Annotated in this window: 43 protein-coding genes (2 of these 43 cut by a window edge); 21 read left to right on the top strand and 22 right to left on the bottom strand. The window is 59.8% G+C overall.

Features of this window, described 5'->3' with window-relative positions; translation table 11 throughout:
- The 5 genes from EXQ56_00485 to EXQ56_00465 all read right to left on the bottom strand — a co-directional run.
- Nucleotides 1-473: the 5' portion of a (d)CMP kinase gene (locus tag EXQ56_00485; protein ID MSO18937.1), read on the bottom strand. It extends 208 nt beyond the left edge of the window; 473 of the gene's 681 nt are visible here — the first part of the coding sequence; its start codon is at nucleotides 471-473; its stop codon lies beyond the left edge, outside the window.
- Between the two features lie 19 nt (nucleotides 474-492).
- A complete protein-coding gene (mutL, locus tag EXQ56_00480) occupies nucleotides 493-2,430 on the bottom strand; it encodes a DNA mismatch repair endonuclease MutL (protein ID MSO18936.1) in 1,938 nt (645 codons plus the stop codon).
- Between the two features lie 101 nt (nucleotides 2,431-2,531).
- Entirely contained in the window at nucleotides 2,532-4,340 is a 1,809-nt protein-coding gene (gene aspS, locus EXQ56_00475) for an aspartate--tRNA ligase (GenBank protein MSO18935.1), read from the bottom strand.
- Nucleotides 4,341-4,366: 26 nt separating this feature from the next.
- Nucleotides 4,367-5,704 (bottom strand): histidine--tRNA ligase, encoded by a 1,338-nt coding sequence (locus EXQ56_00470; GenBank protein ID MSO18934.1) that lies wholly within the window; start codon nucleotides 5,702-5,704, stop codon nucleotides 4,367-4,369.
- A gap of 315 nt (nucleotides 5,705-6,019) precedes the next feature.
- Nucleotides 6,020-8,284 (bottom strand): hypothetical protein, encoded by a 2,265-nt coding sequence (locus EXQ56_00465; protein ID MSO18933.1) that lies wholly within the window; start codon nucleotides 8,282-8,284, stop codon nucleotides 6,020-6,022.
- 294 nt (nucleotides 8,285-8,578) lie between these two features.
- Between EXQ56_00465 and EXQ56_00460 the strand changes: the two genes are divergently transcribed.
- Nucleotides 8,579-9,835, top strand: a complete 1,257-nt coding sequence (locus tag EXQ56_00460; protein MSO18932.1) for an MFS transporter — start codon at nucleotides 8,579-8,581, stop codon at nucleotides 9,833-9,835.
- Between the two features lie 71 nt (nucleotides 9,836-9,906).
- On the opposite strand, the gene bla is transcribed toward EXQ56_00460, so the two are convergent.
- The 6 genes from bla to EXQ56_00430 all read right to left on the bottom strand — a co-directional run bounded on the left by bla (nucleotide 9,907) and on the right by EXQ56_00430 (nucleotide 17,613).
- Nucleotides 9,907-10,887 carry a subclass B3 metallo-beta-lactamase gene (gene bla, locus EXQ56_00455; GenBank protein ID MSO18931.1) on the bottom strand — a complete coding sequence of 327 codons (981 nt, stop codon included), beginning with the start codon at nucleotides 10,885-10,887 and terminating at the stop codon, nucleotides 9,907-9,909.
- A 107-nt stretch (nucleotides 10,888-10,994) separates the two neighbouring features.
- Nucleotides 10,995-12,515, bottom strand: a complete 1,521-nt coding sequence (locus EXQ56_00450) for a tetratricopeptide repeat protein (protein ID MSO18930.1) — start codon at nucleotides 12,513-12,515, stop codon at nucleotides 10,995-10,997.
- Nucleotides 12,516-12,654: 139 nt separating this feature from the next.
- Nucleotides 12,655-14,595, bottom strand: coding sequence for a hypothetical protein (locus tag EXQ56_00445; protein MSO18929.1), 1,941 nt, complete (start codon nucleotides 14,593-14,595; stop codon nucleotides 12,655-12,657).
- Between the two features lie 307 nt (nucleotides 14,596-14,902).
- Nucleotides 14,903-15,199 carry a hypothetical protein gene (locus tag EXQ56_00440; protein ID MSO18928.1) on the bottom strand — a complete coding sequence of 99 codons (297 nt, stop codon included), beginning with the start codon at nucleotides 15,197-15,199 and terminating at the stop codon, nucleotides 14,903-14,905.
- A gap of 69 nt (nucleotides 15,200-15,268) precedes the next feature.
- Nucleotides 15,269-17,077, bottom strand: a complete 1,809-nt coding sequence (locus EXQ56_00435) for a hypothetical protein (protein ID MSO18927.1) — start codon at nucleotides 17,075-17,077, stop codon at nucleotides 15,269-15,271.
- A 428-nt stretch (nucleotides 17,078-17,505) separates the two neighbouring features.
- Entirely contained in the window at nucleotides 17,506-17,613 is a 108-nt protein-coding gene (locus tag EXQ56_00430; protein MSO18926.1) for a hypothetical protein, read from the bottom strand.
- A 633-nt stretch (nucleotides 17,614-18,246) separates the two neighbouring features.
- Here EXQ56_00430 and EXQ56_00425 point away from each other — a divergent pair.
- The 3 genes from EXQ56_00425 (at nucleotide 18,247) to EXQ56_00415 (ending at nucleotide 22,682) form a co-directional block, all read left to right on the top strand.
- Nucleotides 18,247-19,299, top strand: coding sequence for an FtsX-like permease family protein (locus EXQ56_00425; GenBank protein MSO18925.1), 1,053 nt, complete (start codon nucleotides 18,247-18,249; stop codon nucleotides 19,297-19,299).
- Between the two features lie 235 nt (nucleotides 19,300-19,534).
- A complete protein-coding gene (locus EXQ56_00420; GenBank protein MSO18924.1) occupies nucleotides 19,535-20,143 on the top strand; it encodes an ABC transporter ATP-binding protein in 609 nt (202 codons plus the stop codon).
- A gap of 91 nt (nucleotides 20,144-20,234) precedes the next feature.
- Complete coding sequence (locus tag EXQ56_00415) at nucleotides 20,235-22,682, top strand: ATP-dependent Clp protease ATP-binding subunit (protein MSO18923.1); 2,448 nt, start codon at nucleotides 20,235-20,237, stop codon at nucleotides 22,680-22,682.
- A gap of 624 nt (nucleotides 22,683-23,306) precedes the next feature.
- Here the strand turns inward: EXQ56_00415 and EXQ56_00410 are convergent.
- Nucleotides 23,307-23,597: a type II toxin-antitoxin system RelE/ParE family toxin gene (locus EXQ56_00410; protein ID MSO18922.1), complete on the bottom strand. Its 291-nt coding sequence runs from the start codon at nucleotides 23,595-23,597 to the stop codon at nucleotides 23,307-23,309.
- A gap of 16 nt (nucleotides 23,598-23,613) precedes the next feature.
- Nucleotides 23,614-23,823: a hypothetical protein gene (locus tag EXQ56_00405; protein MSO18921.1), complete on the bottom strand. Its 210-nt coding sequence runs from the start codon at nucleotides 23,821-23,823 to the stop codon at nucleotides 23,614-23,616.
- 251 nt (nucleotides 23,824-24,074) lie between these two features.
- Between EXQ56_00405 and EXQ56_00400 the strand changes: the two genes are divergently transcribed.
- The 4 genes from EXQ56_00400 to EXQ56_00385 all read left to right on the top strand — a co-directional run bounded on the left by EXQ56_00400 (nucleotide 24,075) and on the right by EXQ56_00385 (nucleotide 28,416).
- Nucleotides 24,075-24,470 (top strand): tetratricopeptide repeat protein, encoded by a 396-nt coding sequence (locus EXQ56_00400; GenBank protein MSO18920.1) that lies wholly within the window; start codon nucleotides 24,075-24,077, stop codon nucleotides 24,468-24,470.
- A gap of 39 nt (nucleotides 24,471-24,509) precedes the next feature.
- Nucleotides 24,510-24,839 carry a hypothetical protein gene (locus tag EXQ56_00395; GenBank protein MSO18919.1) on the top strand — a complete coding sequence of 110 codons (330 nt, stop codon included), beginning with the start codon at nucleotides 24,510-24,512 and terminating at the stop codon, nucleotides 24,837-24,839.
- Between the two features lie 344 nt (nucleotides 24,840-25,183).
- A complete protein-coding gene (gene bamA, locus EXQ56_00390; protein MSO18918.1) occupies nucleotides 25,184-28,105 on the top strand; it encodes an outer membrane protein assembly factor BamA in 2,922 nt (973 codons plus the stop codon).
- Nucleotides 28,106-28,203: 98 nt separating this feature from the next.
- On the top strand, nucleotides 28,204-28,416 hold the full coding sequence (locus tag EXQ56_00385) for a hypothetical protein (GenBank protein MSO18917.1): 213 nt from the start codon (nucleotides 28,204-28,206) through the stop codon (nucleotides 28,414-28,416).
- Nucleotides 28,417-28,713: 297 nt separating this feature from the next.
- On the opposite strand, the gene EXQ56_00380 is transcribed toward EXQ56_00385, so the two are convergent.
- Both EXQ56_00380 and clpB read right to left on the bottom strand, forming a co-directional pair.
- Nucleotides 28,714-29,100 carry a zinc ribbon domain-containing protein gene (locus EXQ56_00380; GenBank protein ID MSO18916.1) on the bottom strand — a complete coding sequence of 129 codons (387 nt, stop codon included), beginning with the start codon at nucleotides 29,098-29,100 and terminating at the stop codon, nucleotides 28,714-28,716.
- 178 nt (nucleotides 29,101-29,278) lie between these two features.
- Nucleotides 29,279-31,948: an ATP-dependent chaperone ClpB gene (clpB, locus tag EXQ56_00375; GenBank protein ID MSO18915.1), complete on the bottom strand. Its 2,670-nt coding sequence runs from the start codon at nucleotides 31,946-31,948 to the stop codon at nucleotides 29,279-29,281.
- Between the two features lie 351 nt (nucleotides 31,949-32,299).
- Here clpB and EXQ56_00370 point away from each other — a divergent pair, with 351 nt between their 5' ends.
- A complete protein-coding gene (locus EXQ56_00370) occupies nucleotides 32,300-33,889 on the top strand; it encodes a lysine--tRNA ligase (GenBank protein ID MSO18914.1) in 1,590 nt (529 codons plus the stop codon).
- Between the two features lie 75 nt (nucleotides 33,890-33,964).
- Here the strand turns inward: EXQ56_00370 and EXQ56_00365 are convergent, their stop codons facing one another.
- Complete coding sequence (locus EXQ56_00365; GenBank protein MSO18913.1) at nucleotides 33,965-34,345, bottom strand: RNA-binding S4 domain-containing protein; 381 nt, start codon at nucleotides 34,343-34,345, stop codon at nucleotides 33,965-33,967.
- A 192-nt stretch (nucleotides 34,346-34,537) separates the two neighbouring features.
- Here EXQ56_00365 and EXQ56_00360 point away from each other — a divergent pair, with 192 nt between their 5' ends.
- The 3 genes from EXQ56_00360 to EXQ56_00350 are packed head-to-tail and all read left to right on the top strand — an operon-like array spanning nucleotide 34,538 to nucleotide 37,152.
- On the top strand, nucleotides 34,538-36,166 hold the full coding sequence (locus EXQ56_00360) for an ankyrin repeat domain-containing protein (GenBank protein MSO18912.1): 1,629 nt from the start codon (nucleotides 34,538-34,540) through the stop codon (nucleotides 36,164-36,166).
- 8 nt (nucleotides 36,167-36,174) lie between these two features.
- Nucleotides 36,175-36,570 carry a hypothetical protein gene (locus tag EXQ56_00355; GenBank protein ID MSO18911.1) on the top strand — a complete coding sequence of 132 codons (396 nt, stop codon included), beginning with the start codon at nucleotides 36,175-36,177 and terminating at the stop codon, nucleotides 36,568-36,570.
- Nucleotides 36,571-36,603: 33 nt separating this feature from the next.
- Nucleotides 36,604-37,152, top strand: a complete 549-nt coding sequence (locus tag EXQ56_00350; protein ID MSO18910.1) for a hypothetical protein — start codon at nucleotides 36,604-36,606, stop codon at nucleotides 37,150-37,152.
- Nucleotides 37,153-37,228: 76 nt separating this feature from the next.
- Here EXQ56_00350 and EXQ56_00345 read toward each other — a convergent pair whose 3' ends face one another.
- The 6 genes from EXQ56_00345 to EXQ56_00320 all read right to left on the bottom strand — a co-directional run bounded on the left by EXQ56_00345 (nucleotide 37,229) and on the right by EXQ56_00320 (nucleotide 47,797).
- Nucleotides 37,229-38,572: a DUF1552 domain-containing protein gene (locus EXQ56_00345; protein MSO18909.1), complete on the bottom strand. Its 1,344-nt coding sequence runs from the start codon at nucleotides 38,570-38,572 to the stop codon at nucleotides 37,229-37,231.
- Nucleotides 38,573-38,592: 20 nt separating this feature from the next.
- On the bottom strand, nucleotides 38,593-41,133 hold the full coding sequence (locus tag EXQ56_00340) for a DUF1592 domain-containing protein (GenBank protein ID MSO18908.1): 2,541 nt from the start codon (nucleotides 41,131-41,133) through the stop codon (nucleotides 38,593-38,595).
- A gap of 186 nt (nucleotides 41,134-41,319) precedes the next feature.
- Nucleotides 41,320-44,664, bottom strand: coding sequence for a TonB-dependent receptor (locus tag EXQ56_00335; GenBank protein ID MSO18907.1), 3,345 nt, complete (start codon nucleotides 44,662-44,664; stop codon nucleotides 41,320-41,322).
- A gap of 195 nt (nucleotides 44,665-44,859) precedes the next feature.
- The gene (locus tag EXQ56_00330) at nucleotides 44,860-45,750 is read right to left on the bottom strand and encodes a hypothetical protein (protein MSO18906.1); all 891 of its coding nucleotides are present in this window, start codon (nucleotides 45,748-45,750) and stop codon (nucleotides 44,860-44,862) included.
- Nucleotides 45,751-47,130 (bottom strand): hypothetical protein, encoded by a 1,380-nt coding sequence (locus EXQ56_00325; protein ID MSO18905.1) that lies wholly within the window; start codon nucleotides 47,128-47,130, stop codon nucleotides 45,751-45,753.
- Between the two features lie 307 nt (nucleotides 47,131-47,437).
- Nucleotides 47,438-47,797: a signal peptidase I gene (locus tag EXQ56_00320; GenBank protein ID MSO18904.1), complete on the bottom strand. Its 360-nt coding sequence runs from the start codon at nucleotides 47,795-47,797 to the stop codon at nucleotides 47,438-47,440.
- A gap of 186 nt (nucleotides 47,798-47,983) precedes the next feature.
- Here EXQ56_00320 and miaB point away from each other — a divergent pair, with 186 nt between their 5' ends.
- The 9 genes from miaB to EXQ56_00275 form a co-directional block, all read left to right on the top strand.
- On the top strand, nucleotides 47,984-49,522 hold the full coding sequence (gene miaB, locus EXQ56_00315) for a tRNA (N6-isopentenyl adenosine(37)-C2)-methylthiotransferase MiaB (GenBank protein MSO18903.1): 1,539 nt from the start codon (nucleotides 47,984-47,986) through the stop codon (nucleotides 49,520-49,522).
- Nucleotides 49,523-49,675: 153 nt separating this feature from the next.
- Nucleotides 49,676-52,048: an amidase gene (locus EXQ56_00310; protein MSO18902.1), complete on the top strand. Its 2,373-nt coding sequence runs from the start codon at nucleotides 49,676-49,678 to the stop codon at nucleotides 52,046-52,048.
- 291 nt (nucleotides 52,049-52,339) lie between these two features.
- Nucleotides 52,340-52,792 carry a hypothetical protein gene (locus EXQ56_00305; GenBank protein ID MSO18901.1) on the top strand — a complete coding sequence of 151 codons (453 nt, stop codon included), beginning with the start codon at nucleotides 52,340-52,342 and terminating at the stop codon, nucleotides 52,790-52,792.
- Nucleotides 52,707-53,609: a hypothetical protein gene (locus EXQ56_00300; GenBank protein MSO18900.1), complete on the top strand. Its 903-nt coding sequence runs from the start codon at nucleotides 52,707-52,709 to the stop codon at nucleotides 53,607-53,609. Before EXQ56_00305 ends, EXQ56_00300 begins: the two co-directional genes overlap by 86 nt.
- 454 nt (nucleotides 53,610-54,063) lie before the next feature.
- Nucleotides 54,064-54,369: a hypothetical protein gene (locus EXQ56_00295; protein MSO18899.1), complete on the top strand. Its 306-nt coding sequence runs from the start codon at nucleotides 54,064-54,066 to the stop codon at nucleotides 54,367-54,369.
- 261 nt (nucleotides 54,370-54,630) lie between these two features.
- Nucleotides 54,631-55,209, top strand: a complete 579-nt coding sequence (locus EXQ56_00290; GenBank protein ID MSO18898.1) for a DUF1080 domain-containing protein — start codon at nucleotides 54,631-54,633, stop codon at nucleotides 55,207-55,209.
- Nucleotides 55,210-55,378: 169 nt separating this feature from the next.
- Entirely contained in the window at nucleotides 55,379-55,864 is a 486-nt protein-coding gene (locus EXQ56_00285; protein MSO18897.1) for a bifunctional nuclease family protein, read from the top strand.
- 914 nt (nucleotides 55,865-56,778) lie between these two features.
- Entirely contained in the window at nucleotides 56,779-57,255 is a 477-nt protein-coding gene (locus EXQ56_00280; protein ID MSO18896.1) for a nuclear transport factor 2 family protein, read from the top strand.
- A 331-nt stretch (nucleotides 57,256-57,586) separates the two neighbouring features.
- Nucleotides 57,587-57,671: the 5' portion of an amidohydrolase gene (locus EXQ56_00275; GenBank protein MSO18895.1), read on the top strand. 929 nt of this gene lie beyond the right edge of the window; 85 of the gene's 1,014 nt are visible here — the first part of the coding sequence; its start codon is at nucleotides 57,587-57,589; its stop codon lies off the right edge, out of view.

Below are 57,671 nucleotides of genomic sequence, written 5' to 3'. Positions count from 1 at the left end.
AAACGCCGCGTGCTGCGGACGTCCGGGGCGGCATCCAGATAAATCTTCAGGTGGGCGCTCGGAAACACCACCGTGCCGATGTCGCGCCCCTCCATTACTACGCTGTGGGTGGAATCACCCAACGCGCGTTGATGAACGACCATGAGTTCGCGCACGCGCGGAATGGTGGAGACGATGGACGCCGCGTCGGTAACATCCGCTGCGCGAATCCGTTCCGTGACATCACAGCCATCCAGATGGACGCGCATTCCGGCGGCAGTTTCCACGAAACGAATCGCAATCTGCTCGGCCAGGTTTGCAACAGCGACCGCATCATTGCTGGCCACGCCGCTCTCGATTGACTTCAATCCCACCGCGCGGTACATCGCCCCGCTCTCCACAAATGAGCAACCGAGACGCGCGGCCAAGGCGCGGCCCAGCGTACTCTTGCCCACACCAGAGGGTCCGTCAATGGCGATGATTAGCGGCTTCATGGTTCGCGTGGGCTCCGGGTCAGATGCGATGAAAGGCCTTCAGAATTTCCTTCATTCCATAACGCAGCACCGTGGGGCGACCGTGCGCGCAGCTCATGGGGAAGCGCGTCGCGGCCAGCGCGGCGATCAGCCACGCCATCTTGCGCGGCTCGAGCGGCGTGTTGATCTTGATCGCCGAGTGGCAGGCCACCGACGCGGCAATGCGCTGCCGCGCGGCCTCATCCGTGTAGCCGCGCGACTCGCGCTCGAACGTCTCGATCAACTCGCGCAAAAGTTTCTCGATATCATCACTGCGTACGCTGGCTGGCACCGCCTTAACCGCAATCGTATTCTGGCCAAATGGCTCGGCTTCAAAACCTGACCGCTCCAGCTCGCTTAAGATCGTGCTCCATAGACTCATCTGTGCTGGCGTCAGCCGCAAAATGTATGGCATCAACATGCGCTGCGATTCAACCGCACCCTGGTCGCGGTCAAAGGCAAACCTCTCGTAGAGTACTCGCTCGTGCGCAGCGTGCTGATCAATCAACCACAGCCCCGATGCGCTGGAGGCCACGATAAAGCTGTCGCGCACCTGCCCCAGCGGAAGCAGTTCATTGAGGTCGAGCTGTGGCCCCGCACTCTCCGTCTGCGCTGTCGATGAAATAGTTGGAGGAACCAACACGCTGGCCGTTAGTCCCGGCGCATACAAAGCATCCGTTAGTTCTCGCATCGTTGCAGTGGAGATCGCTTCTCTGCCCGGCGCGGATGCCACATTGAATTGGAGCCGCTCCGTAGAGGGTGGCAACTCTGGGTTATCCAATTCAAGCGGCGCTCCGAGCGAGACAGCAGGGGCACCCGCTTGATTCACATCATTACCGCCAGATTGCATCGCACTCGTGGTTCTTGCCGCAGGCTCCGGAAAAGCGGGCAGGGGGCGCGCGGCAATCAACGCTTCGCGCAGCGTGTCGCGCACCAGGTCATGCACCAGCGTCTGATGCCGGAAGCGCACCTCCACCTTGGACGGATGCACATTCACATCCACCTCCGTGTGCGGCATCTCCAGAAACAGCAGTGCCACGGGGAAGCAGTGCCCGGGCATCAGGTTGCGGTAGGCCTCCTGAATGGCGTGCAGCAGCACACGATCGCGCACCATGCGTTGATTGACAAACAGATAAATGGAATTGCGATTGAGCTTTTGGATCTGCGGACGCGAGAGGAATCCTCGGAAGCGAATCTCCGGCCGCTCGGGCGCTTCACCCGGCGGTGTCGCGTGGGCGGGCAACTCCAGATTCTTCACGAGCGGACCGAACTCGATGATCTCGTCGAGCGTTTCCTGTCCCAGCAACTGAAAGACACGGTCGCGCAGCGACGCGGCAGGCGAAACATTCACCAGATCACCCGTGGCCGTGCGCAACTGAAACGACTTATCCGGATACGCAAGCGCGTAGTGCGTAACCAGCGAAGAGATGTGCGAAAGCTCCGTCGATTCCGCGCGCAGAAATTTTCGCCGCGCCGGCATGTTGTAGAACAGATCGTTGACGGTGATGGAGGTGCCCGAGGGCAACCCGGCGGCGTCAACAGCAATTAGCTTGCCACCGTTAATTTCAACGCGAGTACCTTCACGCTCCTCGGGGCTGTGCGTTTCCAGCAACAGTCGCGAGACCGCGCCGATGGTCGGCAACGCCTCGCCACGAAAGCCAAGAGTGGAAATAGAAAGTATATCTTCGGCGGAGCGCAGCTTGCTGGTGGCATGGCGCTCGAAGGCCAGCATGGCGTCGTCGCGACCCATACCGCAGCCGTCGTCCACTACCTGAATGCGCCGCTTGCCGCCCGCCTCCACATCGATGCGCACGCGCGTGGCTCCAGCGTCAAGCGAGTTTTCGAGCAGCTCTTTCACCACCGACGCCGGTCGCTCGACGACCTCGCCAGCAGCAATTTTGTTGGCGACATTATCAGGAAGGATGCGGATGCGGCCCATGAAATCATCTCATCAGAGCCCCGACCGCGAGGGAGGGGGCACATTCAACAGTTATCTATTACAGCTGAGCGTACCCCCTCCCTCGCGGTCGGGGCTCTGATCTAGCTCAGATCCTTTTTCAGCGCGATGCCCAGCTCGCGCAGCTGGGTGGACGATACCGTCGTTGGCGCTTCGCACATCAGGTCCATGGCGCGCGCGGTTTTGGGAAACGCGATGACTTCGCGTATGGAGTTTTCGCCCGCCAGGATCATGATGATGCGGTCGAGACCCAGCGCGATGCCGCCGTGCGGAGGCGTGCCGTACTCCAGCGCGTCGAGGAAAAATCCGAACCTTTGCTTCGCCTGCTCTTCGCTCATGCCGAGCGATGTGAAGATGCGGCTTTGGATATCCTTGCGGTGAATACGAATCGAGCCGCTCCCCAGCTCCGTGCCGTTCAAAACGATGTCATAGGCCTTGGCCTTCACCGCGCCGGGGTTGGACTCCAGCATCTCCCAAGTGTCGTCGGTAGGCGAGGTGAACGGGTGATGCGCAGCGTTGAAACGCTTCTCCTCCGCGTCCCATTCATACATTGGAAAATTCAGCACCCACAGGAAGCGGAAATCATCGGGACGCAACAGGCCGTGCTTCGCGGCGTATTTCTGTCCGGCGTGCAAACGAAGCGCGCCCGCCGCGGTGTATACCGCATTCACCGGATTCGGCCCGGCGATTGGCGCGGCCTCTCCATTGCCCAGCGGCGCGCCTACCAAAATCAGCAGGTCATTCTCGGTCCACTCGAGTTCCTTCTTCAATCCAGCAACCGCTTGTGGATAGTGCTTCTCAAGTGCCCTGGCATCGTCGAAAACTTTAGCGCCGCGCTCGGTGGCTACCGGCTTCAGCTCATCGCGCTCCTTGCGTGATAGCCCGCTACAAGCGGGCACTCTAAACGCCACGAACGGCAGCGAGGGTTCGATAGCCAGTTTCTGAATATCCTCGGCAGTGAAGTGCGGCTTGGCGTCGAACATGCGCGGCAGGCGCATCTCGGGCTTGTCGCTGCCGTACTGCGCCATCGCTTCGTCGTAGCTGATGCGCGGGAAGGGCCGCGGAATCGTAAACCCGCCGGCCTTCCACAGATTGACCAGCATCTCCTCGACCACGTTGTAGATCAGCTCCGGCTGCGCGTAAGTCATCTCCAAGTCGATCTGCGTGAACTCCGGCTGGCGGTCGGCGCGCAGGTCTTCATCGCGGAAGCAGCGCACGATTTGGAAATAGCGATCGCAGCCACCCACCATCAGCAACTGTTTGAATATCTGCGGAGACTGCGGCAGCGCGTAGAAAGTTCCAGGCTGCACCCGGCTGGGCACCAGATAGTCGCGCGCACCCTCCGGCGTCGAGCGCGTCATGAAGGGCGTCTCAATCTCCAGGAACCCGTGATCGTTCAGCGTGGAACGCACGGCAAAATTGGCGCGATGCCTCAGCTCGAGATTGGCCTGCATGCGTGGGCGGCGCAGATCAACATAGCGGTAGCGCAGACGCGCTTCCTCAGCCGTGGGCACGCCGTCCTCAATAGGGAACGGGGGTGTGCGCGCGTCATTCAAGATGTATATGCGTTCGGCGATCAGCTCGACTTCGCCAGTGGGGATGCCCGCGTTCACCGTTCCGACGGCGCGTTGAATGATCTTGCCTTCCACCGCGATTACATACTCGGAGCGCAGATCCTCGGCGCGCTCGTGCAGCGCGGCGTTGGTCTCCTGATTGAACACCACCTGCACCACGCCGGCTCGGTCGCGAAGATCGATGAAGATCAGGCTGCCGAGATCTCGCCGCCGCGCGACCCAACCCATCGCCACGACATTGGTGCCCGCGTGTGTCTGTCTGAATTCTCCGCACTTGGCGGTGCGCCGCAATTCCGGCGGCAAATGATCGAGTGTCATAGTCTCTACCTTTGAGCGTTCCGTTCCTACGGAGTAGTCCCTTTGTCGGCCTCGGGCGCGCAGACTTCCGGGTCCGAGAGCGGCTGATCGTAAATCACCAGCAACTCTTCCGCGGTTACACTGCGCTGCTCGCCGGTGGCCATATTCTTCAATTGATACCGGCCTTCAGCGAGTTCCTGATCGCCGATAATCAATACTCGTTGCGCGCCGATCTTCGAGGCGATTTCAAGCGAGCGCTTCAACTTCATCGAGTCGGCAGCAATCTCCACTGCAACTCCGTGATTGCGAATTTCGCGTGCGATCTCCGCAGCGCGGCGGTAGGCTACCTCGCCCATCCATGCGATATACAAAGGAAGCCGCGCGCCCAGCGCATCGGGCTGATCCTTTTCGGACTTTGGCGCGACATCCTGCAAGGTGAGCACCAGCCGGTCTTCGCCAATCGAAAACCCGATGCCGGGCGCGGGCGGTCCGCCGAGGTCTTCCGAAAGCCCATCATAGCGTCCGCCGCCAAGCAGCGTGTTCTGCGCACCGAGCGAGCCATGCACAAACTCAAACGTCGTGCGCGTGTAGTAGTCGAGCCCGCGCACCAGCCGGGCCGTAACCGTGTAGGCGATACCCCGGCTGTTCAGCAGCAACTGCACCTGAGCAAAATGATTCTTGCAACCTTCACACAGCGAACCAGCGAGTGTGGGCAACTTCTCGATGATCGGCTGATCGGCGGGGATTTTGCAGTCGAGTACGCGCATCGGGTTGGTCTCGGCACGCCGCTGGCAATCTACGCACATCGTACCACTCACCAGCGCCAGCGCATCGCGTAACGCAGTGTGATACGCCGGGCGGCACTGCTTACAGCCCACTGAATTCACCAGCAGGTCGTATCCGCTCACGCCAAGCCGACCCAAATAATCGACCAGCATCTCGATGACCTCAGCATCGACCACGGGGCTCTCCGAGCCAATGGCTTCCGCGCCAATCTGGAAAAACTGGCGGTAACGGCCCTTCTGCGGACGCTCACGACGGAACATCGGGCCCATGTAGAAATATTTTTTCACGCCGATGCGCTGATCCAGCCGGTGCTCAATGTAGGCGCGCATCACCGAAGCGGTGGCTTCGGGACGCAACGTGAGCGATGACTCGTCGCGGTCGGTCCAGGTGTACATCTCCTTGCCGACAATGTCGGTCTCTTCGCCGACGCTGCGAACAAAAAGGCTGGTCGGTTCAACAATGGGCGTGCGGATTTCCTGATAGTTGTAGGCGAGGAAGACAGCGCGGGCCTGATCTTCGATGCGCGCCCACAGCGCGGACTCCGGCGGCAGGATGTCGCGCATCCCTTTGACGGCACGGATTGGCTCACGTCTGGTCATAAATAAAAAACAAAAAGCAGGTCCCTCGTCGCGACGCTCCTCGGGATGACACCGCTTAGGAGGGGGAGCCGCTTCTGGTTCACAACAAAAAACCCGCCGTGCATTCCGGCGGGCCGCTTGACTGCTAATCTTTCGAGCATTTCATTAGCAGGAACGGCACCGCAGCGACGCGTTTCGATTGGCGTCCTCATTCGCGTGATTGTGCCGATTCATGCTCATAAAGGGCAACGATAGCTTACGGCATTGTCGCTTGTCAATGCGCGACAAACCCTGGAGGAAGCAGGCGACAGGAGCCAGGAGACAGGATGGAAAGCCCTAGAACGAGAATAGTTGCGTGTACTTCAGCGTGAGGGCCCGGTCGCTGCGGCGCGCGCCGGTAACTTCGCGCGCCTCGTTGAAGACCAGAAACAGATCGCTCAACGGGCGGTGGATAAAGTTGAAGCGGATGTTCGAGGTTACCTGCTTGCGGTCGGTGTTGTATTGGACGAAGGCGTTGAACAATGCGCGGGTGCTGAGATAGTAATCCATGCGGGATCGGAACAGGTGAGTCGAGAATGACCCTTCCTTCAAATCGACGCCGCTATAGCTGTAACGGTTCTGCACGAGCAGGTGATAGGACGGGCGGAAGTCGCCACTGACGGTGAGTTGATTGGTGGTGCCGGAATAGAAATCTCCAGTCTTGAATGTCACGCTGGACGAAAACATGCGGCTGGGATCGCTGTTGAGTTCGAACACCCATTGGTCGTATTGATAGAGACCCGCCGGAATGGAGATGTTGGGCTGCTTGGGAATGTCGCGGCGAATGGCAAAAGGCACGTCCAGCCGCTCGTAGAATGTATTGTAGAAGATCTCGAATCCCGAGCCATTTTGGAGCTGAAACTCGAACAGTGCGTAGTGGCCTTCCTTCGAGACCGGGCGGTTTTGCTGGTCCGTCTGACGAGTGTAATAGACGTGCGGGCGCAATTGACGCAGCCAACTTTTCCAGAATGTTCGGACGAAGGCCTCATTGCGGGAGCTGAAGTAGCGGATACCGGGTCGCTGCGTATAGCCGATCTCCGGGTTGAAATTCTGTTCGACGTCGCTATAGGCGACATTCATCCGAATGTTCTCATCCCGCCAATCCGCCCGCGCCTTCCGGGTCCAGTTTTCTCCTGTCAACCCGTCCGTGGCGGACTGCGCGATGTAGCCGTTGAGGTCCAGGTTCTGCCAAAATTTGAAATTGGCGTCGGTGCCCCAGACACGGTTGTAGTCCTTGCCCTCGGTTGCCTGACGGTTGGTGAAGATTACGCCGATATCGGAGTTTGAAAAAATATCGCGGCGCAAACGAGCGACCGCGTAATTATTACCGGGCCGGCCACCAAACTTTTTCGTCTGCATGTTGAGCAGACCGATGCGGTAGCCGCCCGCTTGTCCGGAAAGCCGACTGCCGCCCAAAATGGGAAGAGGGTCACCGGCGTCGGAGAGGCCGATGCGTCGGCTGAAATAAAGCTGCGTCTCGCGGCCACGCTCCGGGCCGCGTTCGCCGGGCACATCACCCAACTGAAACAGGCCGTCGTTTTCCAGAAAGAACTCACGCTTCTCCGGGAAGAACTGTGAAAAGCGCGTGAGATTCACCTGTTGCTCATCCACCTCCACCTGTGAAAAATCGGTGTTGCCGGTCAGGTCCAGCGTCAGACTGGGTGTCACGCTAAACTTAATGTCCAGCCCCGGCTTCGTCTTCCAAACACTGTGATCGCTTTGCGCCAGGCGGTTCACCTCGGCCACGATGAAGGGCTTCAGCCGCAGATTGCGTCCGCGCTGAATTCCTTCCAGGCCGCGCAGCTCACCGGCAAGCGATAGTCGTGTGATGCCGAAGCGGCGCGGCATCGGAGACCAGACATCCAGCTCATTCTTGCGTCGAATGTTTCGCGCGAAATTAATACCCCAGGTCTGCTCCGACCGCGCCTCATTGAAGGGAAGACTCTTGAAGGGAATCACAAACTCCGCCGACCAGCCTTCGGAGGTCCGCCGCACGCGCACGTCCCAAACCGTGTCCCAGTCTGTATTGGTAGCGCGGCCTTCATCGGTTACTTGCGAGTCGCGCTTGGCGCCCATGGGGTTGGTTGCGAACAGGAATCCGCTGCGTTGATCTTGATAGGTATCCAGGATCACCTGAAAATAATCTGCATCGTTAGGATCGAAGTCTTCTTTCAACGAGTGGACCATCACGCCATCGGGCTGCGAGTCAAAGCAGATCACGCCGACATAGAGGTTATTGGCGTCGAATAGAATTTTCACTTCCGTCCGCTCGGTGGCTGCTTCGCCTTCCCGCGGCTCGGACTGCACAAACCCGCTCGCAGCCGTGGCGCTCTGCCAAGCTCCCTCATCCAGTGTGCCGTCAAGATTGATGGGCTTGTCGATGCGCGTGGCGGACGACGACAGTGTCGTCCGCGTATCGGCGGGAGGACTCTGCTGGCTTCTGCCCGGACTCGCGCTGGCGATCAGAAGGACCAGCAAAACAATAAACTTTCTTGCGCGTCCTTTTGACTTCATTGGGGAATGGTTCAATCCACAAATATTTTCTATTAGGGCTATAGCCATCGGGTTGGAGCCACTCCTCGGAAATTGTATTCAAACAGGATATGACACACTTTCGATTTTGTACGAAATCCCGAGACCTCGCTGGATGGGGTATCAAGGTACGTCCATGATACCCCGAGTATCCCGGATACGGGAACGGGTACCGCAACTTATTCGGAAGTGCGTGTCTCCGGAGTAGCGTAAAGCAATCCGACCCAGTGGCCGAGCGCGGGCCGTCTCCGATTTATGGCACACTAATCCGTCATGAACTCTCCGAGGAGTACGCTCTCGCCCGATCCTTCACGCAGCGCCAGCATGGACACGCAAAAAGCCGGGCGTGTGGCTTTTCAGCATCCCGCCTTTGTCTATTTTCAGGCAGCACGGCTGGTGGCCATCATTGGATTGGAAATGCAATCGGTGGCGGTGGGCTGGCAGGTCTATGAGATCACCCGCCAGCCTCTGGCGCTGGGCTACGTTGGGCTTGCGCAATTCCTGCCGGGGCTGTTGCTATTTCTGATTACGGGGCACACCGCCGACCGCTATAACCGCCGCAATCTGCTGATCATCTGCCACGCTGGATTTGCGCTGAGTTCCACTTTGCTATTCTTTGCGACGCGCTCCGCTACGCCGGACGTATCACACATCTACGCCATCATGGTCCTGGTGGGCGTGGTGCGGGCCTTCAGCGGCCCGGCCAGCCGATCCATCCTGCAAATGCTCGTGCCCGATCATCACTTCGGAAACGCCATTGCCTGGAACGCCACGTTTTACCAAGCGGCGGTGCTGATCGGGCCTTCGCTGGGGGGACTGGCATACAGCTTTCTCGGCGGCCCCACTTCGGTTTATACGAGCGCGGTGGTAGCGGCGATCATTTCAGCAATATTGCTGATGAAGGTTCAGACACGTCCAGCACTGGAGCATGTCGCGGACTCGATCTGGGCGGGCCTTCGCTACGTTCGCCGGCAGAAGGTTGTGCTCGGCTCCATCTCGCTCGATCTATTCGCGGTGCTGTTCGGTGGAGCCGTGGCGCTGCTGCCCGTCTATGCCAGCGAAATTCTGCATACCGGCCCGTGGGGACTGGGGCTGTTGCGCAGCTCGCCGGCGGTGGGAGCGGCCACCATGGCGGTGATCCTGGCATTTCGTCCCGTCAAAAAACGCGTGGGCGTTACCCTCTTCATTTTCGTCGCGCTGTTCGGAGTCTTCACTATTCTGTTCGGACTCTCACGCAACTTGTGGCTGTCCATGGCAGCACTGTTCATGGTGGGCGCCTGTGACATGGTCAGCATCATCATCCGCAACATGCTCGTGCAGATGTCCACGCCAGACCAGATGCGCGGACGCGTGACTGCCATTGAACTGATCTTTATTGGAGCCTCCAACGAACTGGGAGAATTCGAGAGCGGACTCACCGCGCATTGGTTTGGCGCAGTTCCGGCCGTACTGGCGGGCGGAGTCGGCTCGTTGTTGGTAGTGGCGTTATGGGCCTTCGCGTTTCCTGCCCTGCGCGAAACTGATGAATTCACGCGGGTCTCCAATCAAGCATCGCCTGACTGGCCTCCCAAAGGAACGTAGCTGCCGAAGATAGAAAGGGGCATCTGAAATCAGATGCCCCTCCTGCAAATGTAACGGAATGAATCGCACCCTTACTTCTTCATGGATTCCTTCAATCGCTGTGCGGCCCTGACGCGGAGTTGCTGCGTAAGCTGGTCGTTGAACTCGTATTCGTATTCATCGATATACCACTGGCAGCCGGCCGGATCAACGAACGGGTTGGGCTTCTCACCTTTTTTCATTCGCTCTTCTTTTTCCTGCAAGCGAATGGTGGTCGCGCGCGGATAGAGCCATACATCGCAGGGAAGCGAGCGCAGGAGCTTGAACGATTGCTGGTAGTCGCTGACGATGTTGGGGTACTTGGGATTATCAAGCAGCGGCGCGCGATCAATGCCCGCCGTGGCCATGCCACAAAAAAACAGCACGTTGTAAGTTTTGCCGTCTTCCTGCACCGTGGTGGTCCAGTTGGTGCAGCCCTTAGTGTGGCCGGGAGTGATGTGCGCCGTCAGCGTGACATCGCCCAGCGTTACTTTTCCGCCCTGCTCGATGATCTTGTCCGTCTTGAATGGTTTGTACCGCTCGCTGCCGTCTTCGCGAAAGTCAGTACGGCCTCCGGTGGCGACTTCATCCGCAGCGGCCTTGGACATGGTGATGCTGCCGCCGGTCAGCTCCTTGAACATGGGGAATCCACCCATGTGCTCTTCATGCGTGTGGCTGTTCAGCATGATTTTTATGTCGCGGGGGTTGATCTTCAGCTTCTCCAGATTCTCGCGCACCCACGGCGCCTCCGCCGTTGAGGTCGTGTCGAGCATGATGTAGCCCGCTGAGCTCTTGATCAGAAATGCTCCTACCTGCGAGTGTCCAACCCACCAGATATTGCCGATCAGGCGGATGGGATCCTTCTTGTGATTCTCATTGTCGGCTCCCACCGGAATGGTAACCGCCGGGGCGTCGGTGGCCGGCGGAGCCTGTGCCTGCAATCCCTGCTTCGGCGCGCCCGCCAATAATCCAGCCATGACCACGCCTAGCCATAGTTCAGGCCGCCAATTCGCGCGTTTCTGTTTCAACATCATGTTCTCACCTCAAATGAATAGAATCCTCGGATGCCGACAGTTCCGATGGGACGAGGATACGCCACGAATTCGCTAAACTCAAGTGCTGCTGCAACAACTTGCATTCGCTATTTGGCGCGGATGGCCTTGGCGCGGGCATCGAGCGGCGCGGCTTCCGCGGCGCGGTTGGATTTGCGGAGTGACTCCGCATAGTGATCCAGTACGTCGGCCAGCAGCGGGTGATTGGCCCCCAGGGATTTTTCGGCGATTTCCAGCGAGCGCTTATAGTACGGCTCGGCGTCGGCGTATTTTTGCTGGACAGCGTAATGACGACCCAGCGCATCCAGGGTGGCCGCGAGCAGCGGCAAATTTTCGTCTCCTGATTTTTCCAGAATCGCCTGCACTCGTTTCAACAACGGCTCCGAGCCGCGATAGGTTCCTTGCTGGTCGTAAAGATCCGCCAGCGCGGTAAGCACCGGCGTGAGAGAAATGTGCTGGGCGTTGGAGGACCTTTCTAAAATGGCGAGCGCCCGCTTCAGCAACTGTTCGGCGGGTCCAAATTGTTTCTGCTGCACGTGAACGCGGGAGAGATTCAGCAGGGTGGCGGTAATCGCAGGATCCTCCTTGCCTGAAAAGTTTTCTTCAATTAACAGCGCCCGCTCCAGCAGGGGCTGCGCCTGCGCATATTTCCCCAAGGCCATGCGCACTTGAGCCAAGTCAGTCAAACCGGCGGCCAGCAATGGGTTCATGGGATTCGACATGCCCAGAGTGTTGTCGCGAATGGCCATTGAGCGGACAAAAAGTTTTTCCGACTCGGCCAGCTTTCCCTGGTCGCGGTACAGCGCGGCCAGACTGCTGATACTGTTGTCCACCTCGCGATGCTGTGTGCCAAACTGTTTTTCGCGGATAGCCAGCGCGCGCTTCATAAACGTTTCGGCCTCGGCCATGCGCGACTGACGTTGATTGAGTATTCCCAGATTATTCAGCGCGGCGGCCACCAGCGCATGTTCGCCTCCGAGCACCTTCTCCCGGATGGCCAGCGAACGCTTCAGAAGCGTCTCGGCCTCCGAAAAGTTGCCCTGCGCATCGTAGAGCGCAGCGAGACGATTCAGGCTGGCATCCACATCCGGGTGTTCCTGCCCATGAGCCTTCTCGCGAATCGCCAGCGCCTGTCGCATTAGAGGAGCAGCCTCACTACCCTGCCCTTCACTGATATACATGCTCGCCAATGAGTCCACGATGCTGGCCAGCTCCGGGCTGGCGTCTCCCAGATTCTTCTCGCGGATCGCGATCGCTCGACGCACCAGCGTCGTGGCCTCCAGCAATTGGTTCTGCGTGTAGTAATACTTACCGACGATCAATATAGTGGAGGCCAGCCGCGCGTCCTCCGGACCAAACTTCTCGGCCTCCTTGATGGCAGACTGAAAAGCAATCAACGCCTCTTCGGCTTTGTTGTTTTTCAAGGCATCGGAGGCAGACTCCATGATCTTCTTCCAGATTTCATCACTACCCTGCGCCCCTGCACCGGGAGCGGTCAAAGACAACACAACCAGCAACAGCAACGCTCTCGCCGCGCTCGCAATCGTAAGGATCTTCACAATCCCACTCCTCGCCTGATCGATCAATGAATAATCTCTGAGAGATGTCATTCCGAAACTAGAGATGTCAATCCAAAACCCGGCACACTTTGCCGGGTTGAGGAATCTGCTTTTTTCAGCAGGGGCAAGCAAAAAGCAGATTCCTCGCTACGCTCGGAATGACAATCCATGCGGTTTTTTTAACTAGCTGCTAGTCCGCCCTGCGCTGAATATTAAGAAACTCGAGCGGGTCAAACAATTTGTCCGGTGCCGCTTCCTTCGCCCATTCAAACTTGAGCTGCGGACCGACGGCAGTCAGACCAATTTGCTTGGCGTACTCATCGCGCAGCACGACTGTCTTGCCGCCGACCACTACCATCATGGGATAGACGCTGGGGATATCAGCTTCCGGCACGGTGAAGTAGTCCTTGTTATAGACGATGAAGTCGGCCAGCTTGCCCACTTCGAGCGTGCCGATTTCCTTCTCCTTCAGCACATAGTAGGCGGCCATCGAGGTGCTCATTTTCAACAACTGCACGCGGTTGATGGCTTCTTCCTTGGCCAGCACCACGCCGTCGGTGCGCGTGCGATTGATGTAGGGGAACCAGCGGGCGAAGGTGGTGCGGTTGACGTCGCTCATGCCGCTGCCGCCGCCTTCGTTGGAGACCATGATGTTGTTCTTCATCAGGCTGCCGATGGGGCCCACGCGATTGGCGTAGCTCTCCGAGTAAATCTTCCCGATCGAGTAGCCGTGGTCGGACGATAGCTCATGCGCGCCGCAGCTGAACTGCATGTTGAACTTCTTCATGCGCGGCATCTGCTCCTGCGTCGGGTAGAACGGGCAGTGGTCGGAGGTAAAGCGGCGTGAGCGCATGTACTCGATGTCCATGCTGGGGTCCTCTTTCATCACGCGGTCCAGGATGTCCATAAACTGCGTTACACCCTTGTCGCCGTTGTTGTGATTGATCACATAACGCAGACGGTTCTTGACGGCCGTGTAAATGGCCTCATAATATGGCCCGCCGGGTTCGGCCCAGCACTGCTCCATCGCCTTGAAGCGCGGGTCAATGGCCTCCATGGAAGTGCAGGCCACGGGCACGTCCAGATCGAGCGCGCCGAGGGTTACGCCGACGTTCCAAAAATACTTGTCGCCGTGTCCGGCAATGTCGCCGAGGCGCGAGAAGCAAACCGGAATGTCCACCACCATCGCCTGACAGGCGCGATGCGCCCAGCCGAAGCGAACCGGCATGCGGCCTTCGCGTGCCAAGGTATTGAACGCATCGTGAATGGGACGTCCGACAATGTGCGAGCTGTATCCGGTGAAGCCCATCGCGGCGAAATGATTCAAGCCATCCTCAATGATGTTGGCCAGCAGCGGGATGCGCGTCCGGAAATACTTTTCGGCTACCAGATTGCGATCCACGCGCGGGTTGGACATCGCGGCCTTTTCATTGTGGTCGGTCGTTTCGACGTCGAACAATGCCATGAAGTCATTGCGGGCCACGGTGTTCATCAAGTAGTTCGAGGAATCCTCCAGCATCACGGGCTGCTTGGGAGCCAGTTCATCCAGGCGCTCGCGCGTCATCTGATTGGTGCGCAGGTACATCACGCCCAGGCCCGCGGCTGAAGACCCACCGCCGCCCAAATTAATGTAGGCCCACTGGCCTTCCGGCGCTCCGGCCATGTTTTCCTTGATGATCAGCTCAATGCCCTTGGTCAAGTCTTCGTAGGTCTTGCCCGACACCTCGAACTCGCGCATGAGCTTGAGCACTTCGCCGGGATTCTTGCGCGCCCAATCGGAGACAAAGCCATTGTGCAGATGATTGTGAGCATCAATCAGTCCGGGAACCACCGTGTGTCCCTTCAGGTCAATCTTTTTAGTCTGTGGGCCGGCCAGAGCCAGCATGTCCGTATTGCTCCCGAGCGCCTGAATCATGTCCTGACGCACCGCCATCGCCTGATAGGTGTTGCCTACCGGACCCTGCGGGTCGATGTTGTCCATCGACACGATCTTGCCGTTATGAACAATCAGGTCGGGATAGCTAATCAATGCAACGGGAACATTGCTCCGAGTATCCTGTCCCTGCAACTGGGTGCCTATAGCCACTAGATAAAGCAATAGAAGTGGCAGGCGAATAGTAAATTTCAACATCGAATATCCTCCTCAAGATATGATTCGGAGTGCATCCTGGCTTCTCCGAACAACGCCGAATATCCACAATACAGGGCTTGGTGCGGACAAATTTCTACACCAAGAAAGTACCGCTCCGCGACCGAAACTTCAAGCTGATAATTGGGGTGGGTGCTGGACTGGGCTTGGGCACCAGACACGTGCGGCTGAGCGCACCCCAGAGTGGGGAGGAAAGGAGTGGGGAGGAAATAGGATACTAACGAATCGGCGCCGGTGGGCGAATCCACGCCCGCAAGCGAATTAATGTCCGCCGCCGATTCAATGAATGTTAGACATTTGAGCTTACGGATTTCTCGGGAACTGATACCGGTTCTGTGGCGATCGAATCGATTCCAGCGGATGGACTCGAGAAGAATTTATCATCTTGCATCAGCGCCGCACTAATCGCCGAGCAGACCTGACTTAATTGGAGCCGCACCTGACGCGCACCCACATCCGCCAGATGGTTCATGTCCCTTTGAGTCATCTCCATCCATATTTTTTGTTTGCCGGACAGCTCGGCAATGATGTGCTTTAGGAATGATTCCTGCACGCGCTCCGCCTCCTGCACCATACGTAGTTCCATCTTCTGGACAGCAAGGGTCGAGCATTGCGCGATGTGGTCATTCAGCTTTCCCTGTAGCGCATGAAATCCCTAGGCCTGCATGGATGTCATCTGCTCCTGCCAGTAGGCTCGAGCGGCTTCGATGTTCGCTGCCAGCATGGCTTCAAACTGAGTCTGGCGTTGCGTAATAATCTGTTCCGTTTGCTGACCACACTTTTCGGCAATCCCCTGCTCGACCTTCGGCAGCATTTCCTGAATCTTTGTCGCCAGGCTGAGCTGCGTTGTTTCCGCGACCTCCACGGCTTGCCGCTGGGCCTGGATTCGGGAGGAGTCGGAGACCTCCATGGCCTGCCGCCGCAGCTCTTGTTCAGCCAGAGACACCATCTCCTGCTGGCGTCGCGTCGATGCTGCCTCAGAGGCCTCGGCGAACTGGGTCAACCCTTGTTCGAACTCGATTCTGCGCGCGGCCACCATGGACTCCGAGTGCTGGTCGAGCCGCTCATAATGATCTTCCGCCGCCGTACTGATGCGCTTGTTGGTGCGTTCCAACGCCGAAGCTTCGACCTCTGCCATACGCGATTCCAGGCGCGCGCCGGCTCGGTCAATCAGTCCTTCCACGCGCGCCTGTAACGCTGATTCCACCAGCTCATTCAACAGCGCGGAGAAGCGATCGTTCGCAGAGTTGGCGGGCGCGGGCATGGACTCCCGCATCGCCATCGGCAGGGCTATAGGCAGGACGATAGGCATGGCCATCGGCAGGGCCGTAGGCAGGGAAGATGCAGACGCGCTGATCGGAAGTGGCACGGATGCCGGCATCGGCGGTTGCATGGTTTCTGCCACGGACGGCACCGAAGGCTGAATGGTTATCGCCGATTCAGCTAAGGTCGTCTCGCATGGCACAGCAGCCATCTCCTGAATGGTCTCGATGAGTTCGGGCTGTGCGATCATCATTGCCGACGGAGTTAACTGTTGCTCGACCTCGGAAAAGCTTGGTGCGACCGCCGCAATTTCACTTGGCGCCGCAACTGGAATGGGCTCGACGATTTCTATCTGGCTCTCCACGGGCTCAGTCAAGGGCGAATTGGCGCCTCTCGATTTCATCCAGTCATTGATTTCGTCACGGAAGTCCACGGGCGCGGGCGCGACTACCATCTCGATCGGACTGGTCTCCATCAGCCACGGCAATGCCACGGTCTCCATTTCAATGGGGCTGGCCATGATCGGCATTTCCTGAAGCTCAGGGATGCTGGTTGCGGGGACAGGTGTTTCCATCTCGGCAACTATCTCAGCAACTGGCTTCGCGTTTGGCTCGGCAACTATCTCCGCAATTGGCTCCGCAACGGGCGGCGGCTCCACCGCAGGAAGCGCCGCAGTGAGGCTAACGGGCGCAACGGTGAATGGTACGATCGGCTTCATTTCATAGCCGGGAATCACGATTTTCTTCGGCTCCGGCGCGCTGGCTTGCGTAACGGGCTTCTCGGAAGTGATGGTTTTGTTCGGCTCTGCGCTCGCTGCCGTCGCCGATAACGGAACGGCCACGGGACCTGCGCCGGCCCGGACCTCTTTCCAATCCGAAGGCGGGAACCCTACTCCCCACAAGTTGCCGGGGTCATTGAGCTCCACAGCAAACTCGAAGTTCCCATTGACGTTGGCCTCCGAGGCACTCCAAACAATGATTCCGCGTTGGGTCTTGCGATTGACCTGCACCGTGATACTGACCCTCTCCCCGACCTGCATCCGCTGCTTGCATTCAATCTTGGCCCCGTGGATATTGACGAGCACGGTCCACCCATCCACATCCTTCGCCTGATTCGCTTCCTGGATCGTCACCTGAACCGGCATTCGCAGCGGGACTCGCGTAGTGCGGCGAGCCTTCAGGCTAAATGATTCAGCGTTCATTGCAGGCGACCTCCCCGAGCTCAATGGATCAATGCTCCAGACTCTTCCATCGGCCCGACTTCCGGTCGCGTTACCTCGCAGCGGCAGGGGATTGGACGCTGCTGTTACCTTTTCTGATACACCAGAGGAGGACGGCCACTCGGAATCCTGAAACGCTATACGGTCCCAGTTGGCCGATTGAGAGGACGATTCCCGCCGCAAAACCGTGTGCCAGATTTGCCGCCAAATTGTCCCAATATGCGGTAAATCACAAATTGCACACTTTCACGGAATCCACCAACTTGACCAACCTGACAACCCTCCCAACCCCCTCCAAAAACCCCAATTTTCGGCTCCGTCGGGACGCGATCCGGCCCCGACCGGTGACAAATTGTCCACTCCGACCAAATTGCCCAACCCGTCAGATTTTTCAGGATAATTCGCTTGACTCAGCAGCCTTGCGGCCCTCGATTGTCACCGATGGTCTTGCCCGTTCCCCATTTGCCGAATAAGCCGATGACGAAAGGGGTCTCGCAGGTCCGGGCAACATTGGCCAAAGCTCGCGCGTAGCGCTAGCGGTTCAGTTTGTCCCTGTGTGTCGCTTCGTCGTGCGAGAACGGATTCGAGGCGGTACTGGACATAATGGTAATCTCCTGGAACAGTTCCCCTGATTATCCAGTGCCACGGGCACAAATCAATAGGAAATCGAGCGGGCAGTGGTTTTGGTAGCCACGGTGAGTGGTTTTCTCGCCGTGGGCCTTTCCTCGACGATTGAACACGAAGCCCACGGCGAGAAAACCACTCACCGTGGCTACCTGGTTGGCATCATGGCCTACAATGGAACTATGACCGGCGGATTGAAATTCGAGACATTCATTGCGGTGCGGTACTTGCGGGCGCGGCGCAAGATTGCGGTGATCTCGGTCATCACGGCGCTGTCGGTGCTGGGCATCGCGGCGGGCGTGATGTCGCTGATTGTTGCGCTGGCCGTCAACAATGGGTTGCGGCGCGACATGCAGGAGCGGCTCCTGGGGGCCACCGCGCACGTCAACGTGCAGCGCAAGGATGGCGAGGGCATTGAGAATTGGCGCGAGTTGGTTGGTAAGTTGCAGTCGGCGCCGGGTGTGGCTGCGGCGGCACCGGCGCTCTATGGGACGTTGCTGGCCTCGCACGCGCAGCGGTCCAGTCAGATGGTGCTCAAGGGTGTGGACGTGGACGCCGAGCTGCGCGTCGGCAATCTGCTGGGCAGCGTGAAGGAAGGGTCGTTCGATCAACTGCGCAGTGCAAAGCAAAACAATTTAACCGCAGAGGACGCAGAGGGAACGCAGGGGGCGGGAAAAGAAAATGCAAAATCCCGCAGCAGCGCGCCAGATGCCTCTGCTGCTCCTGCCTCCGATTTTTCCTCAGGAGCCTCTGCGTCCTCTGCGGTTAATCTTCCGCCGCCGGTGGTGATAGGCAAAGTCATGGCCGACTCGCTCGGCGCGCATGTGGGCGACACCATTTTGCTGACCAGCCCGCAGGGGCACCTCACTCCGTTTGGCATGGTGCCGCGCTATCGCAACTTCAAAGTGGTCGGCGTGTTTGATTCGGGCTTCTACGATTTCGATTCGATGTGGGCGTTCACTTCGCTGGGCGCGGCGCAGTCGATGTTGGGGCTCGGCGACGTGGTCTCGGTGATCGAGTTCCGGCTGACCGACCTCTATCAGGCGCCGCGCATGGCCGATGAACTAGCGACTCAGGCCAATCAGAGTGGAGCGGGAGCGGACTACGGCTCGACGCACTGGATCGAGCAGAACCGCGCGCTGTTCAGCGCGCTGAACCTGGAGAAGACCGTTACCGTCATCATCATTTCTCTGATCGTGCTGGTGGCCGCGCTGAACATTCTGATCTCGCTGATCATGATGGTCATGGAGAAGTACCGCGACATCGCTGTGCTGATGTCGATGGGCGCGCGGCCTGCGCAGGTGCGCCGCATCTTTCAGTTGCAGGGCGTGATGATTGGCGCGGCGGGCACGGCGTTGGGATTGGTGGGCGGATATCTGGTCTCGTGGCTCGGCGCGCGCTATCACATCCTGAAGCTGGACGCCGACGTGTATGCCATCAGCTATGTGCCGTTTGATGCGCGCTGGATCGATGGCGTATGGGTGGCGGCGGTGGCCGTGGCCATTAGCTATCTGGCAACACTCTATCCCGCGCGGGCGGCGACGCAGATCGAGCCGGCCGAGGCGCTGCGCTACGAGTGACCGTGCCCGCGCGACAGTGCCGCGCGCGTCAGCAAGCGGACCGGCTCGATGATTTCCAGTGACCTTGAGTCGGTCCACTCCCTACGGTCGCGGCTCTGTTAACACATACGAAACTTAATCGGCGGTTGCCGCATCCAACATTAAAAGGATCACACAAGTGCCGAACTTGCTACGCACGGAAAAACTTACTAAGAAGTTTCGCTCGGGAAATGCCGATCTAGTAGTGTTGGACCAAATGAATATCTCCCTCGATAGCGGCCAGATGATGGCCGTGGTGGGCGAATCGGGTAGCGGAAAGAGTACTCTGCTGCATATTTTAGGCGCGCTGGACAAGGCTTCGAGCGGTGAGATATACTTCGAAGGTAGAGCGCTTTCGCAGCTCAGTGAAGCCGAGCGCAGTCAGTTTCGGAACCGAGATATTGGTTTTGTGTGGCAAATGCACTGCCTTTTGCCGGAGTTTACGGCGCGAGAAAACGTGATGATGCCTCTGCTGATTAACGGTCAGGACCACAGTGAGGCCGCCGCGCGCGCCAATCATCTTCTTGAACAAGTAGGACTTACGGATCGCGGCGGACATCGCGCCGGGGAACTCTCGGGCGGCGAGCAACAGCGCGTGTCGCTGGCTCGCGCCTTGGCCCGTCAGCCGAAATTGCTGTTGGCCGATGAGCCCACCGGCAATCTTGATGCGCGTACGGGCGGCGCGGTGATGGAGTTGATCGAGAATCTGCACCGCAGCGAAGGGATGACCACGTTGTTGGTTACTCACAACCTTGCATACGCGCGCCGTTGCGATCAGGCGTGGAAGCTGACCGCCGGTCGGCTGGAGGCCGTTACATTCCCTTAGAGGGTTCTGGAGTTGGTTCGTAGCGGGTTTATGGCAAGAGTTGGATCCCCCTGCAGTTGATTTTGAGCGACAGGAGCTTCGAGACCGATACATGTTTGAACGCTACACGGAAAAAGCGCGGCGCGTGATCTTCTTCGCGCGGTACGAAGCCAGCCAGTTTGGCAGCCCTTACATTGAGACCGAGCATCTGCTGCTCGGCCTGCTGCGCGAGGACAAGGCGCTTACGAACCGTTTTCTGCGTTCGCACGCCTCCATCGAATCCATCCGCAAACAGATTGAAGGACACACCGCCGTCCGCGAGAAAGTTTCGACCTCCGTCGATCTCCCGCTCTCGCACGAGTGCAAGCGCGTGCTGGCGTTTGCGGCGGAGGAGGCCGAGCGCCTCTCGCACAAGCACATCGGCACCGAGCACCTGCTGCTGGGACTGCTGCGCGAGGAAAAATGTTTTGCCGCTGAGATTTTACGCGAGCGCGGCCTGCGCCTCTCGACCATTCGGGAGGAGTTGCTGCGCACGCAATCTGAAAAGCCGGCGTCCGCCCGTCCGGCGAAGGAGAGCTCCTTGCTCACCGAATTCAGCCGTGATCTGACGCAAGCAGCGCAGGAAAACACCCTTGATCCGCTGGTGGGGCGCGACCCCGAGCTGGAGCGCGTGATCCAGATTCTCTGCCGCCGCACCAAGAACAATCCCGTGCTGATCGGCGAGCCTGGCGTGGGCAAGACGGCCATCGTCGAAGGCCTGGCGCAGCGCATCGCCGATGGCGACGTGCCGTCGTTCCTCGCCGACAAGAAAATCCTCGCGCTCGATCTGTCGCTCATCGTGGCGGGCACCAAGTATCGCGGACAGTTTGAAGAACGCCTGAAGACCATCATGAAGGAGTTGATGGAGAATCAGAACTCCATCATCTTCATCGACGAGCTGCACACTCTGGTGGGCGCAGGCTCGGCGGAGGGGTCGCTCGACGCCGCCAACATATTGAAACCGGCGCTCTCGCGCGGCGAGATTCAGTGCATCGGCGCCACTACGCCGGCGGAGTTCCGCAAGTCCATTGAAAAGGACCGGTCGCTGGAGCGCCGCTTCCAGGCCGTGAAGGTTCCGCCGCCGGACGAGAATGAGACCATCAAGATTCTGTTCGGCATCAAAGACCGCTACGAAAAGTTTCACGCGGTCACTTACACGGACGAAGCCATCTCCGGCGCCGTCTACAACTCGAATCGCTACATTCCAGACCGCTTCCTGCCGGACAAGGCGATTGATCTCATCGACGAAGCGGGCGCGCGCGTGAAGCTGCGCCAGACCTGCGTGCCGGAAGAGATTAGCGACATCCAGAAGCGCATCAAGTTCATCGTGCATCGCATGGAGAACGCCATCGCGCAGCACGAATTCGAGAAGGCCCGCTTCTACAGCGATGAGGAGCGCAAGGAGCGCGAAAACCTGCGCGAGTTGCGCGAGAAGTTTCACCTCGATGACACCTCCGGTGCGGTGGTTACCAAGGAAGACATCGAGGATGTCGTCTCGCGCTGGACCGGCGTGCCGGTAACCACGATCAAGGAAGAGGAGATGGCCAAGCTGATCCGCATGGAGGATGAACTCCACAAGCGCATCATCAGCCAGGAGAAGGCCATCTCGGCGCTCTCGCGCGCCATCCGCCGCTCACGCGCGGGGCTGAAGAATCCGGCGCGGCCCGTGGGCGCATTCCTGTTCCTGGGACCAACCGGCGTGGGCAAAACGGAAGTGGCCCGGTCGCTGGCGAGTTTCCTGTTCGGCAGCGACAAAGCGCTGATCCGCTTTGACATGTCGGAGTACATGGAGAAGCACGCGGTCTCCAAGCTGATCGGCTCGCCTCCCGGATACGTCGGCTACGAAGAAGGCGGCCAGTTGACTGAGCGCGTGAAGCGCGCGCCCTACTCGGTGATCCTGCTGGATGAGATCGAGAAAGCGCACCCGGACATCTTCAACATCCTGTTGCAGGTGTTTGAAGACGGCCAGTTGACCGACGGCTTGGGCAACACCGTGGACTTCAAGAACACCATTCTGATCATGACCTCGAACATCGGCGCGCGCTTCCTCGAGAAGCGCGGCAAGATGGGCTTCCAGCCGCCCACGGAGGACTCCGTGCAGACGGCCGCCGAGGACCTGGTCAAGCAGGAGATCAAGAAAGTCTTCAACCCCGAGTTCCTCAATCGGCTGGACGAAATCATCGTCTTCAGCGCGCTGGCCGACGAAGACCTGATCCAGATCATCAACCTGATGGTGGCGACAATCAACCTGAGCCTGGCGCAGAAGCAGATTTCCATCACGCTGACGCCTGAGGCCGAGAGGTGGATACTCGAGAAAACCTGCGCGGACCGCTCCTATGGCGCGCGCCCGTTGCGTCGCGCGTTGCAGCGCTACATCGAGGACCCACTGGCGGAGGCGCTCATCCAGGGCCAGATCCCGCGCCCGGCGTTCCTCGAGGTCTTCCTCGACAACGACGGCCTCTACTACCGCCCCGTGGACTCCACCGGCGAACCCACGCCGCTGTTCGTCGCCTCGGTGTAGCTTCCAAGTCGAATTTTCATTGGTAGACTTAGAACACCCCCCGTAATTGGATCTTCAAATTACGGGGGGTCATCATTTGGATTGGTTCCGTGCTATGAATTTCGTGTCGCGGCTCATTTCAACCTTAAGACTAAGGCAGAAACCAAATTTTGTCCCGCGACTAAATATTGGATGCTGTGAGCATTGCCAAAAGTCATTCCAGTATCGGCTCATACACAATGGCTTTAGTGACACCGCCTTCGCCTATTGCGATCGCTGCGGGATGATTTACACCTTGGGTGGATGGGAACCAGGCGGTTATCAGGAAGGGGCTCCCTTGAAGATTCAAGGACCGATCCAAATCGAAACGGAACCTTGGCTGGCCCCTTGCGATTGCGGAGGCCACTTTGGTAGGGATGCTTCTCCGCGCTGCCTTCATTGCATGGAAGAATTGTCGGCGGAAAAAGCCGCAAGTTATATTGAGGCCAACGCGCCCGGCACGAAAGTGGGATGGCTGTGGCAGAGAACGTGGGTCGATACGTACAGCATTGTAATTGAAGGTCGGGGAGTTACGAACAAATGGCTAACTGCCCCCCGCACAGATTCATTCCAACCAAATTACTGCAAACTTGAATAAGGAATTGCTCATATCATTGGCCCGCTCCCGCGGCTGGGGTGCCACAGGGCCAGGATTTCGACTTGATTCTGTTGCACGCGGTAGTAGAGATGATAACGGATGCGGCTTAGATGTATCCTGCGAACTCCCTGCAGCTTCGGGTTCGTTGCAAGCGCTCCGACCGCTGGTTGTTGGGCGATGAGATCGCATCCCCGGCGCAATTCCTCTTCAAAAGTGTTAGGCGCCTTCGGGCGATTCGCCTGCCACCACTCAGGACGCATCCTGAATCTGAGCCGCAGCCAGCCGAGCAAATTTAACAATCATCATCAGTTGTGATTAGGAACGCTTCGGAAGAACATCCCGTGCGTCAAGGAGTTCACCGCGATCAGCCTGCTTGATGGCTTGCAGCAGTTCAGCCTCCGAGGCCGCATCTAAGGTAAATGAAGATTCCTCGGGAACAAGCACGGTAACGGTCAGTCCGTCATGAAGGGATTCTCCCTGCACTTCGATATGCCCGTCAACAACCTTGCCACTGGTAATTCTCATACCCTGATTCTACAACACGCACCATCAAACAGCAGAACAAAAAGAGGTATGTCACTCCTCGCAATTGAGAGTTGCGACGGCGGAGCGTAATTGCTTCTCCGTCCTTCCGAGATCGGACAATCGGCGGGCGCTCTCGCGGGTGATGAGCGCCTGGCCCCGAGCCGGACACGGAGCTTACCGAAAGAGATACCAGTCTGGAGCCGCGCAGATTGCGCTATAGTTTTGAATAGGAATACTGAGAGGCGTTGCGCTTGAAGAGTGTGCCGAATCCGTCGTTGCGTGGGATGACCACGGACCTGCTGAAGAATCTGGATGCGCAGGAACGGCTGCGCGCCGGATCGGTGCGGGCCGCCAAGAGCAACCAGGTTCGGTTTCAATCCGACTCCAACAAAAGATTGAAGAGTGATACCGAGTCGCAGCACAGGCTGGCGGTTCTTTATCACGCGCAGAAAAAATTCGAGCAGGCCGAGCGTTTGTACCAGGAGTGCCTGACGCAATATTCACTGAAATATGGGTCGCAGGATCCCAGGGTGGGGCAGTGCCTGAACAACGTTGGACGGCTCTACTTCGAGGAGGGCTGGTACGCGGAAGCCGAACCGCTGCTGGAGCGTTCTCTGCAAATTGTCCGCAATCACTACGGCCCTTAAAACGCCAAGGTATCGCGGCGTCTAACGAATCTGGGCGACGTGTGTTTCGCCACCGACCGCGCCGAGGAGGGTCTGGAATATTACCGGCAGGCCGCCAAGATCGAGCTGAAGGAACTGTGGGCGAGTGCGACGTCCACGCTGCGCACCATGCGCGCCTATGTGGCCAAATTACGGAAAATGGATCGCCTCGCCGAGGCCGAAGCGCTGGAAAAAACATTTCACCGCAAGCGCGAACCCCAACGCCGCGCCGGGAGCACGCGACGTGCACCTGCAGCGTCATCGACCGGGAAGCGCAACGTGCCGAGTGAGCGGCGCCATCACGCCGAACGCCGGAAACGGGCGACTCGACGTGGCGAAGACGTCGAGTGAACGCAGCATTGGTGTTTTTCTGCTCCCCGTAGCAGCCTGCTGAAGTCCATTCGCTTTGCGTTTCCGATTCCTTGATGCGTATTTCAGGAACTTCCTCCCCAAAAATCTGCTATAAGTATTAGATTGACCTGAATGCTGTTGCAAGGCCGGCAAGACAGGTGGGTGGAACTGCCGGACGATATTCCGTACAGCGGTTCCGAACAATGTGCCAGAACAGGGGCAACCCAGTTTGGCTTTTGGGAATCTCTGGGTGTTAGGAATATTAGTACCTTGCGTAGCGGGCTACCTGGTGTGATGCCAGGTGTATTTGTCAGTCGGAATCAGATCAACTGGGTTTGGTGTACATGAATAGACCGTTCCCCAACGGGCTGGTGAAGATTTTTCTCGCAATGGTGCCCCCAGTGGTAACCCTGCCAGTGGTGACTCTGGTGGTTACCATGGTCATGGCGCTCGGAGTGTTTCCCCGGCCAGCCGGCGCGCAGATCACTCCACAGAATCCTCCCGCCGCCCAAACACCGGCCGCGGCGGCAACGCAGGCCGGTGCCTCGCAGAAAGTGCAAGCCGTGGAATTCCGCGGTAACCGCCGCGTTCCCGCCGCCACCATGCGCGCGCGCATCTTCACGCAACCGGGCGACGCCTTTGACGAAGCCGCGCTGCGCCGTGACTTCATGGCGCTCTACAACACCGGCCTGTTTGACGACATCGTGCTGAACGTGGAAGACGGCGAAACCGGCAAGCTCATCACCTTTGAGGTGAAAGAGCGGCCCAATATCCGCAGCATCGAGTACAAGGGCAACACCTCTGTTACCACCTCGGACATTCTGGACCGTTTCCGCGACCGCAAGGTCGGCTTGACCGTGGAGAGCCGCTTCGAGCCCACCCGCATCAAGCGCGCCGAACAGGTACTGAAAGACCTGCTGGCCGAGCGCGGTCGCCAGATGGCGACCATCAACGTCGAATCGCGGCCTATCCCGCCGTCATCGGTGGCCTTGACGTTCAACATCAATGAAGGCCCCAAAGTGAAAGTGGGCGACATTAGTTTCGAGGGCAACAGCATTATTGGCCGTGGGACGCTGGTGCGCTCGATGCGGCATTCGCGCCCCATTGGCATTCCCTACAGCGTGTTCCTCACCAGCATCTTCGCCAAGACCTACGACAAGAACAAGCTTGATGAAGATCTGGAAATGGTGCGCGGCGCGTATCAGGATCGCGGCTACTTCAAGGTGCTGGTGAATGATCCCGCCACCTCCACGCGCACCACCGGCGGCAGCGCGCTCTCCGGACTGCCCTGGTACGGCAAGTTGGTCTTCCCGCCCGCGCTATTTTTTGGCAAGACGGGCCAGAAGGTGGATATTAAAATTCCGTTGGTGGAAGGCGAGCAGTATCGCCTGGGCACCGTGTCGTTCAAGAACTCGACTTTGTTCCGCGAGGCCGACACCGCGTTGCGCCCCATGTTCGCCATGACCGAGGGCGACATCTTCAACGTCTCGGAGATTCGCAAGGGCCTGGAGAATCTGCGCAAGCTCTACGGCGAGTTCGGCTACATCAATTTCGTGGCCAGCCCGGACACCGAGATCAATGAGCAGAACAAGCTCATCAACATGACCTTCAATCTGGAGGAAGGCAAGCAGTTCGTGGTGCGCCGCATCGAATTCAGCGGCAACACCACCACGCGCGACAAAGTCATCCGGCGCGAACTGATGGTGGAGGAAGGCTCGCTGTTCAACTCCCGTCTGTGGGAGAACAGCATGTTGCGCCTGAACCAGCTCGATTACTTCGATAAACTCGAGCCCGGCAAGGACTCCAACATCCAGACCAACAACAACGCCGGCACCGTGGACATCGCCGTAACGGTGAAGGAAAAAGGCAAGAATGCCATCAATTTTTCGGGCGGCGTCAGCGGCCTGTCGGGCAGCTTCGTGGGCTTCGGCTATCAGACCAACAACTTCCTCGGCCTCGGCGAGACGCTCACCTTCGACGCGCAGCTGGGAAGCCTGGACCGCAACGTCGTGGTCGGCCTGACGCATCCTTATTTGTTTGACCGCCCATTGCAGGTGGGCTGGACGGTCTTCTCCCGCCGCTACAATTTCGACGAGGCGCAGCAGGCCTCGGTCCTGTCCGGCCAGGACATCCGGCCCATCTTCGATCTGCTGGGCGCGGACAATATTCAGAACTATCGCCAGTCGAGCACCGGCATCACCGCCTTTGCGAGTTACCCGCTGCGCGGCAGCTTCTCGCGCCTGGGCTTCTCGTATGGATACGACACCAGCAAGGTGACAACTTTCAGCACCGTGTCGCAACGCCTGTTTGAAGATTTGAATTTCAACGGCTTCGGCGGCACCGATCAGTTGCAAGGCATTCGCACCAGCAAGATCACGCCGACCTATACCTACAACACCGTGGATCATCCGCTGACGCCCAGCCGAGGCACCAGCCTGTTCGGCAGCCTGGAACTGGCGGGCTTGGGCGGCAATGTGCGCATGTACCGGCCGGCGGCGGATATCAAACACTTCCGCCCGTTCGGCGGCGGCGGACGCACCCTGGGCTTCCATTTGAGCGCTTCCACCATGAACGGCTTCAAGGGCCGCGTGCTGCCGCCCTTCACGCGCTTCTACGCCGGTGGCGAGAACGATGTTCGCGGCTTCGATTCCTTCACCATCGGACCCGTCGCATTTTTGCCGGACACGACATTCATGGCTGTGCTGAATGCTGACGGCACGCCGCGTATCGGCACCGGAACCAGCAATATCGGCCTGGAGGAGCGTGTTGCGCAGACCGTGCAGGTTCCCGTCAACCGCATCACCTTCCCCGGCGGCGACACCAAGGTGATCGGCAACTTCGAATACCGCATTCCGATTTTTGGCCCAGTCTTTCTGGCTGCCTTCGCCGACGCCGGCATCAACATGGCCTGGCATCGCAATCAATTGGAGCTGACTTCGCAGCGCCTTACCGAGCTGACCAACCTGTTCCCCAGCTCCGACTTCAAGCGCATCGTGGATCTGGCCGCCGACACCAACGGCCAATGGCGCGCCTCCACCGGCCTGGAACTACAAGTGATCATGCCCATTGTAAACGCTCCGTTCCGCGTGTACTGGGCCTACAATCCTCTACGGCTCAACACCAACATCACGCCGCAACCGCTGATCGACCGCGCGCTATTCCCCAATAGCGCGACGTACCAGAGCGCCATCCAGCAGTTCGCCAGCCCGCGCGGCTACTCGGAACCGGCCTCCACCTTCAAATTCACCATCGGCCGCACCTTCTAATATTTCTTTGTGTGAGCGGTCCCGCTCCCTCCCGGTCGCGGCTCCGCTGGCTGAATCCGGTGCCTTAGCCAGCCGGGCGGCGTGCTAAACTTTTCCCTATGCCCACTTCACTGCTCACCTGCGAAAGCTGCGGCAACCGCCAGACGTTTTTTCTGGACGAGTCCATTGTTACGGAGATGCGTGGCGGCAAGACTACGCCCAAGCACTGCCTGCGCTGCCGCGCCACGACCGACTGGGTATTCAAGATGGTCGATCGCCGCACAGGCCGCGACCGCCGCAACAGCGAGGATCGCCGCGGCCCCTCGCGTTAATCCCAATTTGATTGATTGATTGATTGATTGCGCCGGAGATTACTTCGCAATGGTGGGCCCATTTTCAAATCTGTAGAACGTCAGGGCACGACTTTAGTCGTGCCGAATAGTCAGCCCCATTATCAGGGGTTTTAACCCCTGAGGTTCTCAGCCGTGTCAGGCACGCGATGTCAGTCTGCACATCGCACCACAGCGGTTAAAACCGCTGTGGCCATCGCGTCGTTTCGGCACGACTGAAGTCGTGCCCTGACGTCAATCTGACCCACTACCTACATCTCAGGGCTCATTTCCCGGGAGCTACTTCTTGGCAGAGGACTCTTTGGCGGGTTTGGCCTTTTCCGTCGAAGTGGGACTGCTGTCTTTGGAGGCCTTGTCCTTTGAGGACTCTTTGGTGGTCTCGGTCTTGCTTTCTTTCGATCCGCCGTCACTCTCTGACTTGCCGCCATCCGACTTACCTTCAGCAGATTTGCCCCAGTCGGATTTCGAAACCTCCGGCGAGGACTTCTTGGCGTAATCGGTGATGTACCAGCCGCTGCCCTTGAACTGGATGGAAGACTTGGAGAGCAGGCGTTCCAGCTTCGGCTTCTTGCACTTCGGGCAGGACTTCAACGGCTTATCGGAAAATTTCTGGATGGCTTCCAACCGATGACCACAAGCCCCGCATTGATATTCGTACATCGGCATAGAACGGTAGCGCCTCCACAGGCAACAATGTCAATAGGTAAGGATACGGGCCGCCAGCCGTAACCGTCAAGCTGGCGGCGTCAGTAGCCAGCGCGATCAGCCGGCGTGAGCAGCCGGTGGAAGGCGAATTTCCTTCGCTGCGCTCAGGATGACACTGGCGCGAAGAGATGGCGGCGATTTACTTGCGCGTTTCCGCAGGTTCCGCAGGGGTTTCCGCCGTCACGGCAACCTCTCGCTTCTCGAACTTCATGGCGCCGTCCGCGGCATCCATACGGATGGAGTCGCCGGGCAGCACTTCGCCGTCCAGCATCTTCAGCGCCAGCGGGTCCTGGATCAGCGACTGGATCGCGCGACGCAGTGGGCGCGCCCCGAAGTTCGGATCGTAGCCGCGCGTGAATAGCAGCTTCTTCGCATCTTCCGTCAGGTCGAGTGCGATCTTTTTTTCCGCCAGCACTCCTCGCAAGCCTTCGATCTGAATCTCCACGATCTGCGTAATCTCCTTCTCGCCGAGCGGGCTTAAGTACACCACGTCGTCGATGCGGTTCAGGAACTCCGGCTTGAAGGTCTCGCGCAGCGCGCCGTCCAGCCGCTTCTTCAGTTCCGCGACGCGGACTTCGCGCTCACCGTTCTCCATCGGGTTGTACCCGATGGAACCGAACTGCTGCAGGAACGCGCTACCCACGTTCGAGGTCATGATCAGAATCGTATTCTTGAAGCTCACCGTGCGGCCCTTGCCGTCGGTGAGGCGGCCGTCTTCCAGAATCTGCAACAACGAGTTGAAGACGTCCGGGTGTCCCTTCTCTATTTCGTCGAACAGTACGACAGAGTACGGCCGCCGCCGCACCTGCTCGGTCAACTGCCCGCCCTCTTCGTAGCCCACGTATCCGGGAGGCGCGCCGATCAGCCGCGCGACGGAGTGCTTCTCCATGTACTCGGACATGTCCAGGCGAATCATGGCGTGCTCGTCGTCAAACAGAAACTCGGCCAGCGCGCGCGCCAGCTCCGTCTTGCCGACGCCAGTGGGCCCGAGGAAAATAAACGAGCCAATCGGGCGGCGCGGGTCGGAGAGTCCCGCGCGACTGCGGCGCACCGCGTTGGCCACGCGGCCCAGCGCTTCCTCCTGCCCAATCACGCGCAGGCGCAGACGCTCCTCCATGCGCACCAGCTTGGCCATCTCGCCTTCCAGCATTCTGGTAACGGGGATGCCGGTCCACTTGGCGACAATGCGCGCGATGTCCTCCTCGTCCACTTCCTCCTTCAGCATTCGCGGGCCCTGCTGCAAGCCGCCGAGGCGGTCGCTGGCCTTCTGCAACTCCTGCTCCATCTGGGCAATCTTGCCGTAGCGAATCTCGGCCACTTTGCCGAGGTCGCCGGAGCGCTCGGCCTGCGCCTCTTCGCCGCGCAGCTTGTCGATCTGCTCCTTCAATTCGTGCAGCTTGCCGATGGACTCCTTCTCACTCTGCCAGCGCAGTTTCAACGCGCTCGACTTCTCGCGCCGCTGCGCCAAATCCTGCTCAATCTGCTTGAGACGGTCGCGCGAGGCGGCGTCAGACTCGCGAGTCAGCGCCTGCCGCTCAATCTCCATCTGGCGCATCTCGCGCTCCACCTGATCAATCTCGACAGGCATGGAGTCAATCTGCATGCGCAGCGCGGCTCCGGCCTCGTCGATCAGGTCAATGGCCTTGTCGGGCAGGAAGCGGTCGGAGATGTAGCGATGCGACAGCGTGGCCGCGGCCACGATCGCGCCGTCCTTGATACGCACGCCGTGATGCAGCTCGTAGCGCTCCTTCAGGCCGCGCAGAATCGAGATGGTGTCCTCCACGCTCGGCTCGGTTACCAGCACCTGCTGGAAGCGGCGCTCGAGCGCGCTGTCCTTCTCGATATATTTTTTATACTCATTCAGCGTGGTGGCGCCGATGCAGTGCAGCTCGCCGCGCGCCAGCGCCGGCTTCAGCATGTTGCCGGCGTCCATCGCGCCCTCCGCCGCGCCCGCGCCGACGATGGTGTGCATCTCGTCAATGAAGAGAATCACCTGCCCGGCGGCTTCGTCGATCTCTTTCAACACGGCCTTGAGGCGGTCCTCGAATTCGCCGCGAAACTTCGCGCCCGCTATCAGAGATCCCAGATCGAGCGCGACCACGCGCTTGTTCTTGAGCACCTCGGGAACGTCGCCGGCGATCATGCGCAGGGCCAGACCTTCCACGATGGCGGTCTTGCCCACGCCGGGCTCGCCAATCAATACCGGATTATTCTTGGTGCGGCGCGCCAGCACTTGAATGACGCGGCGAATCTCTTCCTCACGGCCAATCACCGGATCGAGCTTACCCTTGCGCGCCAGCGCGGTCAGGTCGCGCGCGTAGCGCTCCAGTGCCTGATACTTCTCCTCTGGATTTTGGTCGGTAACGCGCTGTGTGCCGCGCACCGCGGCCAGCGCCTTCAGAATCGCTTCATGCGTTGCGCCAACTTTTGCAAGTATCTGCTCGGCTGGATCGCTCTTCTGCTTGGCAAGCGCCAGCAGAAGATGTTCGGTGGAGACGTAGTCGTCCTTGAACTGCTTGGCCTCTTCCATCGCCTGCATGAAGACGCGGTTCAGCGCGGGCGAGGCATATTGATCGGCCTGCCCGGAGACCTGCGGGAGGCCCTGTAGTATCTTCTCCGCCTCCAGCGCCACCAGGTCGGGGGGAATATTCATCTTCTGAAGTGTCGGACCCACCACGCCTTCCGGCTGCACGGCGGTGGCCCATAGCAGATGCACTGGCTCAATGGCCTGGTGCCCCATCTTAAAGGCCTTCTGCTGGGCCTCCTGAACCGCTTCCTGAGCCTTGGTGGTGAACTTTTCGAAGCGCATGGGATAGTCCTTTCAAATACATATAATATATAGATAATAAAATATGAGCGTAGTACTGTCAAGTATTTTTATTACATTTATATTCAATAGCTTGCACAACATTTACTAATATATAAATACCTAATTATATTGACGAATGTGTTCTGATTTGTGTGTTGCGGGCATACCTCTGCGTGCCTCTGCGACCTCTGCGGTTGAGGTCGTACTAAGCCACAGAGGACGCAGAGGTATACGGAGCAACACAAACCTAGGACAATACCCGCGCGTCCCTCCAAGTTGACGCCGCGCGAAGCCGGTCCATATAATGTCCTACCCGGCTGAATGCAGGCTGGCTGACGGAGCCCAAACACCTTGTCATTTGAGAATGATCTATACGAGCAGCGCCGCGAGAAACTGAAGCAGATTGAGGCGTTGGGATACGCCGCCTACCCCAACTCATTCGCCTTCACGCACAGCGTGGCCAAGATTCATGCCGAGCATGGCGAAGCGACTGCCGAGGCGCTGGCCGAGAGCAAGCCGCCGGTGCTGTCGAGCGGTCGCTTGCAAGCCATTCGCCGCCAAGGCAAGGCGGGCTTCTGCGATCTGGTGCAGGCAGGCCAGCGCATACAGGTCTACGTGCGCAAGGAGGCCGTGGGCGACAATGCTTTCGAGTTGTATAAGCTGCTCGACCTGGGCGACTCGCTCGGCGTAACCGGCTACGTCTTCCGCACGCGCACCGGCGAGCTTTCGATTCACGCCGAGTCGCTGACGTTCCTCGCCAAGGCGCTGCTGCCCATGCCGGAAAAGTGGCACGGTCTGCAGGAGGTTGAGGCGCGCTATCGGCAGCGCTATCTCGATCTGCTCTCGAACGCCGAGTCGCGCAACATCTTCATCGTGCGCTCCCGCCTGATCCAGGCGCTGCGCACCGCGCTCGACCGCGAGGACTTCATCGAAGTCGAGACGCCGATGATGCAGCCCATGCCGGGCGGCGCATTGGCGCGGCCATTCGTAACGCATCACAACGCGCTCGACCTGACGCTCTACCTGCGCATCGCGCCCGAGCTTTATCTCAAGCGGCTGATCGTCGGCGGACTCGATCGCGTCTATGAGATCAGCCGCGTCTTCCGCAACGAGGGCCTCTCGACACGCCACAATCCCGAGTACACCATGCTGGAGTTCTATCAGGCCTACGCCGACTACCGCGACCTGATGAACCTCACCGAACGCCTGATTCCAGAGGCTGCGCGCGCCTCCATCGGAGGCACGATTGTCCAGTGGGGTGAGACCCAAATCGACCTGGCCGTGTGGACACGCTACTCGTTGCGCGAGGCCATCTGCGTCTTCTGGCCCGACGAAGCCACGCGCCCGAAGTTCGCTGACTTCAACGACCCACGCCACACCGCGCTGGTAGTCGAGCGCTGGAACCAGATGAATCCCGGCGCGGCGCCCGTCAGCATGCCCATCGTGGAAGGTAACGCCAGTCGTTTGGGAGTAAGTCTGGGCAACGCGGTGGCCGTGCCGCTGGGCAATTCGGTGCTGCACCTTTTTGAGGCAGTCTGCGAGAAGCATCTGACGCAGCCGACCATCATCTACGACTTCCCCGTCGAGGTCTCGCCACTGGCCAAGAACAAGCCCGATGAGCCGGCCTACGTCGAGCGCTTCGAGGCCTACATCGGCGGCATGGAGATCCTCAACGCATACTCTGAGTTGAACGATCCCGAGGAGCAGCGCAAGCGCTTCCAGATGCAGGCCGAGGCCAAGGAACGCGGCGATCAGGAGACTCACCCCATCGACGAGGACTACATCCGCGCGTTGAGCTACGGCATGCCGCCCACGGCCGGCGAAGGCATCGGCATCGACCGCTTGGTGATGCTGCTGACCGGCTCGCGCTCCATCCGCGACGTGATCCTGTTCCCCCTTCTGCGGCCCGAGGCCGCAGAAGAAAAGGACAACACGGAATGAGTCATCCGCGGATTACGCAGATTTCACAGATGCATTTTCAATCTGCGTAATCTGCGGATATTTTTCTGCTGGAAGCTAGTTGCGATCGCGGAGTTTGTTCAGCGTGCGGCGGTCCTGTTTCGAGGGCCGGCCGCCCCACTCACCCTCATATTGTGGAACTTCCTTGCGCGCGGCGGCTGCAACGGCTCGCAACTGCTTGCTCTCGTCCGTCTCGCGGTAGAGTGTCTGCGCCACCGCCGCCGGGCCACGCATCTCGCTCAAGCTGAGCACCTCGACGGTGAAGTCGCCGGCATCGTTCGAGACCTGCAGCAGGTCGCCGACACGGACTTCGCGCGCCGCCTTGGCGCGCTGCCCGTTGGAGGTTACCCTGCTCAACTCACACGCATGCGACGCCAGCGCGCGTGTCTTGAAAAATCGCGCGGCCCAAAGCCACTTGTCCATGCGCACGCCAGTCATGCTCTTATTCTAAACGACCCGTCCAAAGAGCCACCGCTTTTACATTCGAGGCTCCCGGGTCAGCACACCGGCATTCATCTGAAAGAGGGCTGTTCGATCCTAATCCATTCCCATTTCGAAGTCATGCCGAGCCGAGCGCCACGTGACTTTCGCGGTTGACAATAGGGCTATGGCTGGATATAACTGGACGGAATGAGGGCACAACATATGTTAAATGCACCACGGACTACCCTGCTTGCCGCGCTGCTTCTATGCGCCGGATCGGCCTACTCCGCCGACCTGCGCGTGGTGGATGCGGCCAAGTCCAAGAACCGCGAGGCCGTCCGCGCGCTCATCGCCGAGCGGGCCGACGTGAACGCCGCGCAGCCCGACGGCGCGACGGCCCTGCACTGGGCCGCGCATTGGGATGACGCCGCAACCGTGGACGCCCTGCTCGCCGCCGGAGCCAGCCCGCGCACCGCCAATGAATATGGCGTTACGCCGCTCACGCTGGCTTGCCGCAACAGCAACGCCGCCATTATTCGCAGCTTGTTGAAGGCCGGCGCGGATCACTCCGCCGCTCTGCCCTCGGGCGAGACCGTGCTGATGACCTGCGCGCGCTCGGGGAGCGCGGAGGGCGCGAAGCTGGTGGCCGAGGCCGACGCGCGCCTGGAAGCCGTTGACGCCGAGATGGGGCAGACCGCGCTGATGTGGGCCGTCGCGCAGAAGCACGCCGACGTGGCCAAAGTTTTGATCGACAAGGGCGCGGACATTCATCTGCGCTCGAAGGGCGGATTCTCGCCCATGATGTTCGCCGCTCGCGTCGGCGATATCGAGACCACGCGCGTCCTGCTGGCCGCTGGTGCCGACGTCAACGAGGCCATGCCGGTCAAGAAAATTACCGGGCCGCCCATTCTCCAATATCCCCCGCCGCCGCCGTCGTCCATCAAAGCTGAGACTCCGCCCGAGCCGGGAACCACCGGCACCATGACGCCGCTCTTAATGGCCGCGGCCAGCGGGCATGAGGCGCTGGCGCAGTTTCTATTGGAACAGGGCGCCGACGCCAACGCCCGCGACGAGTACGGCGCCACCGCGCTGCACTACTCCATGACCACGGGCATGACCCATCTGAACGGGATCGCCTACGCCAACTATCAGGCGTATATCTTCCGCCCGAATTTGCAGGGGCTAGTGAAGGCGTTGCTGGCGCGCGGCGCGGACCCCAACCTGCGTCTGGTGAAAGGCCCGCCCGTGGGCGGCTACGGCGGCGGCAACCTGGTCGGCGGAACGGCGTTTCTGCTGGCCGCGGTAACCGGCGACGTGATGTCCATGCGCATGTTGCAGGAGAAGGGCGCTGATCCGCGCGTGGCGACCAAGGCCAATCTGTCGCCGCTGATGGTGGCCGCCGGAGTGGGTCGCGCGCAGGACCTGACCGACGATGAAAAGAAGCTGGCCTTCGAGGCCGTGAAGCTCGCCGTCGAGATGGGCAACGACGTGAACGCCCAGACCGAAGACGGCTTGGCCGCGCTGCACGGCGCGTCGTTGAGCGGCGCCGACGCGATTATTAGTTACCTCGCCGGCAAAGGCGCCAACGTGAACATCAAAGACAAGTATCAGCAGACGCCGCTGACCATCGCCTCCGGCAACCGCCTCCCCTGGGTCCCCAAGGGCGATGAGTTGGGCGAAATCCTGCGCCCCGGCACGCGCGACCTGCTGCTCAAGCTGGGCGCGACGCCGCTCGACACGCCGGGTTACTTCACCGCGGTGGCCGACTCCTACGAATTCCAGATGAACCAAAGCCAGCGCACCGAGCCGCCCCCGGCAGTGGTGCTGCCCAAGTAGCGTTTGTAATGATGAAAAAGGCCATGAATTCGACCAACCTTAGTCGAATATTAATTCTATTGCTCCTCACAGAGCGCATTCTCCTGGGGCAGGAGTCGTGCCTGCAACAAAGCGTACCCGTTGGCGTAATAGATTCCCGAGGCGAGCTGGTTGCCGGATTGGATATCTCCAGTTTTCGAGGGGAGTTCCGGGGAAAGCCTGTCGAAATAAAGTCGGCCATGATTGATCACCAGCCCCGACGCATTCTGATGCTTCTCGACGTGAGCGGAAGTATAACTTTGGACCACGAGATATGGAATTTCGCAGTCCAGGCGGCGGCCGATGCCATTCGGGAACTTACAGGCGGAAACGCTCTGGCGCTGGCGAGCTTTTCGACCGGATTTAGGACGCAGATGGATTTTTAATCCGATTCAAACCTTCTAATTGAGCGGCTTCATTTGATCATCGATAAGCCGCTGGACCCACCCAACAAGAACAGGACGACCGGCCTCCGCGATACCATTCTTGATGCCATTAAGCTTTTTGGGCCATCGGGAGACGGAGATGTGATTTATCTAATTACCGATGGGGAGGATAATGCCAGCCGCCGTTCTGCGGACGAAGTACGGCGCGCGTTGGTCGCTGTTGGAATCAGGTTGTTTGCAATTACGCTAAGCGAACCTACCGCCATGAACGACAGGACGTATTATTACCCTGACGATCTTGACGAAGTGGAAGAAATGGTGAAAGCAACGGGAGGGTGGATGCTTCGGATGCCCAGGACACTCGATCCGAATATGCCGAAGCATGTCAAGGAAGCCATTCGGCCTAGAATTACCGCTATGTATAAACAAATTAAAGAATTTTACCGGTTAGAGCTTAAGCTCCCGACGCCTCCAGGCCGCAGACGCAATTGGAAACTCGAGATCGTAGACAGTACTCGCTTCAATAAGAAACAGAATGTTCTGTTCTACCAACGGGAATTCCCAACCTGCAACGTGGACTGAGCAGATCACTTATCCCATCCAATCCCGCACCAGAACGGAAGGATGATCGGGCTTCCCCAACTCCCGACTCCCCTCATTAAAGGATTAGCCGGCCATTGCTGTCACCCAGACTGTCGAGGTGCACGCCGGCCATGTCCAGCATGGTCAGCAGCAGGTTGGGCATGGGGGTGTCGCCGGGGAAGCGCAGGTGGCGGCCGCCTTTGATCTGGCCGTTCGCGCCGCCCATCAGCAGGATGGGGAGATTGTCGTGCAGGTGCAGGTTGCCGTCGCTCAGGCTCCCGCCGTAGAGGATCATGCTGTGGTCCAGCAGCGACCCGTCGCCGTCGGGCGTGTTCCTCATGCGCTCGAGGAAGTTGGCGAAGTGTTGCGCTTGATAGATATTGATCTTGATGACCTTCTCGATCTTGTCGGGCTTGTACTGGTGGTGCGTGAGGCCGTGATGGCCGTCGGGAATATTAATCTCGCGGTAGGTGCGTCCGCCAAACTCGCGCCCGGTCATGAAGGTGATGACGCGCGTCTGATCGGTCTGGAAGGCCAGCAGCATCAAGTCGTACATTAACTTCGCATGTTCCGTAAATGTCGCGGGAACGCCTTCGGGACGGGTCAGCACGGGCAGTTCGCGCCCGGACTGTTCTTCGGCGAGGCGGATGCCGCGCTCCACGTCGCGCACGGCGTCGAGATACTCACTGAGCTTGGCCTTGTCGGCGGAGCCCACATCGGCGATCAGCGCGTTCACTTTGCCGCGCACGGAATCGAGGATGCTGCGGTCGCTCTGAATCTGGCGCAGACGCACCGCCGGGTCGGTCGAATCGTTGTCGCCGAACAGCCGCTCGAAGACCATGCGCGGGCGATTTTCCATGGGCATGGGCGTAGTCTCGCTGCGCCAGCAAAGCGTGTTCATGTAGGCGCAGGTGTAGCCGGCCTCGCACTGGCCCAGCAACTCGGGCGTGTCGAGAGCGAGTTCGAGCGAGGCGTGGCGCGTCTGCTTGCCCAGTTCGCGCGCGACGATCTGGTCGGCGGAGACTCCGGCGCGCGTGTCGGCGCCTTCGGTCTTCTTCGGATGCACACCGGTGAGATACGTCGCCCCGGCGCGAGCGTGGTCGCCGGTGTTCTCACCAGCAAGCGCGCGGCCGCTGGCGTGATTCAACCCGCTCAACACCAGCATCTGATTGCGGAAGGGCGTGAGTGGTTCGAGGATGGGAGTGATTTCAAAATTACTTCCCACCGCCGCCGGAGTCCACTTGTCCATCATCATGCCGTTGGCGGTGTAGACGGTGGCGAAGCGCAGCGCGGGCTTCGCCGCGGGATCACCGACAGCGGCGAGCGCGGGGACCATCGAATCCAGCAGCGGCAACGCGAGAGTGGCGCCAGCTCCTTGCAGGAATGTCCGACGCGGAATCGCTTTTTTGAAGATCATCATGGGTCGTTTCGTTATATCGCTCATGGCTCGGCTCTCCTTCTCATCTGAAAGGGAACACTTTTCACAATGCCGCTGATCAGCGCCGACCAGTGCGTGCCGCCCTGTGCGGCGTCGCGCATGATCTGGCGGATGGCGGGCTGGTCCTGATACTCGACGCCGCGGCCCAGCGCGTAGGTCAGGAGGCGCTCGGTTACAGTGTGGATGAACTGCTCGGGCTGCGCCAGCAGAATCTTGCGCAACTCGGCGGGGCCTTGAAACTTGGTCCCGTCGGGCAGCACGCCGGAGGAGTCAATGCGCCCCGAGCCGTCCTGGTCGCGCCATTTTCCGGTAGCGTCGAAGTTTTCGAGCGCAAAACCAAGCGGGTCCATCACGCGATGGCAACTGGCGCAGGACGGGTTGGCGCGGTGCGCCTCCATCTGCAGGCGCATGGTGAGGAGCTTGCCGTCCTCGCCCTTCTTTTCTTCAAGCGACGGGACATCGGGCGGCGGCGGCGGCGGCGGCGTACCCATTAGATTTTCCAGCAGCCACTTGCCGCGAATGGTCGGCGCGGTGCGCGTGGCGTAGGAGGTTACGGAAAGAATGCTGGCCTGGCCCAGCAGCCCTTTGCGATTCTCATCGGTTACCTGGATGCGGCGAAAGTGTCCGCCGTACACATCGCTGATGCCGTAGTGGCGCGCCAGCGGCTCGTTGACAAAGGTATAGTCGGCGCTGAGCAGCTCCAGCACGCCGCGATCTTCGCGCAACATGCTCTCGAAGAATAATTCCGTCTCACGCTCAAACGATTCGCGCAGGTTGACGTTGAAGTCGGGAAAGAAATCGGGGTTGGGCCACACGGCCTTCACGTTGCGCAGGTAGAGCCACTGCCCGGCGAAGTTGCTCACCAGCGCGGCGGAGCGCACCTCGGCCAACATGCGGCGGACCTGGGTGTCCAGCACGCCGGGGTCTCTCAACTTACCCGCAGCGGCGAGTGCCAGCAATTCCTCGTCCGGGATGCTGCTCCATAAAAAGAAGGAGAGGCGCGAGGCCAGTTCGATGTCGCTGATGCGCTGCACATTGCTTAACGTGGCGCTGACTGCGCCGGCGGCATCGCGCGGAATGCGGAACAGAAATTCAGGATCGACGAGCAGCCGTTGCAGCGCGGCCTGGATGCCTTCTTCGAAGCCGCCCTCGGCGCGACGCTGCTCGAAAATATCGAGCAGCGCGGCGACATCGGCATCCGTTACGGGACGGCGATAGGCGCTACGCGCCAGCGTGGAAAATATTTGACGCGCGCAAGTTGCTTGCGCGGCCGGCTCAGTCGTGACTGGTTGGCAGGAGAAAATCTTGCGGCGACTGGGCGTCTCGCCGACGCCATTGGCTTGCCCGTTGACGGGGAGCGGACCTTTCACAACCAGGCTGGCCACGGCAGGCTCCACGTCCACGTGGCCGTAGTCGCGGGCGTAAGCGTAGTCGGAGACCTCCGGCTGAAAGACACCCTCACGCTCGGCGGTGATCAGCGGGAAGGTAACGCCGATGGTGTGCTTGCCGGCGGAGACCGGAATGTGCAGGTTGAAGCTTTCGTCGGCGGTGCGGCGGTAATATTCATCGAGATCGTTCTTGTTCTTCGCGGGTGTCGTGGCGGACATGGCGGCCATCGCCTGCTCGCGCCGCTGCTCGCCGCCAAAGGTAAAGTCGCGGACGCGCACGCCGTCCAGACGAATATCCATGGTCCGCTCGCGGTCGAGGCCCAGGATCAGGTAATCCTGATTGGCCTGGAGGCGGATACGCATCTCATACTCGCCGTTGACGGGGAAGAAATGCGCGATGGCCACGCCGCCGCGCGAGCCGAACGGCAACTCTTCGCTCATGCGGTCGTGCTGCAATACGTAACGGGGAATCTCGTAGCGTTTCTCGACCGGCTTGATGCCGGGATCGCCCAGCGCCAGCACCGTAACCTTGCGCGCGGCGGAGAGATAGGCCTCCATCAGCAGCGGCGATATGGTCAGCACATCGCCGATATTGTCGAAGCCGTAGCCGGAGTCGTCCGCGGGCAGCAGTGCGGCGACGTCGATGGCCGTGGGATCGAGCGCCAGCAGATCGCGCACGGCGTTGGCGTACTCGGCGCGATTCAGCCGATGCACCGCCGGGCGACCGGGGTTGGGGTGCGCGGAAGCCGCGCGGTCCAGCTCAGTTTCCAGATAATTTGTAAACGCTCGCAGGCTGGCGGCGTCGGGACGCGGCGCGCCCTGCGGCGGCATGGAGTTGCCGCGCAGCTTGCGAATCACCTTCTCCCACACCTCGCCGTTGGCAGCCGCATCTTCCACCTTCACCTGATCGAGCAGCAGGCCGGCGGTCTTCAGTTTTTCATTGTGGCAAGTAACGCAGTAGCGATTGACCAGCGCGCGATGCGGCACCGCCCCGGACGCTGCGGGCACCTGCGCCCCTGCGGCGGCGGCGTGGAATACAGCAGCCGTGGCGGCGAGCATGATGACTTCCACACGGCCACGCGCCGCGCGCGATTTGAAATGTAAGCTGAGGTGCATGCTCATTCCACTGACTCCAGCAAAATTATGTGCGGTCATTCGGTGTCAGGGCACGACTAAAGTCGTGCCCTGACGAAAATCCAGTGCGCGGACAGCGCCAGAATAGCATGGGACTCAAGCAATCTCAAACCACGGAATTGCGCCGCAAACCGCGCAGAAACAAAAGAGCCACGACGGCCCTTGGGGGCTGCCGTGGCTCTTCGGAAGGAAGTAAAAAGTTAAAGTCTAGAACGTGTAGCGCAGCCCGAGCTGAATCTGCCGAGCCGAGCCGCGAGTGGTGCGAATGCGGCCGGATTCAGGATCGGGAACGTTGTCGATAAAGATGGTCTGAACCGGGGATCCAAAGTTCGCCCGATTCAACATGTTGAAGAAATCGGAACGGAACTGAAGCTTGTGATTTTCCGAGATCTGTATGCCTTTCATCAGTGAGAAGTCCAGCGTCGCCTGTCCGGGTGCGGTCAGCGTGCTGCCTCCCAGGGTGCCGAAGTAGCCCGGCTTGTAGTCTGCGTCTCCGGGGCGGCAGACACGCGTGCCCAGGCAGGTGGATGGGACAAAGTTGCTGGTGTCGAAGTACTTGTCCGGGCCGCCCAACACCGGGTCGTTGTTGCCGCCCGGGATCAGATTCACCCGCAAGTTTTCGCTTTCGCCCATCTGGGTGTCCTGCACTGTGCTGTTGTCATAAACAGAAATAGGGTAGCCGTCGTTGAGCGTCAGGATGCCGCTCATCTGCCAGCCTCCGATGAGCGCGCCGGCTGCGCCGGTGAGACCACTTGTAGGCAGTTCGTAGGAGAAGTTCATAGACATGGTGTTGCGGATGTCAAATCCGGAACGCGCCTTTTTCAGGTGCATATCCCAATAATAAATTCCGCGCTGGCCATCGGGAAGCTCATCGCCACCGCTGGTAACGCCGGAGCCCTGGTCAGTGGACTTGGCGAAATTATACGCCAATTGCATTTGCAGCCCGTGGCTGATCCGTTTGTTCACGCCCACCGCCAGACCGTGGAAATAGCTGTTGGCGTTGGACGATTGCGTACGGATTTCTCCGAAATTGGGATTGATGAGTGGGGCGTTCACTGGGAAATACTTCGTACCAGTCGGCTGATTCGGATATCCCTCCCACTCAGTCATGTTCGACAAACTCTGGTGCAGCAGGTGCAGCCCACGTGAGCCGGTGTATCCAGCCGATGCCACCCACCCGGTGCCAATCTCGCGCTGCAGGGTCAAACTCCAGCGATGAATGTAGGTGTTGGACTGATTCGGTTCCATGTAGCGAAGATTGAAGGATGAGCAAGCCGGGCTGGTCAGCCGGGGCAACAACCTGTTCACCATTAGAGGAGCCATGCCACCAATCGGAGCTGCGGGGCATCCAGGACCAGTAGCGGTACGCGCCCGCAGCCGGGCCGTCTCCACAAACGGCGGCAATTCCTGGAGCGAAGTGCGGAGCTGATAAAGCACTGGATAGTCGTAGAAGATGGCAAAGCCGCCGCGGATCGACGTCTTGCGATCCCCCGGCGCCCAGGCGAAGCCAAAGCGCGGACTAAAGCTCTTCAGCGTGGGGTTCCCGAAGAATTCCTGCACGTTGGTGCGGGTAAACGGCCGCGGCTCGTTCTTGAACTGCGCCGCCACCTGTTCAGTTACTCCAACGAAGTCATCCTTCTGGATGTTATCCAAGGTCGAGATAAGATGATTGTCTTCGTCGGGAACCGTAACAAACTCATAGCGCATTCCCAAGTTCAGGGTGAATGACTGAGCGATCTGCCAGTTGTCCTGGAAGTAGGCGCCCATCAGAAGCTGCCGCAAATTCCGCTGCGGACTCTCATGGCCGGGCGTGAAGACCTGGAAATCGTCCACGGTGTTGGTAAAAAACTCATTCATGTTGCGGAAGGTAACGATGCCGTTGCAGCCGCGGCTGCAAGCCTCTTGCCTATAGCGGAATCGCTTGATCTCCGCGCCCAGACGGAACGAATGGTTGCCGCTGGAGATCGACAATCCTTCTTTAAACTGCAGCGCCTTTTGGGTGTAGGTGGAACCATCCACACGATAACCCAGGGAATCAGGGCCGCCGGTTATGACAATCTGGCCCACTTTTGCCCGACCGGGATGAAATGCCAGAGACTTGGTATCCCGAGTACCTTGACGGATGTCACCGGCGGATTCGCTGAAGCTGTAGCCGAACTTGAACTCATTCAGCATGGTCGGAGTCAGCACTGAATTGTGGTTCACGGACAAAGTATGCTTCTTGCTGGTGACGCCGTTGCCGCCGCCGCCGCCCTCGGTTACTTCGCACAAGATGCCGCAAGTGGCGCGATCGCTGTCATTCCAGCTATACGACGCGCTCATGAAGCCCGCCTTTTGCCCGCCGAAGGTATGGTCATATTTTCCGGTTAAGGTATCGTCGTTCACCGGTACGTTCTGTGTGCCTCGCACGCGAACTGTGTTTATGGGATCGATGGTCGGCTCACCTGTTGGCGTGTTGCCTGCGCCCACTACCGGGTACAGGGCCAGATACGGGGCCAGTTCAGGAGCGACGCGGGCCCGGGCTGCATTCGTAAGAATGGTAACCGTCTGGGTATTCGCCGCACGCTCGCGCAGCCCTTCAAAGCTGGCGAAATAGAACGATTTGTCCTTAATGATCGGGCCACCCAACGAGCCCCCGAATTGATTGCGCTTGAACTCGCCTTTCGCACCAAATGCATTGTCTTCCCACTTGGCTGCGTCAATGTTGTCGTTGCGCAGGGTCCAGAATCCTGAGCCGTGCAGCGCGTTGGTGCCCGACTTGGTAACCGCGCTGATGATGGCTCCCGCCGCGCTTTGGTATTCAGCCGAGTAGTTGTTGGTGATGACCTGGAACTCCTTCACTGTCTCCGCGCCGGTGTAGGAGCCGGAGGCGCCTTGCGGGTTGCCGGAGAGGTCGGAGTTGGACACGCCGTCCATCAAGTAGAGGTTCTGGGTGCCGCGGGCGCCGCCCACGGTGATCTTGTCTCCCAAGCCACCGAAGGTGCCGCGGCCCGCCGGACTCTTGATGACGCCGGGTTGCAACACGGCCAACTGCGTCAGATCGCGATTGTTGAGCGGAAGGTCTTCCACCTTCTGCGCGTCCACCAGTTGCGAAACGGTCGCGGTGGTGGTCTCGATCAGCGTGGCCTCGCCGGTGACCGTCACCTGCTCGGCCACGTTGCCGACTTGCAGCGCGTGGTCCACCACGGCGTTGCGACCGATAGAGAGCGTGATGCCGCTGCGCACGCTGGTCTGGAAGCCCGCCGAGGTGGCTGATACTTCATACGACCCGGCGGCCAGGTTGGATATTTCATAGCGGCCCGTGGGGCCTGCGACCGTGGTACGGGCGATGCCGGTCTCCACGTTCTTCGCGGTAACTTCCGCGCCGGGGACCGCCGCTCCCGAGGGGTCGGTGATGGTGCCGGTTACGGTACCGGTGGTCAACTGAGCGGTGGCCAGGGCCGCCGACAGGAACATCAATCCAGCAAGCGCGACGATACTGTTCAAACGCAGTGCGCCCTTGCGGCAATTAAGCAAAAGTCGAGTCATGGAATCTCCTTGAGAAAACGTCATGTTTGTTTCAAATCTATACTGTCTAGCTCCAAAGTCTTGCCTCTAGCTTAAGTACGCGCGTTGCAGATTGCAAGCGATTCTTTTCGCGGATTGCCCGCTGAACCGAATTACACATCCCGACCTGTCACAGAGCCGCGACCGGGAGGGAGCGGTCCCTCCCGGTAGCGACTCTGTTACACCGTTTCGGAAAAAGCCCTAGGGCCGCCGGGCCTCCTGATCGAATAGCTCCGGGAAGGAGAAGGTCAGCACCGCGTTCAGGCGCATGTCGGAGATCATAATCTCCTTGTGGTTGGGGTTCAGGGTTACGCCGCGCGGCTTCACCATGATGTTGGAGGCCTTGCCGTCGATCTTCCACTTGGGCGCCACGTCGCCGTTGTCGTAGATGCTCCAGACGCCGAGGAAGGTGTCCAGAGGGATGGCCGTGCCGCCGTCGCTGATCTGGCTGGCCACGATCCACCCGCCCTTCGAGTAGACCGAGAGCTGGCGGGTAGCGTACAGGCCGGTCTTGGGGCCGCGGATGAACCGGATGGGATCGACTTCCCCATCGGCCAGCCGGTCGAAGATGAGAATCGTGTTGCGACCCGTCGGATAATTGTGCGGGTTGGCGGTGGGATACTTCTTGGCCCAGTCGCCGCGCAGCGTGCCGTCGGTGGCGATGACGTTGTGGACATAGTCGACAGCGATGCCGCCGCCGATGGTCCAGTTAGCTGGTCCGGCGGCACGGCGGGGACGGCGGATGGGCGCGACGTTGCCGTTGGCTCCGGCGGGGAAGACCAGTATCTGGTCATCCTGCGGAATGAGGATTTCGTCGTGGACCGGGTCGATCTCCAGCGTGTCGTCGCCGCTGAGCATCGTCTTCAGCCCCTGAATGATCCGCACCGGCGCGGCCTGCTTGTCGGCGTCGCCCTTATACGTCAGGATGGCCTGCGCAAACGGGTTGGTTACCGCCAGCTCATCGCGCTTCTCGTTGTAGCGGATGTCGTGCATGGTGCGGCTGAGCAGGGTGGCCTGCCCGAAGATCAGTCTGCGGGGCGCTTCGTTGCCCTTCGACAACCTGTCGAAGACCGCGATCTGCGGATGCGCCACTCAGTTGGGTACGAGTATTTCGTTGCGCTTGGTGTCATAGGCAACGGCGCCGGGGTTGCCGATCTGCAACGCGGGCTGGTCGGCGGGAGCTCCGCGAATCTGGCGCACTGGCGGGACATTGCCGTCAGCATAGAGCGGATACACCGTGGCGGAATGGTTGCCCATGTTGGCCACCACCATCTCCTTGTTCTTCTTGTCCACGAAGATGCCCGTGGGGTTCTTGATCATCGTCCGCGGCCCTTTGACGACGCGCGTGGGAGCCACGTCGCCGTTGTCAGTTACCTTGAAGACCAGGACGGAGTCGCCGCCGTCGTTGGCCACGTAAATCAGCCCGTCTTCCTCGTCCACGAACATGTGGCCGGGCCAGTTGAGCTGCGTCTTGGGGCCTTGGATGGTGCGCAGCGGCGCCACGTCGCCGTCGGTCTTGATGGGATAGGAGGTGATGGAGGGCGGGAAGAACTTGCCCGAGCCGGGGATGCGTCCCAGGCCGCCCGTGCCACCGCCGCCGCCGCGTTCCTTGCCCACTTCGTACTCGGCGAAGTTGCCGTAGTTGACCACGAACACCCAGCCGTTCTTGGTGTCGACAACCACGCCATGCGGATCGGCGAGGCCCGTCTTGTTGCCCGCGATCATGCGCAGCGGCTCGACTTTGCCTTGTCCGTATTTGGGATAGACCACCACCGACGAGGCGTGCTGCACGGTGAGAAACATCTCCTCGGCCTTCTCGTCCACGGCGATGCCATAAGTCCCGTGCGGGGTCTCCATCTCGCGCGTGGGCGGCACGTCGCCGCGAGCCTCGCGCGAGAACACGGTCAGGGTGTCCAGCGTGTCGTTGTTGACAGAGTAGATGTCGCCGTTTTTGGGGTCGATGTAGAGGCCGCAGTTGAACTCGACCTTGGTGTGATGTCCGCCGATGACGCGCTTGGGCTCGCTCATGGCCGCCGTGGGCGGCGTGTTGGTGTTGCGGTCATAGACCATGATCTGAAACAGGTTCTCGTCCTGCAGGACGATCTCGCCATTCACCAGATCCAGCGCCACTGCGCTGTATGTGGGGTAGGGGTCCTTAATCACGCGCGAAGGCGCTCGCTCGATGACCATGCGCGCGCCGTCCGCCGTGGCGCCCGCCGGCGGTGTCGCCTGGGCTTGCATCGACCCGAAAGCTGATGACGCACTGGCCGGCACCAGCTGGCACATCGCGCCGTCGGCGCCCATCTCGGGCATCTCCGGCAGCGGATCAATCGAGACCAGCCGCGGCCCGTAGGAGCTGGCAATTGGGGTTTCGCCCGGCGACCCGCCAACCAACATCATTACGATGGCGGCGGCCACGACTCCGGCATAAACGAATAATGCAGGATGAGACTGCAATGTTTTTTTGCTCATATGCTATGAACTCCTTACAACGCTAGACAGAACACGATCCAATACACTTGGGTACAGATTCTATGTGCTTCTCGCATTTTGGTCAATAGCAGGGTGGTCAATAGCGGAATGGTAGGCTGGGTTTATGAATCGAGCAGGCAGTCCGGCGGATTGTTGGAAGCTGTTTTGGGTGTCATTCCGATTTGGTTGTCATTCCGAGCGCAGCGAGGAATCTGCTTTTACTTCAAACGCACGCACAGCAGATTCCTCGCTGCGCTCGGAATGACAACCGAAAATCGCTTTTCGGCCACGCGCCTAGGCCACACGCCTAGGCCACACGATTGTAGCGGGCGTCGCCCCAGGCCAGCATGGGATAGAAGATCATCGGCAGCAACAGCAGCCCGATGCCGAAGCCATCGGATTTGCCGAAGTTCTTGGCGATGGCCATCATGATGCCGATCACTATGTTGACGAGCGGGAGCAGCATCAGCAAAATCCACCACGTGGGCTTGCCGGCAATCTGCAGTAATACAATGATGTTGTAGATGGGGACGATGCTGGCCCATCCCGGCTGGCCGGCCTTGGTGAAGACCACCCAGAACGACGCGATAATCAGCACGAACAACGCCACCATCACCACAATGAACCCCATAAATAATATTCCAACACCAACTCCAACTTCGTCCATGTCGGTGAATCCTCCTCATCTTTGAAGTATCCGTACGTGTCCTGCGAAGTCGCGTGTAGATTGTATGAACGCGGCCCGTTCGTCAAGCACTATTTCGCAATGAGCCGAAACAGAGCGCTACCATCCGCGTTCGCTTCGCCAATGCTATAATCTCAGTTCGGTGCGCAGAACTAACGCCGCCCAATTATGTCCAAAACTTTTTACCTCGAGACTTTCGGCTGCCAGATGAACGTCCATGACTCGGAGAAGGTCATTGGGACGCTGCGCCAGCACGGCTACGCGCAGGTGGAGGACGCCGAGATGGCTACGCTGGTCCTCTACAACACGTGCAGCATCCGCGAGAAGGCCGCGCAGAAGGTGTTCAACCGGCTGAATGAGCATAAGCGCACCAAGCCGGAGTGGCGCGAGGGCGTCGGCTGGCTGATGCCGCAGAAATATGGCGTGCTGGGCTGCGTCGCGCAGCAGGAGGGCGAGGCGATCTTCGACGCCGCTCCACATGTGTCATTAGTGGCTGGCTCCGCCAGTTATTCCAAGCTCCCTGAGTTGATCGCGCGGCTGGAGGCGGGCGAGGAGCGCGTTACCGGCCTCAGCCTCGACACCGAAGAAACGTTCGACACGCCCTACACGAATCGAGAGAACCCGCATCGCGCCTACATCACCATCATCGAGGGCTGCGACAAACATTGCGCCTACTGCGTGGTTCCCTTCACGCGCGGCCCGGAGCGCTCCCGCACCTCGGTGAGCGTGATAGAAGAAGCGCGGCGCATCGCCGACTCCGGCGTCACCGAGATTCAACTGCTCGGACAGAACGTGAACTCCTACCGCGATCCGTCGTCAGCGCGCGTGTCGTTCGCCGAGTTGATGACCAAGGTCGCCGACGTGGCTGGCATCCGCCGCGTGCGCTTCACCACGTCGCATCCGCGCGACTTTGGCCGCGATATCGTCGAGGCCATCGCCGCGCATCCCGGCCTGTGCAACCACGTCCACCTGCCCGTGCAGTCCGGTTCGTCCGACGTGCTGCGCGGCATGAAGCGCGACTACACGCGCGAGCAGTATCTGGAACGCATCGCTTGGATAAAACAGGGCGCGCACGCGCCCTCATTAAGCGCCGCGGGCGGATTAAACGCCGCGCGCCGCCGCATCAGCCTCTCAACCGACATCATCGTCGGCTTCCCCGGCGAGACCGAGCGCGACTTCGAGCAAACCATCACGCTGCTCGACGAGGTCGGCTATGACTTGATTTATTCATTCCAATTTTCGCCGCGCCCCAACACCGCCGCGCTCGACTACGCCGACGTGATCCCCGACGAAGTGAAGGCCCTGCGCCTGCGCATCGTGCAGGATCGCCAGCGGCAGATCCAGCTCGATCTCTACCAGCGCTTTGTCGGCACGCTCATGGAGGTGCAAATCGAGTCGGCCAGCTCGAAGCCCACCGCCACCGGGGCCAAGCTCTGGAAGGGCCGCACGGCGGAGAACCTGATCCTGAACTTCACGGTGCCGGCTGAACTGCACGATGTCCCCGCTGCGGGCCAGTATTGGAACACGCGCGTCACGCAGGTAACCGCGACCTCGCTGCAAGGTGAAGCAGTCGGCGCGCCAGTGTTTGTTCCGGAAAAGCGCATGACATTGGATCATGGGGACGCCGATCTGGACGCCCGGTTCTCCACGCCTGAGCCGCTATATCAGCAGGCGCAACCCGCCGCCAGCCCATTTCAAATCCTCTAGGGCCGACCAACTCAGCCTTTCCCGAAATCTTTCAAAGAATGCTTTTCAAAATGCACCCCTGCAAGCCGACTCACTACTGCTGAATTGAGCCTCTTGGCTTGGCTTGCAATCCGTGGAATACTGCACACTGTGATTGCGAGGAGGGGAATTGTGATGACTACGAAAACACACGCCAAGGGGTTTGCTTCCAGCTGGTTTTTCACTGCCCGTTGGTTTTTCACCGCACTGATGCTGGCGGCCGCCGTGTTGTCCGCGCGCGCACAGCAGCGCGGGTTCCAGATCGAGGAGGCCTCGATCTCCGATATTCAGAACGCCATACGCCAGGGGCGGACGACCTGCCAGGGTGTGGTGCAGGCCTATCTCGATCGGGCCAAGGCGTATAACGGCGTCTGCACGGCGCTGATAACGCCTGACGGCGCACCGCTTGCTCCGGCCACCGGCTCGGCCACCAGCTCGGGCACTGGCCTAGCCACCGGCCTGGCGACCGGCATGATGCGCGCCGGCGCGCTGCTCCAGTACCCCACGCAGACTGTCGCCGCATCCACCATTCTCCCCAGTCTGGATCAGTACGCCGGGCCGCCCATCGAATTTGGGAAGATGATGACCTCCATCTCCGATCCGAGCGTGCAATTGCAGTATGGCTGGCGCGTGGGCATACCCAACGCCGGGCAGCTCAACGCGCTGGAGACGCTGAACATTCGTGGCGAGCGTTCCATCACCTGCAAGGGCGACTTCGACCGCGCGCCCTCGGCCGGGCCGTTGCCGGCCGGCGCGCCGGCGGCGTGCGAGGAGTTCCGCAAGATGCCCGACGCGCTCGAGCGCGCCGCCGAGCTCGACCGCCAGTACCGGCGCAACCCCGATCTGGCGAAGCTCCCCATGTACTGCGCGGTGATCTCGCTCAAGGACTGGTATGACGCCAAGGACATGCGCGCGACCGGCGGCAACGATGTGAATTTCGCCATGGACGCACCCAAAGTGGATTCGCCCGACATCGCCGTGCTGCGCGACAAAGGCGCGATCATCTACGCCATCTCCTCGGCCAGCAACGTGCCCGGCGCGGCTGCGGATGGCCCGCATCAGCCCACTATGGTATTTCCGCAGGGCAACCTGCAATATGCCCCATGGAGCGGCCAGGCCTGCAACCCCTATGACACGGCGCGCGTGCCGCGCGGCACCAGCAACGGCTCGGGCGTCTCGGTGGCGGCTAACTTGGCGACCTGCGGCATCTGCGAGCAGACCTCCGCATCGTGCAAAGGCCCGGCCTCGCGCAACGGCGTGGTCAATCTGCTCACCACCAAGGGCATCACCATGGATGGCGGAACCACCTTCAGCGACTCGGGCGACCGCGCCGGCATCCACTGCAAGACCGTGCCGGACGCCGCTCGCGTGCTGGACGCGATGAAGGGCTACAAGTCCGCCGACATGTTCACGGCCATCCCCAAAGGCATCATTCCCGCGCAGCCTTATACCAGTTTTTTGGTGCCCGAGTCGGCGGTGAAGAACAAGCCGCTCAAGGGAGTGCGCATCGGCATCGTGCGCGAGTTCATGGTGAAGCACACCAGGAACGATGAGGCCATCAGCGACCAGATTGACCAGGAGATCAAGGCCATCCTGCGCGACAAGCTGGGCGCCGAGCTGGTCGAGTCGGTTGACCCGCTCTACCTAGACGACCCGTCCGTGCCCAACATGAAATACACGTTCCAGCAGGCGCTGGCCGAGGTGTACTCGCGGCACGTGCCGGAATACTTCACACGCAAGTCTGAGGACGGCCAGCTCACTTACGCCGTGCCGGGATGGGATGTAACCACGGTGGACTATCTGGTGGCTCTGGGGATGGGCCAGGCGCCGCTGTCGCCCCGAATCAACCTGCGCAACATCAGCGAAGGCTTTGGAAATCCCACGACGCTTCTGCACATGAACGAGTATCTGGCCCGCCGCGGCGATGCGCGCGTGAAGGATTGGGCGAGCTGGGTGGCCAATGCCACCTTCAAGACCGACGGCGAGCGCGCCCGCGCGCTGAACGCCGCCGAAAGCAAGAACCCTCTTCCCGAGCCGGGCACGATCAGTTTTCTGAAGATGCAGTCAGTGAACCGCTTGGTCGTCCTGCGGGTGATGCGCGAGAACAACATCGACGTCTTCGTGAATCCCGAGAACACCCTGCCGCCCTACCTGCTGGGCGGGGCGGCGGAGCCCGGCGTGGATGGCCGCGAGTCGGCCAGTTGCTGCCAGCGCTTCACCGCGCTTCTGGGTAGCCCGGAGATTGATGTTCCCGCCGGCTTTGTAGCGGTCTCCTACGATCCCCAGTATGTCCTGAGCGCGAACAAGAAGCGCTACGACGCCGTGCCGGGAACTGTGCCGACCACCATGCCACATCCCATGCCCATCAGCATGATGTTCTGGTCCGGCCCGGGCTATGACCCCGACGTAATCAAAGCCGCCTCGGCCTACGAATCGGCCACGCACCACCGCGTGCCATCGCCGGCATTCGGGCCTGTATCAGCCGCCCAGAAGCGCCCGAACCGTTAGGCCGTTTTGCGGGTTCGTGTATCCGAGCCGCGACAGTTATGGAGCGTCCACCAGGCATGAAGACCTGAGTGCCTCTGAACGCGGGATTTGGTCGCGCACCTGAATATCGTGGACGCTCCATAAACTGCCGCGGCTCGGATCGGGCTACAGCATCAGTAAAAATGGTCTAGGAGTGCTGGAATCATTTGCAACTTCGCGCGACTTCGTCGGCCCGAGCGGGTTTGATATGAGGCGGGTATGATGTGAGGACGGACGCGGTGTGATATGACATTTCTTTTGCTTCTGGGAATCATGCTGACTGCCGCGCGGGGATTTGCGCAGCAAGGAGGCCCCCCCGGGCCCGGACCTGGCGACCCGCTGCCGAATCCGCCGCTGGCCTCATTGAAAACCGTGCCGCCGCCGGCGCCCATCGGCATCGAGCGCTACGTGGCTGACCAGAAGGCGCTGATCGCGCTCGGCAAGGCGCTGTTCTGGGATATGCAGGCCGGCAGCGACGGACGCACCGCCTGCGCCACCTGCCATTTTCACGCCGGTGCTGATCACCGTCTGCAAAATCAACTCTCCGGCCCGGACGCAGCGGTCAATCAGACGCTCGCGAGCGCGGATTTCCCGTTTCACCGGCTGTCCAACGCTGGCAACAACAATTCCACCGTGTTGAGTGACAAGCGGCAGGTGGGCGGCCTTTCGCTCGGAGTATTTCGATTCGCCGGAACTGCTGGATGGCTGGACCCAGGCCGAGCATAACTTCGCGCTGTTCTGGGGGCTGGCGATTCAGGCTTACGAGGCCACGCTCATCTCCAACGATTCGCGCGTGGATCAGTTCCTCGAGGGGCGCAGCGACGCGCTCACCTCGCTCGAACAGCAGGGCTTGAATGAATTCCGCAATAATGCCTCGCGTTGTACCAACTGCCACAATGGCGCCGAAATAACCGCGGCGGGCTGGAGCGTGGTCTCCCGGCGTTTCCCCATCACCCCGGCCGATTTGGGCTTCTTCCGCATCGGCGTGCGGCTCATCGGCGAGGATGCCGGCCTGGGCGGCACGGACGATTTCGGCGTGCCGCTGTTCGCTGCCAACACCGCCGCAGCCGCCGGAACCTTCAAGGCACCGGGGCTGCGCAACGTCGAGTTCACCGGACCGTACTTTCACAATGGCGGCCAGGCCACGCTCGAACAAATGTTGCAGTTCTACAACCGCAACGGCGACTTCCCGCAAGGCGGAAACCTGGGCCCCGGCATCGGCAATATTAATCTCGGCGCGAACGACCGCGCGGAGATCGCCGCGTTTCTGCGCGCGCTCAGCGATGACCGGGTCCGCTACCAGCGCGCGCCGTTTGACCATCCCTCGATCTGCGTGCCGAACGGGCACGCCGAGCGCGCGCCCAGCGAACTGGAACTTGACCCCGCCCAAAGCGGATTGGTGGCCCTGGACAAGTGGGCGTTGATCGCCGAAGCAGGAGCGGCGGGATTGAATGTGCCGCTGCAAACTTTCGATGAGCTGTTGAACGGCATCGGCAACGACGGCACCAGAGCCAACAACATGACCACTTCCTGCACGCCCTAACAGCGCCGCGCGGCGACGTTCCTGCACCGCCGGCAGCCGCTGCTTTGCATTTTGTGGGAAATAAACAGGGGCGTGATCCCGGGCGCCAGCGCCGGTAGTGGGCTACTTTGAAAATTTGTTCGGAAACTTTCTTCTAGCCCTGCCCTTTAGGGCTGGGTAAGGATTTCATCGAGGCCATTAGCCCCGTTCACGGGGCTTGTAGCGTGCAATACCGATGGAGTCTTCTCATGTCCCGCAGCAAAGTAATGTCCCGCGGCAAAGCCCCCTGAAGGGGGCTGATCATCATAGGGGCATCGCGACCCAGGCCTAAAGGCCTGGGCTAGAAGAAAAGGAATTTCCAAGCAGCCAACTACCCGAACGCCACGCCACTTCGCTTTCCCGCCAGTTGGCGAGTATGATGAATGTGTTCGGTTTGCCTATTTAGATTTGCGAACACCCACAGGAGGAACACCAAATGAAGAAGATGAACGTGATGATGCTGGCTGCGGCCATGCTGCTGGGCGGCGCGGCGCTGCGCGCCGAAGTGCTGGAAGGCGTGGTGACCGATACCATGTGCGGCCTGAGCCACAACGGCAAGCCCGCCGACAAGTGTACGGCCGGCTGCGTGAAAAACGGCTCGACCATGTCGCTGGTGGTCGGCGGCAAGCTCTACACCATGAAGGGCAAGGTCGCGGGCCTGGAAGCCCTCGGCGGCTCCACGGTGAAAGTAACCGGCAAGGTTACCGGCACCGACCTCGAAGTTGAATCCTTCGCGAAGTAGTTCCGCTGAATCAGGAAACACCAAAGCGGCTGGCCCCGGACCAACACCGGACGCCAGCCGCTTTTGTGTTTCCATACGCGCCGTGTTGTCATACCCTATTGCTTGCGATGCCCGGCATCGTTGGCGGGCCGAACATTTTTTTATCCGGTTTTATCTTTTATCCGGTTTTACTCGGATTTTTCAAGTGAAGCTGTTTCAAAATTTCCGACAGGCAGGTAAATCATCATGAAACGATTCACCATCATTCTCCCGCTGGCTTTAATGCTGATCGCACCCGGCACGTTCCTTGCGCCCGCGGCGGCGCAGGCGCCCGAGCCTAGGCCGTTCGTCCCCATATTCAACGGCAAGTCGTTTGACGGCTGGAACAAGGTCGGCGACGTCAACTGGCGTCTGGTGCCCGATCCGGCCGGCGACTACGCCGAGGCCGACAAAGGCTCGGGCTTCCTGGTGTCGGCGAACTCCTACGGCAACTTCACTCTGAAAGTCGAGTTTTGGGCCGACACGCCGGCCAACTCCGGCATCTTCATTCGCTGCGCCGATCCCAAGACCATCACCGCGGACAGCGCCTACGAGGTCAACATCTTCGATCAGCGCCCTGACCCCAAGTACCGCACCGGCGGCATCGTCAACGTGGCCGAGCCCAAGATGAAGGTGGACGCCGGCGGCAAGTGGCACACCTACGAGATCACCGCCGACGGCGATCATCTCACGGCCAAGTTTGACGGCGTAGTCACCGCCGACGGCCGCGACTCGAAGCACGCCAGTGGCCCCATCGCGCTGCAATACAGCGCCGGCGTAGTCCGCTTCCGCAAAGTGCAGATCAGCGAGCTTAGGGATTAGGTATTGGGTGTTAGGGATTAGGGAAAGCCCATTCCCAAACCCCCAATCCCCAACACCTAATCCCCGGTTCTTTGAATCCCTTTGCGCTCCCGCTGCAATGATGTAATGATGGAACCAGTGGGATATAGCAGTTCCCCCGGCACGCAAATTGGGCAAGGAGGGAATCATCATGGAAGTTGAAATGAAGATTCGCGGTCTGATGATGGACCCGGTTACCAACATGCCCATCGTCATTCTGAAGGACGTGAACGGCAACACCGTGCTGCCCATCTGGGTGGGCGTGTACGAGGCCAACGCCATCGCGCTGGAAATCGAAAAGGTCTCGACGCCGCGCCCCATGACCCATGACCTCATCAAGAACGTGCTGATGGGCTTGAACACTTCGGTCAAGAAAGTGGTCGTCAGCGACCTGCGCGAGGAGACCTACTACGCGCTGATCTGGCTGGAGCAGGCCGGCGAATCGATCAGCATCGACTCGCGCCCCTCCGACGCGCTCGCGCTGGCGCTGCGCCTCGACTGCCCCATCTTCGTCGAGGACCAAGTCCTCAAGACCAGCAAAGTAACCACCACCACCGCCGAAAAAGTCACCAACGAAGAATTAAAGAAGTGGCTCGAAGGCCTGAACGACGAAGATTTGGGCCGCTACAAGATGTAGGTGGTTAATCCTCGAACTTTAGGGTGGCTGAATTCTGACAGAATTCACATTAGGTTCTTTAATCATTAGCCTCGCGCCGCTTTCACGACATCTTGGCGCTGCTCGCTTCCTTCATCCTATTTATTTCGCGCCTCGATAAGCTCATTCCTCACCACGTCCATAATGTACATTCTGATGGCGGTCGTAACCGGAGCTGGCTGGGGATGGCCAGATCCGAGCCAAACGTTCATTCTGCAAATGCTCTGTCTTGGTGGCGCAGGGACTGGGATGACTCATGCCCTATTTGCGTGGTGCACTTCAAGGAAATTCTTCCTCTACACACTCATTGAGCTCATTGTTTTGAATCTCGCATTATTTCTCATCCAGTATTTTGTTCACTTCGACGGCTACCTCACTGTGTTCCTACTTGCGACGGCTATTGGAAATTTTGGACTGCTAGTTGTATGGCTTCTGAAAGCTGCACGCTTGGCTCCGTGGAATGATATCTCCGCGTGAAGCAAGTACCAACTTTTTCACCTAAAACAGCTCGGAGCCAAAGCACCTCATAGAGTCGCGCGTAAGCAATCCGCCTCCTACCTAAGCATTAGAAATCAATCTGATCGAGCCCCGGCAGGGGCGTCAAGCAAGTAGCCCACGGCGCAAGCCGTGGGTTTGGCATTGCGGAAACCAACGAGCCCGTAGGGGCGAAAGATTGCCCGGCTGAGGAGCCACCGTTCTTTCGCCCCTACGGGGCTTGGTCCACATCACTACCCGATACCCCGGGCTTACGCCCGGGGCTACTTTCTCGCCGCCCCTGCCGGGGCTCCGGTCGTGCCATCTCAATAGGAATTGAGGCACTTCGCGGGGCATGGATTGGGTTTGCTCAACTCGTGCCCGTCTGCTAGAATCCGGGCAGCTACACTGAGAGGTTCGCCATGAGGCTTGGACTTGCCGCCATCATCCTTTCGATTCTGGCCGCGCTCCCATGCCACGCGGCTGAATCAACTGAAGTGGTTACCGCAGACATGGCCATCCTGCAAACGCTCGATCAGCAGATTGAGTCGGCCATGGTTCGCGCTGATACTGCGTTTCTCCAGAAGGCGCTGGCCGATGACTTTCGCTTCAATCACATCAACGCGCACCGCTTCCAGACAAAGGCGCAGTTGATCGAAGAATTCGGCAAGCCCGGCGCGTTCCTCTCGCGCACGGTGGATTCCGTCACCATCGAGCCGCACGGCGAAGCCGCCAGCAAAGTGGGCATCACCACGGGCCGCATCCACTTCAAGACGCCGGACGGCAATGAGCAGACGCTCTGGTACGTGCGCGTTTACGCGCAGCGCGCCGGGGCGTGGCAACTGCTCTCGCACATCACCACCGCCAAGGCCAAAGGCCCGCTGCCCGTCGCGAAGTAGTCACAGAGCCGCGACCGTCAGGGAGCGGTGGTTCACTCCACCTTGCGCGACTGACATTGGAATCTCCACCCGGACGCGCCAGGCCATTCTGTTTCTTGAACGTTCCCGCGGTTGCCAGCGAACCCCCGCTCCCTTGCGGTCGGGGCTCTGCTCCGAAATTTCCAGACAAACAACCCCTGAATGCTGTAAAATGAGCGATTGCGGTGCCGCCGCAGGTTTAGGTATTAGGTAATGAGGATCAGGGAATGGGGTGCGGACCATCCCTGCCCGCCGTTGTTCCCCCAATCCCTAACCACGAACCCCTAATCCCCACTCTCGAAAAGGACCAACCATGAAGATCGATATTTTCCCGCATATATTTCCCGTGCCGTTTTTTGAGCGCATGGCCAAAGTCGCCGGCAAGGCCGAGAACATGG

Source organism: Acidobacteriota bacterium (assembly GCA_009691245.1).
Lineage (GTDB): Bacteria > Acidobacteriota > Terriglobia > 2-12-FULL-54-10 > 2-12-FULL-54-10 > SHUM01.
This window is presented reverse-complemented; position numbering and strand designations above follow the sequence as displayed.

What these genes read in the sequence shown, in the direction of transcription:
- mutL (MSO18936.1), bottom strand. Translation starts at nt 2,430, where the DNA reads ATGGGCCGCATCCGCATCCTTCCTGATAATGTCGCCAACAAAATTGCT.
- aspS (MSO18935.1), bottom strand. Translation starts at nt 4,340, where the DNA reads ATGACACTCGATCATTTGCCGCCGGAATTGCGGCGCACCGCCAAGTGC.
- EXQ56_00470 (MSO18934.1), bottom strand. Translation starts at nt 5,704, where the DNA reads ATGACCAGACGTGAGCCAATCCGTGCCGTCAAAGGGATGCGCGACATC.
- EXQ56_00465 (MSO18933.1), bottom strand. Translation starts at nt 8,284, where the DNA reads ATGGCTATAGCCCTAATAGAAAATATTTGTGGATTGAACCATTCCCCA.
- EXQ56_00460 (MSO18932.1), top strand. Translation starts at nt 8,579, where the DNA reads ATGGACACGCAAAAAGCCGGGCGTGTGGCTTTTCAGCATCCCGCCTTT.
- bla (MSO18931.1), bottom strand. Translation starts at nt 10,887, where the DNA reads ATGATGTTGAAACAGAAACGCGCGAATTGGCGGCCTGAACTATGGCTA.
- EXQ56_00450 (MSO18930.1), bottom strand. Translation starts at nt 12,515, where the DNA reads ATGACATCTCTCAGAGATTATTCATTGATCGATCAGGCGAGGAGTGGG.
- EXQ56_00445 (MSO18929.1), bottom strand. Translation starts at nt 14,595, where the DNA reads ATGTTGAAATTTACTATTCGCCTGCCACTTCTATTGCTTTATCTAGTG.
- EXQ56_00440 (MSO18928.1), bottom strand. Translation starts at nt 15,199, where the DNA reads ATGGAACTACGTATGGTGCAGGAGGCGGAGCGCGTGCAGGAATCATTC.
- EXQ56_00435 (MSO18927.1), bottom strand. Translation starts at nt 17,077, where the DNA reads ATGAACGCTGAATCATTTAGCCTGAAGGCTCGCCGCACTACGCGAGTC.
- EXQ56_00425 (MSO18925.1), top strand. Translation starts at nt 18,247, where the DNA reads ATGGTGCTCAAGGGTGTGGACGTGGACGCCGAGCTGCGCGTCGGCAAT.
- EXQ56_00420 (MSO18924.1), top strand. Translation starts at nt 19,535, where the DNA reads ATGAATATCTCCCTCGATAGCGGCCAGATGATGGCCGTGGTGGGCGAA.
- EXQ56_00415 (MSO18923.1), top strand. Translation starts at nt 20,235, where the DNA reads ATGTTTGAACGCTACACGGAAAAAGCGCGGCGCGTGATCTTCTTCGCG.
- EXQ56_00405 (MSO18921.1), bottom strand. Translation starts at nt 23,823, where the DNA reads ATGAGAATTACCAGTGGCAAGGTTGTTGACGGGCATATCGAAGTGCAG.
- bamA (MSO18918.1), top strand. Translation starts at nt 25,184, where the DNA reads ATGAATAGACCGTTCCCCAACGGGCTGGTGAAGATTTTTCTCGCAATG.
- EXQ56_00385 (MSO18917.1), top strand. Translation starts at nt 28,204, where the DNA reads ATGCCCACTTCACTGCTCACCTGCGAAAGCTGCGGCAACCGCCAGACG.
- EXQ56_00380 (MSO18916.1), bottom strand. Translation starts at nt 29,100, where the DNA reads ATGCCGATGTACGAATATCAATGCGGGGCTTGTGGTCATCGGTTGGAA.
- clpB (MSO18915.1), bottom strand. Translation starts at nt 31,948, where the DNA reads ATGCGCTTCGAAAAGTTCACCACCAAGGCTCAGGAAGCGGTTCAGGAG.
- EXQ56_00365 (MSO18913.1), bottom strand. Translation starts at nt 34,345, where the DNA reads ATGACTGGCGTGCGCATGGACAAGTGGCTTTGGGCCGCGCGATTTTTC.
- EXQ56_00360 (MSO18912.1), top strand. Translation starts at nt 34,538, where the DNA reads ATGAGGGCACAACATATGTTAAATGCACCACGGACTACCCTGCTTGCC.
- EXQ56_00355 (MSO18911.1), top strand. Translation starts at nt 36,175, where the DNA reads ATGATGAAAAAGGCCATGAATTCGACCAACCTTAGTCGAATATTAATT.
- EXQ56_00345 (MSO18909.1), bottom strand. Translation starts at nt 38,572, where the DNA reads ATGATGATCTTCAAAAAAGCGATTCCGCGTCGGACATTCCTGCAAGGA.
- EXQ56_00340 (MSO18908.1), bottom strand. Translation starts at nt 41,133, where the DNA reads ATGACCGCACATAATTTTGCTGGAGTCAGTGGAATGAGCATGCACCTC.
- EXQ56_00335 (MSO18907.1), bottom strand. Translation starts at nt 44,664, where the DNA reads ATGACGTTTTCTCAAGGAGATTCCATGACTCGACTTTTGCTTAATTGC.
- EXQ56_00325 (MSO18905.1), bottom strand. Translation starts at nt 47,130, where the DNA reads ATGAGCAAAAAAACATTGCAGTCTCATCCTGCATTATTCGTTTATGCC.
- EXQ56_00320 (MSO18904.1), bottom strand. Translation starts at nt 47,797, where the DNA reads ATGGACGAAGTTGGAGTTGGTGTTGGAATATTATTTATGGGGTTCATT.
- miaB (MSO18903.1), top strand. Translation starts at nt 47,984, where the DNA reads ATGTCCAAAACTTTTTACCTCGAGACTTTCGGCTGCCAGATGAACGTC.
- EXQ56_00310 (MSO18902.1), top strand. Translation starts at nt 49,676, where the DNA reads ATGACTACGAAAACACACGCCAAGGGGTTTGCTTCCAGCTGGTTTTTC.
- EXQ56_00305 (MSO18901.1), top strand. Translation starts at nt 52,340, where the DNA reads ATGCTGACTGCCGCGCGGGGATTTGCGCAGCAAGGAGGCCCCCCCGGG.
- EXQ56_00295 (MSO18899.1), top strand. Translation starts at nt 54,064, where the DNA reads ATGAAGAAGATGAACGTGATGATGCTGGCTGCGGCCATGCTGCTGGGC.
- EXQ56_00290 (MSO18898.1), top strand. Translation starts at nt 54,631, where the DNA reads ATGCTGATCGCACCCGGCACGTTCCTTGCGCCCGCGGCGGCGCAGGCG.
- EXQ56_00285 (MSO18897.1), top strand. Translation starts at nt 55,379, where the DNA reads ATGGAAGTTGAAATGAAGATTCGCGGTCTGATGATGGACCCGGTTACC.
- EXQ56_00280 (MSO18896.1), top strand. Translation starts at nt 56,779, where the DNA reads ATGAGGCTTGGACTTGCCGCCATCATCCTTTCGATTCTGGCCGCGCTC.